Origin of the sequence: Mesorhizobium sp. M0045 (genome assembly GCF_040323385.1) — a bacterium.
Classification (GTDB): domain Bacteria; phylum Pseudomonadota; class Alphaproteobacteria; order Rhizobiales; family Rhizobiaceae; genus Mesorhizobium.
Genome location: NZ_JAMYUY010000006.1, coordinates 271324 through 327820, shown reverse-complemented (window position 1 = coordinate 327820; position 56497 = coordinate 271324). Strand labels below are relative to the sequence as shown.

Below are 56497 nucleotides of genomic sequence, written 5' to 3'. Positions count from 1 at the left end.
TGGACAGGCCGGTGGCAGAGCTGTCGAGCACGACGGCGAGCGACCATTCCGGCACGTCCTCCAATCGCTTGACGTTGCCCAGCGGCACGCCCCAGTCGCCGGAAATGTCAATGCTCGTGACCGGCCCGCGGTAGCCGCGCAACGTGTCGAACTTCATGAGACCGTTCTGCATGGCCTTGCGGGCAATCAGCTGCATCTTCGGATCGAGCGTCGTGCGGACGGAAAGGCCGCCTTCGTAGAGCGCATTCTCGCCATAGCGCGCGATGATCTGGCGACGCACTTCCTCGGTGAAATACTCCCCGGCGAAGAGATAGTTGCCGGTGCGGCGCGGCGTGACGCCGAGCGGCTCGGCCTTGGCCTTCTCGCCTTCTTCATGCGTGACGTAGCCGTTCTCGACCATCTGGTCGATGACCCAGTTGCGGCGCTCCAAGGCCCGATCGGCATGCTTGAAGGGATGGTAGTTGTTCGGCCCCTTTGGCAGGGAGGCGAGATAGGCGGCTTCGGCCACGGTGAGCTCGTTCACCGATTTGTCGAAATAGGTGAGTGCAGCACCGGCGACGCCATAGGCGCCGAAGCCGAAGAAAATTTCGTTGAGATAGAGCTCGAGAATGCGATCCTTCGAATAGGCCTGCTCGATGCGGAAGGCGAGGATCATCTCCTTGATCTTACGCTCGTAGGTCTGATCTGAAGACAACAGGAAGTTTTTCGCCACCTGCTGGGTAATCGTCGAGGCGCCGACCTGGCGCTTTCCCGAGCCAACATTCTGCAGGTTGACGACAATGGCGCGGCCAAGGCCGGTCACGTCGATGCCGGGGTGATTGTAAAAATTCTTGTCCTCGGCCGACAGGAAGGCCGCCTTGACACGATCCGGGATCGCCTGAATCGGCAGATAAAGCCGCCGCTCACGCGCATATTCGGCCATCAGCGCGCCATCCGACGCGTGGATGCGGGTCGTCACCGGCGGCTCGTATTTGGCCAGCACCTCGTAATCGGGCAGGTCCTTCGACAAATGGCCGATATAAATCGCCACGCCCGCCGCGACCAAAAGGGCCAGCGTCGTGCCGATGCCGAAGAAATAGCCAATGAGACGAATCATACCCGCTCCAGTCCTTGGTTCGGGAATTTCCTAAACGAAGCCGCCCTTCACGCAAGCTTTCGGGACGATCCCAAACCGTAATCGCAAAATCCATGTCGCGACCATGTGGGCAAAATACGGCAGCGCGGGATTTCGGTTTCGAATGCCGGAAATAAAAGCACAGGGGTGTTGTCGCCGTGCAACGCTGCTTCAGGTTGTGGCGCCGGTAGGCATTTCAGCCTCCGGCCCCCGTTCCGCTTCTGGCCGAAGCAAACAGGGCAACGGCATTGGTTATGCTCTGGGTCGCCTTGTTGCGCCAATCGGCGCTGAGCAACTGCGCTTCGTCCTTGGCGTTCGACAGATAGCCGAGTTCGACCAGCACGGATGGAACGTCCGGCGCCTTCAGCACCTTGAAGCCGGCAGAACGCTGCGGGTTGTTGATCAGACCGACGCTGGTGGAAAGCTGGCCGACGAGAGTATGGGCGAAGCTCATCGAAAAATTATGCGTCTCGCGGCGGATCAGGTCGATCAGGATATCGGTCACTTCCTTGCTGTCGTCCTTGATCTCCATGCCGGCGAACTGGTCGGAAAGATTTTCACGGTCGGCAAGCGCCTGCGCCTCGGGATCGGAAGCCTTGTCGGACACGGTGTAGACGGTTGCACCGCGAATGCCCTTGAGGCTGATCGTGTCCGCATGGATCGAGATGAGCAGGTCGGCCTCATGCTGGCGGGCAATGCGCACGCGGTCGTCGAGCCGCAGGAACTCGTCCGTTTCGCGCGTCAGGAACACGTCGTATTTGCCGCTGGCGGCTAGCTTGTCGCGCAGTTCCATGGCAAAGGCGAGCGTCACGTTCTTTTCGACCGTACCGTTCAGGCCCTCGGCACCGCCGTCGATGCCGCCATGGCCGGGATCGACGACGACGGTGAAACGATGGCCCGGATTGGAGACCGGCCCGGTACCGACCCTGCCGGCCTTGTCGGCGGAGACCGTCGAGCCGGTCGTCAGCGCCTGATTGGCGAGCGCAGCGTCGAATTCTCGCTGCGACGCCGCCGACATGTCGATGGCGATGCGGTAGCCGTTGCCGTCACCGTTCTTGAGCACGTCGAGATTGTCAACGGCGAACGGTCCCTTGCCGGTGAGAATCAGCCGCGATTTCCCCTCGCCGAGCTCGCCGTAACGCACTGCGCGGACAAGCCCGCGCGGCTTTACATCCTTGGCATTGAGAGCGAATCTCGTGGCCGGCAGATCGATGACCAGGCGATCGGGGCCGCGCAGCAGGAACCATTTGATGTCGGGCTCGCGGTCGAAATTGATGACGATGCGCATCTTGGTAGCATCGCCGGCCATCTTGTAGCTCGTGGCACCAAGCGGTGCGTCGGCAGCACGCGAAAGCGGCGAAAAGACCAGCCAAGCCAGGATCAGCGACGGCAGCCAGACCGTGCGGAAGAACCAGCCTCCATGATGACGGCCCTTGTCTGCGAAGCCTGCCAGTCCCATCTTTCTACCAGTCGCTCCCGTTTGGCGTCATGTCCGACCGCTTGTCGAAGGGCCCTGTTGCTTGTCAAAGGGCCGGCAGGCCGCGAACTCGATTAACGATTGGTATCCAGAGAAGGTTAACCAAGCCTTTTCATGGAAGGCTTGGGACCTGTGCTTCCGCAGCGGAACGGCTTTTTGCCGGCATCGGGAATCGGGGTTGCCTTCCAACCCGCCAAATCATAAAAGCGATGGTGGATCACTGCAATCCTGGAACCGTCCTCCTCCGCAGCTTCCTGCTACAGGTCAGACGCAAGACGGCTCCTTTCGCTTCAGGCGAAGAAGGCATCGGTGATCGCGACGATTTTCGCAGGCGTGCTCCCGTGGCGGGGGAATCGCCTGCGTGAGCAAAACGGCCGGGATTGTCCCGTGCCGGCTCTGTATGAGCAAACAAGCTGGTCCGGTTTTTCCCGGGCTTTGGTTCAAAAGGTTCTGCTGGTGACGATGGCTTCAAGCGCAATCATGGAAAGGTCCGCAACAAACCGCGCCACTACGGCTGCGGGCGGCACCGCCATGGCGCTCAGGCAGCGGCCGGCGGACGTTCAATTGTCCGGCACTCATGTTCCAGGTCCACGGCAGCGGGCATTGCCCCGCAAGCTGCGGCCGACGGCTGCCGGGAGGAAACGAAATAATGCCCAACAAAATGCTGATAGACGCCTCCCACCCGGAGGAAACACGCGTTGTCGTCGTTCGCGGTAACCGAATTGAAGAATTCGACTTTGAATCCCAGGACAAGAAGCAGCTCAAAGGAAATATCTATCTCGCCCGCGTAACGCGCGTCGAACCTTCCCTCCAGGCAGCCTTTGTCGAATATGGCGGCAACCGTCACGGTTTCCTCGCCTTCAGTGAAATACATCCCGACTACTACCAGATTCCGGTCGCCGACCGTCAGGCGCTGCTGCGTGCGGAAGCACAGGAAGCCCAGGACGAAGAGGACGAGGAAGCCGCCGAAGGCGAGGACCGCCAGAGCCGCGACCGTGGCAAGCGCGGACGCCGGCGCGGCGGCAAGAGCCGTGACCGCGGCGAGCACAGGCACGAGGCAGGCGCGTCCGACGGCGAGAACGGCGAAGGTGCCGTCGCAGAAAAGCTGGATGCCGCTCCCGACAATGGCGAAACCATGTCCGACGTTGCTGGACAGAGTGAGGGTGCCGCCGGACAGAGCGATGAAGTCGCCGATCGCGGCGAGACCGAGCCGTCCGAAGGCGGTTCCAGTTCCATCGCTGCCAGCGTCGATGCCGACGTAATCTCGGAAGCCATCCCGCAAGTCGAGACAAGCGAAGCCGAGACGGGCGGGGCCGAGACAAGCGGCGAGGCAACCTCCGAGGACAATGATCGCGGCATGCTGGAAGAGGTGCAATCCTCGCATTCGGACGATCACGAGGTTGAATCGGTCGGCGCCGAAGACGCGCTGGAAGAAGTGCGCAACCGCCGCAAGCCGGTGCGCCGCCAGTACAAGATCCAGGAAGTGATCAAGCGCCGGCAGATCCTGCTGGTGCAGGTCGTCAAGGAAGAGCGCGGCAACAAGGGCGCGGCGCTGACCACCTATCTGTCGCTGGCCGGCCGCTATTCGGTGCTGATGCCGAACACGGCGCGCGGCGGCGGCATTTCGCGCAAGATCACCAATGCGCAGGACCGCAAGCGGCTGAAGGAAGTGGTCGCCGATCTCGAAGTGCCGCAGGGCATGGGTGTCATCCTGCGGACGGCCGGCGAAAGCCGCACCAAGGCAGAGATCAAGCGCGACTACGAATACTTGATGCGGCTTTGGGAAAACGTCCGCAATCTGACGCTGCAATCCACGGCCCCTGCCCTGGTTTACGAGGAAGGCAGCCTGATCAAGCGCTCGGTGCGCGACCTTTACAACAAGGATATCGACGAGATCCTGGTTTCCGGCGAAGAAGGCTACCGCGAGGCCAAGGACTTCATGCGCATGCTGATGCCGAGCCACGCCAAGGTGGTTCAGCCGTTCCGCGACACGACGCCGATCTTTGTGCGCAACGGCATCGAAGCGCAGCTCGACCGCATGCTGCAGCCGCAGGTGACGCTGAAGAGCGGCGGCTACATCATCATCAACCAGACGGAAGCGCTGGTCGCCATCGACGTCAATTCGGGCCGTTCCACCAAGGAGCACTCGATCGAGGACACCGCACTTCACACCAATCTGGAAGCTGCCGAGGAAGTCGCCCGGCAATTGAGGCTGCGCGATCTCGCCGGCCTCATCGTCATCGACTTCATCGACATGGAGGAGAACCGCAACAATCGCTCCGTCGAGAAGCGGCTGAAGGATCACCTCAAGAACGATCGTGCCCGCATCCAGGTCGGCCGCATCTCGCATTTCGGCCTGATGGAGATGTCGCGCCAGCGCATCCGTGCCAGCGTGTTGGAATCGACGATGAAGCCTTGCCCGCATTGCGGCGGCACCGGCCATGTGCGCTCCGATTCGTCGGTCGCGCTGATGGTGGTACGGGCAATCGAGGAATTCCTGCTCAAGGATTCGCGCAGCCACATCACCGTGCGGACGCCGGCAGCGACCGCGCTCTATGTGCTCAATCACAAGCGCGGCACGCTGGTGGAATTCGAGCACCGCTTCGGTGTGACCATCACCATCGAAGCCGATGATACGGTCGGTGCACAACACTATGCCATCTTCCGCGGTGCGCTGGCCGAAAAGCCGGAAGGCTTCGTCGAGGCGCGCACCTTCCCGGCCTATGTCGAGCCGGAAGAACCCGAGGACGAGATCGTCATCGAGGAGGAAGACGAGGCACCGGTGCAGGCCGAGCAGCCACGCCCTGCCCAGCAGCCGCAGCAGCCAAGGTCCGGCGAGGACGGCGAAGGTCGCGATCGCAAGCGCCGCAAGCGCCGCAGACGGCGCGGCGGCAAGGATCGTGAACACGGGGATCGTGAACACGGGGATCGTGACCACCGGGACCGCGAACATGGCGCTGCTGTGGAAGGTGCTTCCGTTTCGGCGCCGACCGACGATGCCTTGGTAGCCGACGGCGTCCAAGCCGCCGAAGCGGAACGTGAAGCGCCGGCCGGTGTTGCCGAAACGGCGGAAGCGGCGGACGACGGTCACGGCAAGAAGCGCCGGCGCGGCAAGCGCGGCGGCAAGCGCAATCGCCGTGAAGACGGCGAGGACAGCGTCGAAGCCGGCGCCGGCGAGCCAGCCGCCATGACGGAAGGTGCCGTGTCGGAAGCAGAGCCCGTGACCGGCGAGCAGGAAGGTGCCCCGCCGGCCGAAGAGCTTGCGGTGCTTGCTCCGGCGAACGACGACATGCCGAGCGCCGAAAAGCCGAAGAAGCCGCGCCGCGCCGCCAAGCCGAAGAAGGTTGCGGCGGAAGCAGTTGCCGAGATTGCGGGCGCCGAGACATCGGCTGCCGAGGCCGTGGCTTCCGGCGAGACCCCCGCGCCGGTGTCGCCGGAGACCGAAGTGGCGGCTGCCGAGGAAACGCCGAAGGTCCGGCCGTCGCGCCGCAAGCCCGTACCGGTGGATGCTCCGGTCGTGCCGGTCGTCTCTTCGATCGTCGCCGACGAGGCAAAGACCGAGGAAGCAAAGACCGAGGACAAGCCAAAGCGTGCCGGCTGGTGGCAGCGGAAGGGCTTTTTCTAAGCCTTTCCGTGCATTAGCCAGACTTTTTGATTAGAAAAGTCCCGCGTCGCCGATCGGCTGCGCGGGATTTTTTGCCCCAATTGCAGGCGACGACACTATGGTGCGAAGATCGACCAGTTCATTATCTTCGCCAGTTTTTCCAGCGCGATCGAGCCCAGCCTGGAATTGCCGTTGGCATTGAGGCCAGGCGACCAGACGGCAAGCGAGGCGACGCCCGGCACGATTCCCAATATGCCGCCGCCAACGCCGCTCTTGCCAGGAATGCCGACGCGGAAAGCGAAGTCGCCGGAGCCGTCATAGTGGCCGCAGGTCAGCATCATCGCGCCGATGCGACGCGCGCGCTCGGCCGAGACGACGGAATGCCCGGTCGCCGGGTTCTTGCCGCCATTGGCGAGGAAGCGGCCGGCCAGGGCCAGTTGCCGGCAGCTCATGGCGATAGCGCAATGGTGAAAGTAAACGCCCAGCGCCAGTTCCGGCGCATGGTGGAGATTGCCGAACGATTTCATGTAATTGGCGAGCGCGAAATTGCGACGTGGCGCGTTCGGACGCCGCGACCTCGCGGTCGACGATGATCGTGTCGTCATCTGCCAGGAACTGGATGAAGCGCAGGATCTCGCCGATCGCCTCGCGCGGCTGATGGCCGGCAAGCAGGATGTCTGAGACCACGATGGCGCCGGCATTGATGAATGGATTGCGCGGAATGCCGTTCTCGTGCTCGAGCTGGACGATCGAGTTGAACGGATTGCCCGAAGGTTCGCGCCCAACCCGCTGCCACAGCGCGTCGCCGACATTGCCGAGCGCCAGCGTCAGCGTGAACACCTTTGAGATGCTCTGGATTGAAAACGCCTCGTCGGCGTCGCCCGCGGTCAGCACGCGGCCGTCATCGGTCACCGCGGCGATGCCGAATTTTTTCGGATCGATCTTGCCGAGCTGGGGAATATAGCTGGCGACGTCGCCGCGATCGGTACGCTCCGCCATTTCGGTGGCGACCTCGCGCAAGGCCTGTTCAAGCTGGGGCGCCTGTTCAAGTTGAGACGCCTGTTCAAGCTCCGGCATCGTCGCCCCCGCTACTTCAGCCAGCGTTCGATGCGCGCCATCGCCTCGACCATGTCGTCGTGGCTACCGGCGTAGGAAAAGCGCATCGTGCGATGGCCCTGCAGCGGATCGAAATCGCGGCCGGGCGTCGCTGCCACATGCGCCTCGGCCAGCATCCGGCGCGCAAACGCCATGCTGTCATTGGTGTGCCTGGTGACGTCGCAGAAGGCGTAGAACGCGCCATCCATGGGCGCGGCCAAAGCAAAGCCGAGCTCCGGCAGGCGTTGCATCAGGAACTCGCGGTTCCAGGCATAGCGCGCCTTCACCGCTTCCAGCTCTGGCGTCGCCTTGAACGCCTCGATCGCGGCAATCTGGGACAGCTCGGGCGGCGAGATATAGAGGCTCTGGGCGATGCGCTCGACCGGCCGCACCAGTTCCTGCGGCTGCACCATCCAGCCGATGCGCCAGCCGGTCATGCAATAATATTTCGAGAACGAATTGATCACCGTCACATCCGCGCCGAAAGAAAGCGCGGTCGTGTCGGGCGCCGCATAGGCCAGCCGGTGATAGATTTCGTCCGAGATTACGGCGATGCCGAGCTCTTGCGCCGTCTTGACCAGCGTCTCGAGATCGCCGGCGGGAATGACCGCGCCGGTCGGGTTGGCCGGGCTGGCGAACAGCACGCCCTTCAGAGGTTTTTCGCGATGCGCGGCTTGCAGGTGCTCGGCATGGAGATAGGCGGCGCCGTCGAGCTCGATCTCGGCGATGTCGATGCCGAGGGCGGCCATGATGTTGCGATAGGCAGGATAGCCGGGGGCGGCGATGGCGACGCGGTCGCCTGGATCGAACATTGCCAGGAAGGCGAGATTGAAGGCAGCCGACGATCCGGTGGTGACGGCTATCCGCTCGGGCGAAACGTCAAGCCCGTAATGCTCGCCATAATGCGCCGCGATCGCCTTGCGCAGACCGGCGAGGCCCAGCGCGTCGGTATAGCCGATGCGGCCTGCCTTCAAGGCATTGGCCGCCGCTTCGCGAACCCCGGCCGGCGCCAGATCGGAAGGCTGGCCGACGGCCATGGATACGACTGGCAGGCCCTTGGCTTTCAGCCGATTCGCCTCGGCCAGGATGTCCATGGCGTGGAACGGTTCGACCGCGCTGCGGCGCGAAAGCGAAACAACCATTTTTCAATCCACCACACTTGTCCGCGCGTGCCGGCCATGCTGGCCGCGCCGCACAAATGCCCGATTGGTGTGGGGATCACAAGTTCGGTAAGTTTAGGCTGCCGACTTTTCATCCTTCGCCCACTCGTCTACCAGTGGACCTGCCATGTTGAGCCGACCCAAATCGACGATCGCCAGGACAGCGCGCGCTTTCGCGACGGTTGCGCTTGCCGCGGTGGTCGCCATGGCCGGCTCGGTCGATGCATTTGCGCAGAATGTGCCGGTTGTGCGCGATGCCGAGATCGAGGCGCTGGTACGCGACTACGCGCGGCCGATCTTCAAGGCGGCCGGCTTGTCGGGCGACGCCATCAACATCGTGCTGGTCAACGACCAGAGCTTCAACGCCTTTGTTGCCGGCCGCCGCATGTTCATCAACACCGGCGCGCTGATGACGGCCGAAACGCCCAACGAGATCATCGGCGTCATCGCCCACGAGGCCGGCCATATCGCCGGCGGGCATCAGCAGAAACTGCGCGAGCAGCTCGAGCGTGCCAAGACGATGGCGATACTGGCGACGCTGCTTGGCGCCGGCGCCATGGTTGCCGGCGCCACCAGCAACAGCCGCGGCCTCGCTGGGGCCGGCATGGGCGTGATGGCCGGCGGCGGCGAGATGGCGCAACGCAGTATCCTCGCCTATCAGCGCACCGAAGAGATGACCGCCGACCGTTCGGCAATCGCTTATCTGAATGCAACCGGCCAGTCCGGCATGGGCATGCTGAAGACGTTCGGCCGTTTCCAGAACGCATTGTCGCTCTCAGGCGCGCAAGTCGATCCCTATCGCATCAGCCATCCGATGCCGCAGGAGCGTATCGCCAATCTCGAAGTGCTGGTGAAGCAGAGCCCTTACGTCGACAAGGTCGACCCGCCGGCACTACAGCAGCGCCACGATATGATGCGCATCAAGATCGCCGCCTACATGCAAGGTCAGGCGGCGGCGTCACGATTGATGCGCAAGAACCCCGGCAGCCTCGCCTCGCGCTATGGCGACGCACAGATGACGTACCTTTTCGGCAATCTGGCTTCGGCGCTCACCAAGACCAACGCGTTGATCAAGGAACAGCCGAAAAACCCGTATTTCCAGGAATTGCGCGGCGACATCCTGATGAAGGCGAACCGGCCGAAGGAGGCTGCTGACGCCTATGCCAAGGCGGTCAGCCTCGATCCGGCGCGGTCCGGGCTGCTGCCGGTGTCTTACGGCCAGGCGCTGATGGCCATCGGCACGGCGGATTCGCTGAAGAAGGCAGTTGCGCAGATCAACACCGGCCTCGGACGGGATCGCGAAAACGCCGACGGATACCGCTATCTGGCACAGGCTTACGGGGAACTCGGCAACATCCCGGCCGCCGAGCTTGCAACCGCCGAAGGGCATTTCTATTCCGGCGACTACAAGAATGCGAAGATCTTCGCCATGCGGGCGCAGCAGAGCATGAAGCGGGGCGAGCCGGGCTGGCTTCGCGCGCAGGACATTATAAACTACGCACCATCAGGTAAGAAGAAGTGAACCTTTCGGACGCAGGCTGCGACACAGCCAAAGCGAGCGGACCGGAACACGGGCAAGAGGATCGAGGATTATGACCAAGGCAATTCTGCTGGGCACTACCGGAGTGGCAGCGGCTCTCGCCATGCTGGCGTTCGGCTTCGTCGCCGGCAATCCGCAGACCGCGAAGGCCGGCACGGCGCAGCTTGCCCAGACGGCGTCCTCGGGTACCAAGCTCGACCGCACCGAAGTCGAAGGCATCGTCCGCGACTATCTCCTGAAGAACCCGGAAGTGCTTCTGGAGGCACAGCAGGCACTTGAGGCCAAGCAGAAGGAAGAACAGCGCGTCGCCAGTCTCGGCGTCATCAAAGACGCCAAGGACCAGATCTTCAATTCCTCCTTTGACGGTGTTGTCGGCAATCCCAACGGCAAGGTCACCATCGTCGAATTCTATGATTATAATTGCGGCTACTGCAAACGCGCCATCGAAGACATGCGCGCGCTGACCAAGGCCGATCCGGACCTGCGCTTCGTGCTCAAGGAATTCCCGATCCTCGGCCCGGATTCGCAGAAGGCGAGCGTCGTCTCGATGGCCTTCCACTTGCTGAAGCCGGAGAAATACGGCGAATTCCACAACGCGCTGCTCGGCGGCCAAGGACGCGCCACCGAGGCGGCGGCAATCAAGGTGGCGCTGTCGCTCGGCGCCGACGAGACGGCGCTGCGCGAAAAGATGAAGGACCCGAGCATCACCGAGGCCTTCTCCAAGACCTATGATCTCGCCACCAAGCTCGCCATCACCGGAACGCCGTCCTACGTGGTCGGCAATGAGGTTGTGTTCGGCGCGCTTGGCCAGGAAGTACTGGCCGAAAAGATCGAGGCGGCGAAGGCGGCGCTCTGATTAGCGTTCGGGTTTCGATTGGGGCTGCGGGTTTCCGGCGCGGGCCGTTTTCCGGCTGTTGTGGACGGCGAAAGAACGCACTTGCGCTCTTTTCGCCAGCGTCTATGCCCATTATAGAGGGTCCGGCGCGCCGGCTTAGCCGCGCCGGGAAAGGTCGGCATTTTTTGAAAACGGTTTTCGTCCTGAACGGCCCCAATCTCAACGCGCTCGGCAAGCGCGAGCCGGGTATCTATGGCGGCAAGACGCTTGCCGCGATCGCCGACGACTGCAAGCAGGCAGGTGCCGCACTTGGGCTGGAGATCGATTTCCGCCAGTCGAACCATGAGGGCGACCTCGTCGACTGGATCCAGGAGGCCGCCGACAAGGCCGCCGCAATCGTCATCAATCCGGGCGCCTACGGCCATACCTCGATCGCCATTCACGATGCCATCCGCGCCGTCGCGCCGCTGCCGGTGGCTGAGGTGCATCTTTCCAACATCCACGCGCGGGAACCATTCCGCCACGTCTCCATGGTCGCGCCGGTCGCCGTCGGCATGATCTGCGGGTTCGGGCCGCTCGGCTACACGCTGGCGCTGCAGGCGCTGGCTGCACGCCTATGACCGGCCAACAAACAGAAGGCTCGAAAATGTCGATAAAGAAGAACGGTGTTGACCAGCAGCTGATCCGCGATCTGGCGGGCATACTGAACGACACCAACCTGACCGAGATCGAGGTCGAGCTGGGCGATCTGAAGGTGCGCGTCTCGCGGCAGGCGCCGGCCGTCCATGCCGTCGCCGCAGCGCAGCCGGCCCACGCGCCGGCAGCCGCGCAGCCCGCGGCAGCCGCCGTGCCGGCGGCGCCCGACGTGTCGAAGAACGCCGTCGCCTCGCCGATGGTCGGCACAGCCTATCTGGCGCCGTCGCCCGACGCCAAGGCATTCATCGAGGTCGGACAGAAGGTCAAGGAAGGCCAGACGCTGCTGATCATCGAGGCGATGAAGACGATGAACCAGATCCCCTCGCCGCGCGCCGGCACGGTGACGGCGATCCTGTTCGAAGACGCGCAGCCGGTCGAATATGGCATGCCGCTCGTCGTGATCGAGTAGAGCCGGGAACAGGCGAAAGATGTTCCAGAAAATCCTCATCGCCAATCGCGGCGAAATCGCCCTCAGGGTGCTGCGCGCCTGCAAGGAGCTCGGCATCCAGACGGTGGTGGTGCATTCGACCGCCGACGCCGACGCCATGCATGTGCGTCTCGCCGACGAGAGCGTCTGCATCGGCCCGCCGCCGTCGCGCGACAGCTATCTCAACATCCACCAGATCGTCGCCGCCTGCGAGATCACCGGCGCCGACGCAGTGCATCCCGGCTACGGTTTTCTGTCGGAGAACGCCAAGTTCGCCGACATCCTCGCCGCGCACAACATCACCTTCATCGGCCCGACCGGCGACCATATCCGCATTATGGGAGACAAGATCGAGGCCAAGCGCACGGCAAAGCGCCTCGGCATCCCCGTGGTGCCCGGCTCCGACGGCGCGGTCACCGAGGACAAGGAAGCCAAGCGCATTGCCGCCGCGATCGGCTACCCCGTGATCATCAAGGCGTCGGCCGGCGGCGGCGGGCGCGGCATGAAAGTGGCGCATAGCGAGGCCGACCTCGAGGTGGCGCTGCAGACGGCACGCTCGGAGGCGGGTGCGGCCTTCGGCGACGACGCCGTCTACATCGAGAAATATCTGCAGAAGCCGCGCCATATCGAAGTGCAGGTGTTCGGCGATGGCGCCGGGCGCGGCGTGCATTTCGGCGAGCGCGACTGCTCGCTGCAGCGCCGCCACCAGAAGGTCTGGGAAGAAGCGCCCTCGCCGGCGCTCAATGCCGAGGAGCGCGCGCATATTGGCGGAGTCTGCGCCAGGGCGATCGCCGATCTCGGCTATTCCGGCGCCGGCACCATCGAATTCCTCTATGAGGACGGCGAGTTCTATTTCATCGAGATGAACACGCGCCTGCAGGTCGAACATCCGGTGACCGAGGCGATCACCGGCATCGATCTCGTCCACGAGCAGATCCGCGTCGCCTCGGGCGGCGGGCTTTCGGTGCGCCAGGAGGATATCCGCTTCCACGGCCATGCCATCGAATGCCGCATCAACGCCGAGGATCCGCGCACCTTCACCCCCTCGCCAGGCACCATCACCCACTTTCACACGCCGGGCGGCCTCGGTATCCGCGTCGATTCCGGCGTCTATTCGGGCTACAAGATCCCACCCTACTACGACAGCCTGATCGGCAAGCTGATCGTGCACGGCCGCAACCGCGTCGAGTGCATGATGCGGCTGCGGCGCGCGCTCGACGAATTCGTCGTCGACGGTATCAAAACGACGCTGCCGCTGTTTCGCGACCTCGTTGGCAACGCCGACATCGCCAATGGCGACTACGATATCCACTGGCTGGAAAAATACCTGGCCGAAGGCGAGTGATACAGGGGCGAAGCGATGACCCGTCCCTACGCACCCGGTTATCGCATCCCGACCGACCTTTTGCTCAAAGCCTATGCCTCCGGCGTCTTCCCGATGGCCGAAAGCGCCAATGACCCCGAAGTATTCTGGGTGCGGCCGGAGACGCGCGGCATCATTCCGCTCGACGGGTTCCACATACCGAAAAGCCTGAGAAAGACGATCCGCAAGAACCTGTTCGAGTTCCGCATCGATTTCGACTTCGAGGCGACGATCGAGGCCTGCGCCGAAAGGCGCGAGGAACGTCGGTCGACCTGGATCAACGCGCCGATCCGCGAAGCCTATATCGAGCTGCATCGGATGGGCCATTGCCATTCGGTCGAGGCCTGGCACAACGACCGGTTGGTCGGCGGGCTCTACGGCGTATCGCTCGGCCGCGTGTTTTTCGGCGAGAGCATGTTCGCCAGGGAGACCGACGCGTCAAAGGCCTGCCTGGTTCACCTCGTCGAACGCCTGAAGGCGCGCGGCTTTGCACTGCTCGACACCCAGTTCACCACCGAGCATCTCAAACGCTTCGGCGCAATCGACGTGCCGCGCGGCAAATACGAGAAGATGCTGGCCGAGGCGCTGAAGGGCGAGGCCTCGTTTTTTCCATAACCTGGAATGGTTCATCATTTCAAAGAAACGCAATTCCGGACGGAAAGCCGTTCACGCTCTTCCTGGAATTGCTCTATCGGCCGCTCAGCCTTTTGCTGGCGTCGGCAGCGGCGTCTGTGCGTGAAACATCATTTTCCAGCCATTGACGCGGTGGACATAGCCAGTACTGACCAGCGCCGCATAGGCTTCGCCATTTTGCCGGGTCGCACGCGCCTCGTAGGTCAGCATGACGATGTCGCTGCCCGGCTCGATGATGCCCTTGAGGTCGATGTCGAGATCGCGCCAGCGCTTCGGGTCCGTGGCGGTTTCGGCCAGATCGGTATTGCTCATCACCCGCGCCATCTGGGGGAAGGCCACCAGGCATTCGGTATCGGCATTGGCCTTGAAGTAGTCGGCGTCGCCGCTCCAGAATCCCCTTTCGATGTCGAGAAGTTCGTTCTTGTTGGCCATCATCATGGCAACCTCCTCCGTAGAGAGGCACCAACGCTCGGGCAACGCGGCGGTTCCGCAAGGCGCGGGTATCCACCGCGCGCTGACAGATTCTAGTTGGTTTTGGGGGCGGCGGGTGCCGGCACGTCGGACTTCTGCTTGCAGCCCTTCAGCCAGATATCATAGACGGCATGCTCGACGGCGTTGATCCCGGGGCTTTCGGCAAACATCCAGCCGGTGAAGATACGGCGTATCTTCCGGTCGAGCGTGATCTCGTCGACCTCCACGAACGAATCCGTCTTCGGCTCTTCGTTTTCGGGCCGCGAATAGCAGATGCGCGGCGTCACCTGCAAAGCGCCGAACTGCACCGTCTCGTCGATATAGACATCGAAGGTGATGATACGGCCGGTGATCTTGTCGATGCCGGCGAATTCAGCGACGGGATTGGTGAGGCGTTCGGATACTGCCGGTGCTGCAGGCGCCACCGACGCGTCAGGCGCGGGCGGCGCCAATTCCTGCGCAGCAGCAAGCGTCACCATAGAAGCGAGAACGACCGCGGTTAATCCGCCCGTCAAAATTCTGCTGAACATGCTCATGCAAGGTCCGGTGGTTTGCGCCCGGGTGATTCTCTTAACGCCAAGGCTAGTTGCTGCTGTCGGATCAGCAAACAGCTAAACAGTAATTGTGGCGACAAAGGACCGCCCCGTGAGGACCGCGCCCGTGGGGACCGCGCGCCTGTCGCGGCGATCGATCACGAACCGGGCGTCCAGGCGTCGTAGTCGCCCGTCACCTGCGGACGATGCCGGTTGGTCAGCACCGAGCCCTTCGGCCGATAGGCTGCGGGGCTGCCGGTGAGGTTCGGCACATGCGGCTTTTGCCAGTCGCGTGGCTTGTAGTCTTCGCTTGGCGGCGGAACGTCTACACGGTGATGGATCCAGCCATGCCAGCCGGGCGGAATCGCCGAGGCTTCCGAATAGTCGCGGTAGATGACCCAGCGGCGGGTGCGGCCTTCCGAATCGACGCCGCCTTCATAATAAACGTTGCCGACCTCGTCCTGCCCGACCTTCTTGCCATGCCGCCAGGTGTGAAAGCGCGTTCCCAATGTCTGGCTGTTCCACCAGGTGAAAAACTGTAGAAGGAAAGTCTTCATCCAAATCCTCGTGGCAAGTCCTTGTGGCAAGTCCTCGCGGCGGCTGCGGCGCCTGTTCCTGCTTATGGCGTCACGGCATTGCGAAGGCAAGGGTCTTGCCGCAACCGGCGAGCAAATGGCTGACGGAAAAGCGATACGTTCATGCTATTTTCGCGGCCGTCCGAAGCAGATGAAATAAGTTGTTGGCAACCTTACGCAGCGTTATTCTAACAGTTGATGCTTCGTTGCCTAGGACGGCAAATGAGAGGGGTTTATGTCATCGCTGGCGCGCACGGCCGGTCGCGCATTGCCGCAGGTCGTTGAGGCGATCTACGATTCGATTGCCGACGTCGACCGCTGGCAGGCGACACTCGAGGCCATCTGCAATCTGGCGGAAGGCCGGCTTGCCATGCTCGCCGTCATCGACACCATCAGCAGCTCTGCGCGGTTTTCGGTGTCCTGCGGCGATCCCGCAGTTCTTGAGCCGTTGAAGCATGACTACGGCTCGCAAGTACCGTTCTATGCGGCGGTTCCCAAGATGGAGATCGACGTGCCCTTCACGGTCGATTCGATCTACGCCCTGCAAGGCCCGGATACACGACAGAGATGGCTCGAAAGCCGCATCGTGCGCGAATGGGTACAACCCAACCGGCTGGACGATTTCTTCTGGGTGGCGTTGATGAAGCGGCCGACCCGGATCGGCACGCTGATGGTGGTGACCGACAAGGACAGGCGCCAGATTTCCCGCGAGGATCTCGAGCTTGTCTGCCTGCTGGCGCCGCATGTGCGGCGCGCAGTGACCATCGGCGACTTGTTCGAGGCCGAGCGGCGCAAGGCCGAAATCTTCCGCTCCATCATCGAAAGCCTCGACCATCCGGTGCTGATCGTCGCCGAAGACATGACCATCATCTTCGCCAACCCGTCAGCCGAAGCGCTGCTCGCCGAAAACATTTCGGTCGCTTGCGTGCGCGGACAGCTGTCCTTCACCTATGCCAACGCCAACGCCGCGATCGGCCGTGCCGTCCAGCTCGGCACGCGCGACGAATTCGCACTCGGACCTTGCGGCATCAACATTCCGCTGGCCAAGACGGCCGTTCCGGCGGTGGCCCATGTTATGCCGCTGGCGCGGCGTGAAATCTCCGCGCGCATCTCGCAGCGGGCGGCCGCAGCGATCTTCATCGCCGCGGCCGGTTCGACACCGACCCCGGCGCTGGACGCCATTGCGGCGCTGTTCGGACTGACGGCGGCAGAAAGGCGAGTCGCCGGTCACGTTGCCGCCGGCCTGACGCGAAAGGAAATCGCCGCGGCCGGCGGCGTCTCGGACGGCACCGTCAAGTCGCAGCTGGCGACGATCTTCGACAAGACCGGCACCGGCGATCAGCGCGAGCTCGAACTCTTGATGCGCGAATTGTCACCGCCGTTGCGCTCCAGTTGATTTGCGCAGATTCTCGAACCGGCGGTGGTCCAAATGACTCGGTCGGTAAGTTTTTCAAACCTTTGACACCATCGTCCGCAAAATCTGGGAAACGAAACCGGCATCGTTGCAATTCGGCCAAAATCGTGGTGCGGTCGTTCGCGGTCCAGAAACGCGGCACTCTGCTCGGCTGGAAAGAAAATGGTTTCTGGCGCGGATCTCAATCTTTGACACCGACATCTACCGAGCGGCTGCTCCCCTACCTCTTTTTGCTTGGGCTGATCGTAATCGCAGTCGCTTTCCGGCCTCTGCTGCCCGTCGACGAAACGCGATATCTCAGCGTCACCTGGGAAATGTATCTGAGCGGACAGATCTTCGTCCCGACGATGAATTTCGCGCCCTATCTGCAGAAACCGCCGCTGCTGTTTTGGCTTATCGACCTTGTCTGGAAGATTTTCGGCGCCAGCCGGCCGGCCGCGATGCTGGTCATCTTCGCCGCCTCCTCGCTCGTCATCTGGCTGACGACGGCTTTGGCAAAGACCCTGTTTCCGGGCCGCGACGACATAGCACGACGCATCCCCTGGCTGGTTGCTGGAAGCTGCGTGTTCGTCATTTATTCGACGCTGATCCTATTCGACCTGTTGCTGACGGTCTTTGTGCTCGCCGCGCTATTGTCGTTGATTGCCTTTGCCCGGAGCGGCAACCGCTGGCAGGCCGTTCTGGCCGGGCTGTTCATCGGCATGGGCGTGCTGACGAAAGGCCCTGTGGTGCTCATCCATATCGCCGCGCCCATCCTGTTCTATCCGTTCTGGCGCGACCGACGGGCGGGACTGACGACACCGAACTTCCTCGCTGGAGTGGGCCTGGCAGTGCTCGCCGCGCTGATTCCGGTGGCGATCTGGCTGGTGCCGGCGACGATCCTGACAAAGGGCAGTTTTGTCTATGATCTGGTCTGGAACCAGTCGGCGGGGCGCGTCACCGGCAATTTGCGCAATTCACACGGCCGGCCGTTCTATTTCTATCTGCTGCTGCTGCCGGTCATGTTCATACCGTGGATTTTCATACCCGAGGTCTGGCGGTTGAAGCTGCGTACGCGGATACGCAGCCTGATCGAGACGAAGTCGCCGGATCTGCGCGCCTTGCGCCTGCTGTCGTTCTCGTTCGTTGCCGTGTTGCTGGCGTTCAGCGCGATATCCGGCAAGCAGCCTCACTATGTCGTGCCGATGTTGCCGTTCGTGACCATCCTGTTCGGGTATTTCATGGCGGAGATCCCGCTCGCCAGGCTGAAAAGCTCGGCCGTCGTCATGCTTGTCATTTTCGGCATCGGCCACGCGGTGGCATCGGCAACCGCGTTCAAACGTTATGACCTGACGCCGCTCGCCAACTTCATCGACGAGCGAAAGGATGCGGACTGGGCCGTGGCTTTCGACTATCAAGGCGAAGTCGGCTTCCTGGCCCGGTTGCAAAGGCCGTTCGAAAGCACCGACAAACCGGAAGAATGGCTTGGCTCGCATCCCAGCGGCTATGTCATCGACAAGGTTTCCAAGGATCCCGGCACTGCAGGGCAAATCGCCTTCCGGCTTCGCGTCGAACGCGGTTATCTCGTCGTGCTGAAGGGACAGCATTGACGATCGTCACCGGTATGCGAGTTCGTCCCCCGCGCGGGAGATGAAGGCCTTGCTGCTTCGTGGTTCCATCGCTCGATAGAACCGGGAGGTATTCATGCGCAAGCTCATCTCAACGACGCTTTTTGCCTTATCGCTCGCTGTGGCCGGCCTTGCCGCCGATCCGGCATGGAGCTTCAAATGTCAGTCCGGAACGATCGGGCAAGGCAGTTGCTCCTGCTCCGGGACCGCCGACTGCACCGATATGCGGCATTCCAAAATGTGCAAGGGCGACCTGAACTGCGGTTCGGGAAAATGCTCCTGCACGGCCGCATTGATAGTCGACCCTGGCCCGAAAACCCCCAAGCCCAAGGTCGTCGCGCCGAAGGCGACAACCAAAGGCGTCGTGAAGCAGTAGATGTCCGATCCGAGGGGACGGCGGCTCGACGTCGCTGGGCCGGCGCGACGTTTCGCGGTTCATCCCCCGTGCGCGCGATGAACCGCCAACGAAGAAGTGCTGCTGTCTAGCCGGAGGGTGGTTTCCAACGATAGAGCGAGGATACCATGTTGAAAACCTGCATGATGCTGTTGTTCTGCCTGATGGCGGCCACCGCGGCCGCCCAGCCGCCGCCTTCGGGGCCGCCGGTTCCCAGTGCGGCACTTGCCCCATGCAACGCCACACAATCGAACAAGCCGTGCAAAGCCGAACTCGGCGTGTTCCTGATCACCAACACCGTCCGCAACCTGGCGCAAGCCAAGGTCGACGCCACCAACGCACAGCTGGCCGCCCAGGGACGATCGTCACGCGCATCGATCGAATCGCTGAAGCAATGGCGGCCGTCGCGCTTTGCGACGCAGATGCTGAACCAGCCGAACAGCTGGTTTGTCAAAGTTCCTTACATCCTGACCATCAAAGTCTCGATCCCTGTGACCTCCGACCGCCACATCGGCATTCCCATAGACGTCAACGTCTTCTGCAGCGGCTGGCAGACCGATTCCAGCCAGGTCATCATCCGCTCGCAACCCGGCCCGGCAAGCTTTGAGGGCGGCAATATCCTCGAGGACGTTTTCAACGTCGGCAATTACATCGACGCGCAGGTACGCAACTCGTTTTCGGCACCCCTACCGGTGACGACGCCGGTTCCAAATTCGAAATGCTCGGCAATAGACGGCTCCGATGCCGGCACGCAGGCTACCGGCGATGATCTCATCTTCTGGACGGTGCCGCGGCGCAACCTGGTGGTGACGGACGCCATAGCCAAGCCGACGGTTGAAGTCACCTTCGACAGCCTCACACGCCTGCCAGCCCGCGACTTCCACAACAATGTCGTCTATGCGGAATCCGAGGCTATAAACCTCAACGTCTACGCCAATGAGGACGGCCTTCAGAGGGCGCTGACGATGCGCGAAGGCGACGCGGCTGCGCTGAACCTTCCCGCAGTACGGCTCGACGCGCGAAAATACGATTCGCTGGTGGTCATCGGCAATGTCGACCAGCCGCCGAACGATCCCAGAGACAGCGCCTTCGCAGTAGCGGCCAAGACTGCGGGATTCGGTGCCGGTTCCAAGATCATGCAGATCCCGAAGTGGTATTCGAGGCCTCCGGACCAGTTCAATCCCAAGCCTACATGGATAAGAGTTCCCGCCTATGAGCTGCACTATACGGTGCGCTATCTCAACAGCGGCGAGCTGGCCGTCGATGGTGGAACCAGTACGGTCCGGCCCCCAAAAGTCGCCGTTCCGATAAAGACGCTCATCAAGCCGAAAACGCCCTGACGCAGCCGCTCGCGGATGATGGCGGCGGTTCAGACTGCTGCCGCCATCCCCCGCGCGGCAGATGCGGCAGCGCTGGCTTCATGGCCTGATCTTGCGGGAACAAACGCGCCGCTGCGCCACGAGCGAGCGGCGCCATCGATGGAGACGCACGATGCTGCACTTTCCCCACACCATGCCCGCCGTCCGGATCATTGCGGCAATCTCGCTGCTTGCCTTCCCGAACTTCCTGCCGCCGGTCACGATCCCGGCGAACGCGCTGCCGGTCAGCCAATCCTGCCGGATCACCACCTATTACAAGACGGCGGCAAAGGCGACGGAGGTTGGCGTGCGCTCGACGTGCCAGGGCGTTAAAAAATGGGGCGTCACCTCGAAATATTACGAGGTCGAAAAGATCGAAGCCGCTACGCCCCCGCACACGTCGGGCGGCGGCGGCAGCCTGCCGTGCGAGTTTCTCGCCGCCGGCTGCTCCAACCTGCCCGTGAAACGCAACTGAGCGCCAGGCGAACGAGCTAGCCGATCGCCTTCTCCAAAACCAGCGCCGGCAATCCTGAGGCGCCGCCGCAATCGGCCGTGTTGCCGGCGGGCGTGAACCCTCTCGAGCGGTAAAAGGCAACGGCCGGAGCATTTGCTTCCTCGACCTCGACGCGCAGCGTTCGGGCCTCCGGAAAGCTGGCCTCGATCTCGTCCAGCAGGGCCTTGCCGATGCCTTGCCTCTGCCAGGCCGGATGCACGTAAAGCTGGTTCAGCATGACGACCCCGGCATCCGTCGTGGCGGCCGCGAAAGCCATGCCACCAATGCTTTTGCCGTCGTCGGCGACCAGGAATTCCGAGTTCGGTCGTGTCAACCGCGCTTTGAGCGCGGCGATTGAATGCCATTCGTCGGTGATTTCGGTGACCCGCGCCGCGCCGTAGATGGCGTCATAGGTGGCGTGCCATGTCTCGACCAGCAATGCGCGCACCGCCGCAAGATCGCGCTCGCCGGCGGTGCGGACGAACATCCTATTCGATCCCGAGCTTGGCCTTGACTAGCTCGTCGACCACCTGCGGGTTGGCCTTGCCGCCGGTCGCCTTCATCACCTGGCCGACGAACCAGCCGGCCATGGTCGGCTTGGCGCGCGCCTGTTCGACCTTGTCCGGGTTGGCTGCGATCACCTCGTCCACCGCCGTTTCGATGGCCCCGGTATCGGTGACCTGCTTCATGCCGCGGCTTTCGACCAACTGACGCGGATCGCCGCCCTCGCTCCAGACGATCTCGAACAGATCCTTGGCGATCTTGCCGGAGATGGTGCCCTCCTTGATCAGATCGATGACTGCGCCGAGCTGATCGGGCGAAACCGGAGCATTTTCAATACTCTTGCCGGCTCTGTTCAACGCACCCAGCAAATCGTTGATGACCCAGTTGGCGGCAAGTTTGCCATCGCGACCAGCGGCCACCTTCTCGAAATAGTCGGCGACCGCCTTTTCCGATACCAGGATCGAGGCGTCGTAGGTCGACAGGCCGAGCGAGGAGATCAGCCGTGCCTTCTTGGCGTCCGGAAGTTCAGGCAGGTCCTTTGCCAGCGCATCGACATAGGCCTGGTCGAATTCCAGCGGCAGAAGGTCGGGATCCGGGAAATAGCGATAGTCGTGCGCTTCTTCCTTGGAACGCATCGAGCGCGTTTCGCCCTTGTTGGGATCGAACAGCCGCGTTTCCTGGTCGATCTTGCCGCCGTCCTCCAGGATGGCGATCTGGCGACGCGCCTCGGAGTCGATGGCCTGGCCGATGAAGCGGATCGAGTTGACGTTCTTGATCTCGCAGCGCGTGCCGAATTCACCGCCAGGCCGGCGTACCGAGACGTTGACGTCGGCGCGCAGCGAGCCTTCGTCCATATTGCCGTCGCACGTGCCGAGGTAGCGCACGATGGTGCGCAGCTTGGTGACATAGGCCTTGGCTTCATCGGCGGAGCGCAGATCCGGCTTCGAAACGATCTCCATCAGCGCCACGCCGGAACGGTTGAGATCGACATAGGACATCGTCGCATGCTGGTCGTGCATCGACTTGCCGGCATCCTGCTCCAGGTGCAGGCGCTCGATGCCGACCTCGATATCCTCGAACTCGCCCTGCCGGTCGGGGCCGACGGAGACGATCACCTTGCCCTCGCCGACGATCGGTTGCTTGAACTGCGAGATCTGGTAGCCCTGCGGCAGGTCGGGATAGAAATAGTTTTTCCTGTCGAAGACCGATTTGTGGTTGATCTGGGCCTTCAGGCCCAGACCGGTACGGATCGCCTGCTTGACGCATTCCTCGTTGATCACCGGCAGCATGCCAGGCATCGCCGCATCGACCAGGCTGACATTGGCGTTCGGCGCGGCGCCGAAAGTGGTCGAGGCGCCGGAAAACAGCTTTGCCTGCGAGGTCACCTGCGCGTGGACCTCGAGGCCGATGATGATCTCCCAGTCGCCGGTGGCGCCGGGAACCAGGCGCTTGGCGTCGGGCGTGCGAGTATCGATGATGCTCATAAGGGCCTGCATATTGGAATTGTGGATATGCGGAACGCATAGTTTGGTGTGCAACTTCGCTAGTGCAAACCGCTTCGCGAGACAAGCGCCAAGCCGCAGGCGCCGACGCGGCACAGGCCCGCAGTTGCCGCGATGGACGGCTATAACAGCTTGAAAAATTCAAATGGCCGGCAACCCGGCCGCCGCCGCCTCATGCCGTGGCGATATAGGCCCTGATCTCCTCGGCCTCGCGCTCGACATCCTCGATGCGCCGCTTGACCACATCGCCGATCGACACGATGCCGTCGAGCAGCCCGTTCTTTTCCACCGGCAGATGGCGGAAGCGGCCCTCGGTCATGATCTCCATCACCTCGTTGACGGTGTGGTTCTCATTGCAGATCTTCACCTTGGGCGTCATCGCCGAGCGGATGGCAAGGTCGAGCGCCGCGGCCCCCTCCTTGGCGAGAACCCGCACCACATCGCGCTCGGAAAGAATGCCGACGATCTTGTGATCGCCGTTGGTGATGACCAGCGCGCCGATCCTGTGTTCGGAAAGCATGCGGATGGCTTCGCTGAGCTTTTCGTTCGGCCCGAGCGTCACCACGTCGTGGCCTTTTGCCTCGAGAATTGCCTTAACAGTCATGGCGTCCTCCTCTGCATTTCCTGCCGGCTCCTGCCCTGGCCGGCTTTCCCTAGGATGAACATGGTGCGCCGCGATCGGCTGCTTTTCAAGTGCGGAGGTCTCAGCTCTCCGGCTCCTCCGTCTGCCGGGGCACCTGCTCTCGCCGATCAAAAAACCGCAGGCCGAAGAAGCCGGCAAGAAAGCCGCCAATATGGGCTTCCCAGGCGATCTGGCCGTCAATGCCGGGCGCCAGGCCGAAGAGGCCGGTCGCCAGGTTGATCACCATCCACATGGCGAGAAAGGTGACGACGCCACGCGAGCGCAGGACCGCCGCCATCGGCAAAGGCCGGCCCGCGAAGGCGGCCTTGCCCGACGAGCGGTCGATGCGGAAGCCGTAGCGCGCCGCCGCGCCCATCATGCCGGAAATCGCGCCGGAGGCGCCAACCAGCGGTGCCTCGCCAAGCGGGTGCATGGCCCAGAACAGCGCCACCGCCGCCAGTCCCGTGGCGGCGAAGAACAGGCTGAAGCGCAGCGCGCCGAAGCGGTTGGCCAACGGTGAGCCAAAGGCCGCAAGCCACACCATATTGATGGCAAGATGGGCAAAGCCGCCATGCAGGAAGGCATAGGTAAAAGGGCTTGAAAACGCGAAGAAATCCAGGTCGAAGCGACCGGAATAGCGGATCGGCACGAAGGCAGCCCGGACAAGCAGTTCGAAGTCCTGGTCGTCGGTCAGCCAATAGACCCGGATCAGATGGACCGCGACGCAGATGCCGATCACCGCCAGCACCACGGGCGGCAGGTTGAACACCGGCTCGCGACGCTGCTCCGGTTCGCGGGCGACAGGCCCACCCTGGCCCTGCTCGATCTGCGGTGGGCTTTCTGGGTCACTCATATGGCTTGCACTCAGTCGCTGGATTGGACTTCGCGAGCATGTAGATCACGGCCAACCGAATCACAAACGGCGAATCAGCAGGCCCGAATCAAAAAAGAAGCCGTCCAAGGTTTCCCTTGAACGGCTGGTCGAGCCCCCTTGCTCCCCCTGAACTCTTGACTGAAGTGCTGCCGATCGCCGCAAAACGACCGCTTCTGGAGTGGTTTTGGTGTGCCACAGGGCTGGCAGGCGCGCAACGTAAACCAGTTGTTAACCTTAACCGCCCCGACCCGTGAACAAGTATTAACGATGCTGGCACGCATCCTGCTCCGCAACGCATGTAGGTCTTCGGAGGGCGCCCTTCTGTTCACCGATGGGACATCAGAAGACAGAATGCGCGGAGCAGCATTAGCATGAACCAGACCGGATCGATCACGCTGTTCCATTATTGGAACCGGTTGCGTGACGGACGCCCTGCCCCGAAGCGCTCGGAAGTCGAACCGGCCGACATCAAGTCGCTGCTGGCCGACACGTTCATCCTGGAAAAGGACACGCGCGGTGAAGCGGTGTTCCGGCTGGCCGGCACCAGGCTTTGCGCAGTCTATGGCCGCGAACTCAAGGGGTTTTCATTCCCTTCGCTGTGGCGCGAAAAGGACCAGCGGCTGATCTCGAAGCTGACCGATGGCGTCTTCGACCTGAAATCGGCGGCCCTCATTACCTATGAGGGTTTCAGCCGCAATGGCCGCTCCAACAGGTTCGAGCTGCTCGCGCTGCCGCTCGACGGCGGGGTCGAGAGCCCGCGCTGCCTCGGCGTGATAAGCGCCGTCGAAAAGCCCTTCTGGCTGGGCGCGGACCCGGTTTTCGACGCGTTGATCGATTCGATCCGTGTCGTCGATCCCGACAAGGAGCCGATGTTCCTGAAGAACCGGCCGGCGATAGAGGTTCCCTCGCTCGCCCCGTCGGAATTCGACCCGCCCGAGACGATTTCGGCGCTCGGCCAGGCCCGCCGCATCCGTCACCTGGTCGTCTTCGACGGCGGACGCGAGGAATGATGCCCAAAGCTTAAAGCAACAGCGCCGGGTTTTCCCCTTTGTTAACCTGCTTTGTTGTAGTTTTCCGCTGAAATTCCCCGCATCCATGCGCGGAATGCCGAACGGGGTATGGCAGTGATGAGGTCAGCGGCGGTCGACCATGCACCGTCCCAAGCTGAAAGGCGTAACTTTCAGCGCGTCCGCGTGAAGATTTACGGACGCTTCATGCTGGAAGACCGCACCGAACATCCCTGCCAGGTAGTCGACATGTCGCCCGGCAACGTTTCGCTGCGCACCGAGCGCGCCGGCCTGGCTGGCGAAAAGGTCATTGCCTATATCGATCATATCGGACGCATCGAGGGCGTCATTACCCGCACTTTGCAGGATGGCTTTGCGATGACCGTCATCGCGTCGGAGCGCAAGAGGGACAAGCTCGCCGCGCAACTGACCTGGCTTGCCAACAAGCACGAGCTCGACCTGCCGGAAGACCGTCGCCACGAACGCGTCGCGCCGCGCAACCCGACGAGCGTGCTGCAGCTTGCCGACGGACGCCAGTACCAGTGCCGCATCATCGACCTGTCGCTGTCGGGCGCGGCGATCGAGATCGACGTCAAGCCGGCCATCGGCGTCCAGGTGACGCTGGGCACCATGCGCGGCCAGGTGGTGCGCCATTTCGAAGATGGCATCGCCATTGAGTTCGCCGTCATCCAGCGGCCCGAAACGCTCGATACCGAATTCAGCTCACCGCGCGGCTGACGCGGAAGCGCTAGCGCCATCGGGAAGCGAGGCTGGCGATCCTTCGCGCCCTCCGTCCCGCCATCCTAGCTGTTCGAACGGTGCCACGAAACAAAGGAACGCACCCGGCTAGAATCCATAAACAATTCTATACTCAATTGCATCAAATTTTATGTTTATTCTATTGCTGTTTTACTTAATGTCTACTTCGCGCTTTTGTGTCAAATAAATCCAGCCGTGTCATTGTCTCCTCAAACGGGGAGACTGAATAATGAACAGGATGAGGGGCAAGCTGTTGCTGGCGGCAATAGCGATGCAGCTTTTCGGCTGGGGGACTGCAAACGCGGCGGAGCCGGCCTTCATGCACACCGGCGGCCGCACCACACAGCCGGTCGGTCACTACGAATTGTGCCAGCAGTTTCCGCGGGAATGCAATCAGAGGACGCTTGACCGGGCACCCGTCGAGCTCACCCGAAAGCTGTGGGCGACGATCGTCAAGATCAACAATTCGGTCAACAGCAAGGTCGCGCCGCGCACCGACATGGAAATGTGGGGCAAGGAGGAAGTCTGGTCCTTTCCCAATAACGGCTTCGGCGACTGCGAGGACTATGCGCTGGAAAAGCGCCGCGAGCTGATGAGCATCGGCGTGCCGGCCGGCGATCTGCTGATGACGGTCGTGCGCCAGCGCAACGGCGACGGCCATGCTGTGCTGACCGTGCGCACCAGTCTTGGCGAGTTCATCCTCGACAATCTCCAACCCAAGGTGCTGTCCTGGACCAATACCGGCTACACCTACCTGAAGCGCCAGTCCGAGCGGAATTCCGGCGCCTGGGTGACGATCAACGACGGCCGCTCCGACGCGGTCGCCAGCGTCCGTTGAGGACGCCAAGGCATGTCGCCCAAAAGCGCGTAGCGGTTTTGGGATAACGACATGCATAAAACAGAGGTTAAGTGCGTCGCATGACTTCGCGCTTTAGGAGAAACCCGGTCGAGTCCCCACCCTCCCCGTCCCCAACGACCGGGTTTAGGAGCCGGCCCCGTCCCCGGGCCGGCTCCACCATTTCCGGCGGAACAACATCTCGATACAGTTATCTCGGTTTTGCCTCCAACTGCGCTTCGTCATCCAAGCTGTCTCACGATCGTTTGTGGGATACGGGCTGCCGTTTGCCGTCGAAACGCTGTTACTTGCCCCTGATACGGAACGCCTCGACAAAGGCGGAAAACGCCGGAGATGGATGGCGTCGGCTTGGATAGTACAGGTGGTAACCCTGGAACGTCGGGCACCATTTGGTCAGGACTTCCTGAAGAAGGCCACTCTCAATGTGTGGCAGGACGAGTTCGCGCGGTAGATAGGCCAAGCCCACTCCGTCAAGCGCGGCCTGGATCGCCGGCCCCATGTTGTTAAGCGTCAGTTGCCCCTCGACCCGAGCACTGAACTCGCGCGCTCCTTCCCGCAATTCCCATGCATAGACCGATCCTGACGTCGGCAGCCGGTAGTTGATGCAGTTATGGTCGGTCAGCTCCTGCGGCGTCTGCGGCGGTGTCCGGTGGGCGAAGTAACGGGGTGAGCCGACGACAGTGTAGGTCACGTCGGCTCCGATGCGCACGGCTACCATGTCCCGGGCAATGGACTCGCCCAGCCGAACACCGGCGTCGAACTGGCGCTCGACGATGTTGGTGAAGGCGTTATCGACCACCAGCTCGACATTGATATCAGGGAAGTCGCTCAGGAACTTTGGTAGCCGGGCGCGGAAGACAATGTCGACCGAATCGTCGGTGCACACCAGGCGAATGTTGCCGGACGGCCTTTCGCGCAGGACGCCGAGAGCGCTGACCTCAGCCGCGATGCCTTCGAAATGCGGTTCGATGCCTTCCTTGAGGCGTTGACCGGCCGCCGTCGGGGCCACGTCGCGGGTGGTGCGAGACAGAAGACGGACGCCAAGCCGCGACTCCAGCGACTTGATGGTGTGGCTAAGTGCCGAAGGAGTGACGCCGAGCTTGGCGGCTGCTCGGGTGAAGCTCCGCCAGAACAACGGACCATTCGCCGAACGTGCTTTTTGCAATGACGCCCGGTAAAGCGGCGTCGGTCCTTCCCCATTGTGCCATGATACCCCCTGCCCTCCGTTCAGCGCATGGCGGGTTTGAACCGATCCACACGTCGCGCTTATTTACTCCTGTATCGTTGCAAAACCGCTAAGGACCCCAGCTTCAGGCGCAATGGTCGCTTTGGGAGCCGTCCATCAAAGCGGATGCTCGGCATAAAACTCCAGCACGCGCTGCTTGAAGGTCTTGTCGCCGACCGCCAGCATATGGTCGCGGCCTTCGATGTGAAAGGCCCTGGCGTTGGGCATCAAGGCGGCGAGCTTATCCGGCGAGCCGCCGATGTCGTCCTTGGTGCCGACGGCGATCAGCGTCGGCTGGGCAATGCGGGCAATGTCGGCCTCGCTCAGCAATTCGCGCGAGGTGGCGATGCAGGCGGCGAGCGCCCGGCGATCACTGCGGGTCTGATCGGCGAAGGCGCGGAACGAGCGGCCGCGCGGATCGCTGGTGCCTGCCGGATCGTCGGCCAGAAGGGCGTCGGCTATCGGATCCCAGTCGCCGACGCCGTCGACCATGCCGATGCCGAGACCGCCGAAGACCAGCGTCGCCACCTTGTCCGGGTCGGAGAGCGCCAGGAACGCCGATATGCGCGCGCCCATCGAATAACCCATGACATGGGCGCGTTCGATGCCGAGATGGTTCAAAAGCGCTGCCGCGTCGGACGCCATTTTTGCCGGCGTGTAGTCGGCTTCGTCATAGCTCTTCGACGACGAGCCATGGCCGCGATTGTCGAAGGCGATCGCACGGTAGCCGGCATCGTTCAGCGTCTTGAACCAGCCGGGCGACACCCAGTTGATGTAATGGCTCGAGGCAAAGCCGTGGATCATCAGCACCGGATCGCCCTGCCCTGACGCCGGTTGGCGATCAAGGAAAGCAAGGTCGAAACCATCATGGGAGAAGAACTGCATCGGCCGAAGATCCTGCCCGTTCGTTCAGTCGGAATCGACACTCGGCGCGTCGCCCTTGTCGGGCGGCGGCATGGCCGGCCCCGGCGCCGTGCCGATGGCCGGATGGCGCAGCAGGTCGCCGTCCTTAATGCCCTTTTTGGCGGCGGTGCCTGCCTTGAGCTCGAGCACGAAGCGCACCGGTTCGTCCGGCGAGATGATCGCCTCCGACTGCGGCTCGCCCTGCTCGATCGCCCGGATCCGGCCGTCCTGGCCGACGAAGATCAGGTCGAGCGGCATCGGCGTGTTCTTCATCCAGAAGCTCACATCCTGCGGCGCACCGAACACGAACAGCATGCCGTGATTGTCGGCCATGTGCCGGCGGAACATCAGGCCGGCCTCGCGCTCGGCGGGCGTGTCGGCAATTTCGACGGAGAAAGAACGCTCGCCGGCCTTCGTCACCGCGACCAGCGGCGCCGGGTCGACGGGAAGGATCATCGCCTTGCCGTCGGCCGAACTCGGTTGCTGAAAATAGAAGAACGCACTTGCGGCGACGATGAGGAAAATCCCGGCGCAGAGCGCGCCCGCCGTCAGCCGGTTCCTGTGAGCCATATGAAATCCTCGACCGGAACTAATGCGAGACCGGCAAGGTACCCATATCGGGGTGAATTTCGGCAGCCATAAGGCCTTTGTCGCCGCGCCCGAAGCGGACCAGCACCACCTGGCCCGGGCGGAGTTCGGTGATGCCGTAGCGGCGCAGCGTCTCCATGTGGACGAAAATGTCCTCGGTGCCCTCGCCCCTGGTCAGAAAGCCGAACCCTTTGGTGCGGTTGAACCATTTCACCAGCGCCCGTTCGAGGCCGCTTTCCGGCGTCACCGCGACATGGGTGCGCTGCTCCTGCATCTCCGCCGGATGGATCGCCGTGGTGACATCCATCGAGAGCACGCGGAAGGCCTGCAGCCCGCGCTCGCCCTGCTTGACCAGGCAGACGACACGGGCGCCTTCAAGCGCGGTCTGAAAACCGTCCTTTCGAAGGCATGTCACATGGAGGAGGATGTCGCCCGAAGTACCATCATCGGGAAGGATGAAACCGTAGCCCTTGGCCACGTCGAACCATTTGATGGCGCCGGCGATTTCGACGAGATCGGCCGTATCGGCGCTCTCATCCCGCTTCAACGCATCGCTACCGGCCCCGTCCCGCCCCATGAAAGAGGCCTTTTCCCCCATAAGAACGCCCCCTTTTTTCAAGAAACACTGCAACTGATTCTTGGTATCAGATTAACACCGCGGCTTCCGGTGTGTGCAAGACCTGACGTGCCTTTTTTCACGGTTCCGTACAGGAATAGCGGATTTGCCGTTTGCCGGCGCTGGCAAGCGTGGCCGATTGCCCTTTGGCCGGGCCGCCCCTATGGTGCGCCGCAACGCAACATAAGGAGGAAATCATGCGCTATCTGCACACCATGGTCCGCATCGCCGACATCGATGCTTCGCTCGATTTCTACTGCAACAAGCTTGGTCTCAAGGAAGTGCGTCGCCATGAAAACGAGCAGGGCCGCTACACGCTGATCTTCCTCGCCGCGACCGAAGACGAGCAGAGCGGCATCTCCGAAAAGGCGCCGCTGATCGAGCTGACCTACAATTGGGACCCGGAAGACTACAAAGGCGGCCGCAATTTCGGCCATCTTGCCTATGAGGTCGACGACATCTACGCCACCTGCCAGCGGCTGATGGACAATGGCGTTACCATCAACCGGCCGCCGCGCGACGGCAACATGGCGTTCGTCAAATCGCCGGACGGCATCTCGATCGAGCTGTTGCAGAAAGGCCCGGCCAAGCCGAAGGCCGAGCCGTGGGCGTCGATGCCGAACACCGGCAGCTGGTAGCCATCACGCCATCTTGAGCGGACGTCGGCGGGCCCTGGTTCGGTTTTCCCGTTCGCATTCCCAAGGAGAATTCATTCATGCCGGCCAGCCATGTCGACGTCGCCACCGAACATGCCAGCCGCTATCTGCAGCAGCTGTGCAAACATTGGGCGCACAAGTTTCCCGTCGAATTCGACCCGAACCACGGCACGATCGATCTGACACTCGGCCGCACGGTTCTCGATGCGGACCCGGCTGCGCTGCACATTGCGGTGATGACCGATGAAGCTGGCTCGCTCGAGCGCCTGGAAACGGTCGTCGCCGAGCACATCAAGCGCTTCGCCTTCCGTGAAGAGCTGGCATTCGACTGGAAACGCGCTCCGGCCGCGTAGAAGACCTGTCAAGCGCGGGCCTTGGCCATCTCGAGCAGCATCAGCACGGTGCGCCAGTTGCGCGCCGTGCAGTGCACCTTCAGAACGCGCGGGATGAGATTGGCAAAGACCGATTTGCCGAGGCCGTCGGGCGCATGCAGGTAGAGCACGTCGCCCTTGATCTCGAAGCGTTCGGGCCCGGTGCATTTTTCCGCCAGACGGGCCACCTCCTCGGCGGTCGGCCGGCGCTCCAGCGCATAGGCATGCAGCTTGGTCGGCTCGCCGGCCACTTCCGGATAGGGATTGTCCGCCGCCAGCCGCTCGAGCCAGCCGAGATCGCGCACCATGATGCGCGAATGGAAGCCCCATTTCTTCTCGAATTCCGCTTCCAGCCGCCTGATCAGCATCGCCGCATCGCCGTCTGGCGACCGGAATACGGCGTTGCCGCTCTGCACATAGGTGGCGATATCGGAGAAGCCGAGCTGCTCCAAGAATGACCTGAGCTCCGCCATCTTGACGATGCGGTTGCCGCCGACATTGATGCCGGAAAACAGCGCGATAAAAACGTTCGCCGGAGCGTTCGGAAGATCGTTGCTGCTCATATGATGAACCCGGCGAGCGTCTCGTTGTCGGTAATGTCCTGGTAGTGGACGCTTTCGGCGTCGAAATTCGCCTTAAGCAGGTCGAAATTGCGGCGGTCCTTGGTTTCGATGCCGATCAGCACCGAGCCGAAATTGCGCGCCGATTTCTTCAGATATTCGAAGCGGGCGATGTCGTCGTCAGGACCAAGCAATTCGAGGAAATCGCGCAACGCGCCGGGCCGCTGCGGAAAGCGGATGATGAAGTATTTCTTCAAGCCCTCGAAGCGCAGGGCCCGTTCCTTCACATCCGGCAGCCGCTCGAAATCGAAATTGCCGCCGGACACCACGGCGACGATGGTCTTGCCCCTGATTTCCTTTTTGGAAAAGTCCTTGAGCGCATCGATCGCCAGCGCACCGGCCGGCTCGAGCACGACGCCTTCGACATTGAGCATCTCGATCATGGTCGCGCAGAGCCGGTTTTCCGGGATCAGCCGCACTGCATCGGCAGCAAACTCCTTGAGGTGGCGCAACGGCTCGCGGCCGATCTCGGCTACCGCCGCTCCGTCGACGAAATTGTCGACCTTGGCGAGCTTGACCCGCTTTCCGGCGGCAAGGCTCTCGCTCAGGCTCGGGGCGCCGGCCGGCTCGCAAAAGACGAAACGTGTTTCACGCAGCTGGTCGGCGAAATAATGGGTGACGCCGGCGGCCAGTCCGCCGCCGCCGACCGGCAGCATGACGATATCAGCCATGCGCGCGCCGGGCATCTGGCCTGATATCTCGTAGGCGACGGTCGCCTGCCCCTCGATAATGTCCTTGTGGTCGAAAGGCGGCACCATATGCGCGCCGGCAGTTTCGGTGAATTCGAGTGCCGCGCGGTAGCAGTCGTCGAAAAAATCGCCGACCAGCCTGATCTCGACGAATTCGCCGCCGAACAGCCGCGTCTTGTCGATCTTCTGCTGCGGCGTGGTCACCGGCATGAAGACGACGCCCTTCTTGCCGAAATGGCGGCAGACGAAGGCAAAGCCTTGCGCATGATTGCCGGCCGAGGCGCAGACGAACAGCTCGGCAGCGTTGCCGGCGGCAAGCGTCTTGCGGAAGAAGTTGAAGGCGCCGCGGATCTTGTAGGAGCGCACCGGCGTCAGGTCCTCGCGCTTCAGCAGCACCCGCGCGCCGCTCTTCTTCGACAGATAGTCGTTTTCCTGCAGCGGCGTTTCCGGAAAGATCTCGCGGATCGCGGCAGCGGCGGCAGCGACGCGAGAGGAGAAACTGGTCATGGCAAGAGCACCCCACAGGCTAGCCGAATTCGGTCCCGCTATTGCATATCCGGCTTCACGAAGCCATTGTCCGGCCACCCTGAAAGGGTGTTCCCAAAACCTCGTTGGCCGTTAGGAGCGTCTGTTCATGCCTGTCGCATCGGTGGCCCAGAAAACCGTGTCGCTGCCGGAGTTCGGCGAACCGACGGTGATGCCGCTGGTCCCGCGCGCCACCTATGAGGCCCGCATCGCTGCACTGGTTGCACGCGGCGGCGAAGCGGGGTTCGACGCGTTCGTCGTCTATGGCGACCGCGAACATGCCGCCAATGTCGCCTATCTCTGCGGCTACGATCCGCGCTTCGAGGAGACGCTGCTGCTCATCGTTCCCGGCAAGCCGCCGAAACTGCTGGTCGGCAATGAGGGCTGGGGCTATGCCGAGATCTGCGACGGGCCGTACGAGCGCGTGCTCTACCAGACCTTTTCGCTGCCGGCGCAGCCGCGCGACCGCTCGCAGGCGCTTCCCAACATTCTTGCCGATTGCGGCCTGAAAGCCGGCCAGCGCATCGGCGCCATCGGCTGGAAACCGTTCGGCCCCGGCGATGTCGGTTTTGGTGAAACGACGCTCGACCTGCCGTCCTTCATCGCCGACACGCTACGCACGCTTGCCGGCGACAGGGGGGTGATCGTCAACGCCGCGAACCTTTTGATGAACCCTGCCGACGGCCTGCGCGCCATCAACGAGGCCGACCAGCTGGCCGCGTTCGAATTCGCCGCGACCTATTCCTCGCAAGGGCTGCGTAACGTCCTGCAAGGCATCGAACCCGGCATGACCGAATTGCAAGCGGCGCGGCTGATGGGCATCAACGGCCTGCCGCAATGCTGTCACCCGATGCTGTCGGCCGGCAGGCGCGCGGCCTATGGCCTGCCAAGCCCGCGCCTCGAAATCATCAAGCGCGGCGACCCGATCATCATGGCCTACGGCATCCATGGCTCGCTCAACGCCCGCGCCGGTTTTCTGGTCGAGGGCGCGGCCGAACTTCCAAGGGGCATCCAGGACTATGTCGAGAAACTGGTCGCGCCCTATTTCTGCGCCGTCGTCGACTGGTACGAGACGGTCGGCATCGGCGTTCCCGGCGGCGCGCTGTGGCAGGCGGTGCACGACCGGATCGGCGATCCGTTCTTCGGCGTGTCGCTCAATCCCGGCCATCTCATCCATATCGACGAATGGATGCATTCGCCGTCATTCTCCGGCTCCGACATCAGGTTGAGGTCGGGCATGGCCTTGCAGGTCGACATCATCCCGGCGACCGGCACCGATTATTTCACCACCAACATCGAGGACGGGATCGCGTTGGCAGACGACGCGCTGCGCGAAGAGATCGCCGCGCGCTATCCGAAGCCTGGCGCCGCATCGAGGCGCGCCGCGCCTTCATGACCGACGTGCTTGGCATAAGACTGAAGCCGGAAGTGCTGCCGTTTTCCAATATCCCGGCGTTCCTGCCGCCGTTCTGGCTTTCGCGCAACAGTGCGATGGCCGTCGCGAGGCACTGAGCGCATTTCGGCATCCGCGACTTACTTCTGCCGCACTTCGCCTGTCCGGGAGGGGCGGCGGAGGTGGATGGGCCTTTGGTCAGGCCGGAGTGGAATTGCTTAAGTGCCCTTGAAGACGATTTGCATCATTGTCCTTGCAGCGCTGCTCGCCGGCTGCGGCGGCCGCCAAACCGAGGAACTGCTCGGCAGCGCCATGATGGCGGTGCCGGTGACGGAAATCGCCGGCAACCACTCGATCTTCATCGCCACCACCCGCAAGCGCTCCGACGATCCCAACAAGGTCTTCGACGGCGAGCGGTCGGCGACGCTGAACTATGCCCGCGTCAACGTCACCGTCCCCGGCATCCACAAGACAGGCCAGATCGAGCGGCGCTCGCGCGGCAAGTCGGACGATCCGGCCAAATACTTCATGGCTTCCGAGGTCGTCGGATACGACACCCAGCCGAAATTCTCCAGCGCGCTCAGCGCCGACATCGCGGCGCGCGGCGGCCGCGTCATGGTCTTCGTCCACGGCTACAACACCGGCTTCGACGACGCGGTCTACCGCGTCACCCAGATCACCCATGATTCCGGCTATCCGGGCACGCCGGTGCTGTTTTCCTGGGCGTCGGGCGCCAAGACCACGGACTATGTCTACGACAAGGAAAGCGCCAGCGTTGCCCGCGACCAGCTCGAAGTGACGCTGAGAATGCTGGCGCAGACCGGCGCGCGGCGCATCGACATCGTTGCCCATTCGCTGGGGACCTGGGTCACCATGGAGGCGCTGCGCCAGCTCGCCATCACCGGCGACCGCGACCTAGGCGGCAAGCTCGGCGACGTCGTGCTGGCCTCGCCCGACATCGACGTCGACGTGTTCAAGAGCCAGATGCGCCGCTACGGCAAGCCGGACAAGCCGTTCATCCTGCTGCTCTCCGACGACGACCGGGCGCTCAGGCTGTCCGGCCTTATCGCCGGCGCGCGACCGCGCGTCGGCGACTACAAGGACGCCGCCGACCTCGCCAGCTATGGCGTGTCGGTCGTCGACCTCTCCAGCGTCAAGGGAGCCGACCGTTTCAACCACACCAAATTCGCCGACAATCCGGAATTGGTGCAGTTGATCGGCCAGAAGCTGCGCGAGGATGACGGGTTTGCCAGCGACCGCGAGGTGACCGACCGGATTGCCTCGGTCGGACAATAGCTGCATTGCGCGGCAGTCGTTGTTGACCATTGCCGCACCATCGGAACAGTTTGAACTGGACCGTGCCGGCCTCTGCCTCTATCGAATAGGCCAAGACGTCTCCGGCTCGACGTCGCCTTTGCGGGAGCCCGCGTGATCGTGCCTTCGAAGATCTTTCTCGTCGTTGCGTTCGCGCTCGCGCTGGCAGGCTGCGCCGGCCAGAACACGCACGATCTGCTCAACAAGACGACGATCATCGTGCCTGCTTCGGACATTGTGGCGACGCACAAGATCTTCGTCGCCACAACCCGGCAAAGGGCAACGAAGGAGCCCCGGCAGGTGTTCGACGGCGACCGTTCGCCGACCACCAGCTTTGCCAGCGTCGAGGTGACGGTGCCGAAGGTGCACCAGGTCGGCGCCATCGAACGGGTCAAGGGCTCGGCCAACAGCAATCCGGCGAAGGATTTCACGGCGACCGGCGTCACCTTCTACAAAGGCGCGCCGCAATTCGCCAAGGCTGTCGGCGCCGACATCGCCATGCGCGGCGACCGCGCGCTGGTTTTCGTGCACGGCTTCAACAACGGTTTTGACGACGGCATCTACCGGCTGACGCAGATCGCGCACGATACGAAATATCCGGGCACGCCGGTGCTGTTTTCGTGGGCGTCGAGCGGCAAGACGACCGGCTACATCTACGACAAGGAAAGCGCCAATGCGGCGCGCGACGATCTCGAAGCGACGCTGCGCATGCTCGCCAAGAGCCGCGCCAAGAGCATCGACATCATTGCCCATTCAATGGGGACCTGGGTGACGATGGAAGCGTTGCGGCAGCTTGCCATCACCGGCGACCGCGACCTCGGCGGCAAGCTCGGCTACGTCATCCTGGCTTCGCCCGACATCGACGTCGACGTGTTCAAGAAGCAGATGATCCGCTACGGCAAGCCCGACAAGCCGTTCGCCGTGCTGCTTTCGGGCGACGACCGGGCGCTCAGGCTGTCGACGCTGATCTCCGGCGACAAGCCGCGCGTTGGCGACTATGGCGACGCGGCCGACCTCGCCAGCTATGGCGTCTCGGTGGTCGACCTGACCAAGACCAAGGGCGGCGACCGGCTGAACCACGCCAAATTCGCCGACAACCCGTTCCTGGTGCAACTGCTCGGCGACCGCCTGCGCGCCCCGGCCGGCCTCGCCTCTGAAGAGACCGCGCCGGCCCAGCTCGACAATCTCGGCCAGGGCCTCGGCAAGGCCGTCGGCTCGGTCGCCGAAATCGTCATCACCACGCCGTTCAAGGTGCTGACCATCGCCACCGGCGGCTGAAGAAGCGCCCCGGCGGCGTTCAAACGAACAAATCAACCTTCTGGAAGGTCGTCACGTCGATCAGGCCGACGTCGGAAATCCTGAGCTCGGGGATCACGACCAGCGCCAGCAGCGAGTGCTGCATGTAGGCGTTGTTCAGCGAGCAGCCCATCTGGCGCATGGCGTCGCTGAGTTTGTCCGCCTTGGCGGCGACGATTTCCGCCCGCTCGTCCGACATCAGCCCGGCGATCGGCATTTCGACCAGCGCCAGTTCCTTGCCCTTGGAGAACAGCACGACGCCGCCGCCGACCTCGCCCAGCCGGTTCACCGCCAATGCCATGTCCTGCTTGTTGGTGCCAACGACGATGATGTGGTGGGCATCATGGGCCACGCTGGAGGCCATGGCGCAGTCGCCGATATAGCCGAAGCCGGAGACGAAGGCGTTGGTGACGCCGCCGGTGCCCTTGTGGCGTTCGACCAGCGCGATCTGGCAGACATCGTTGCGGCGATCCATGGCGACCAGCCCGTCCTCGACAGCAAGATCGGCCTCCAGCGCCCGCGTCGGCGCCTGGTTCTCGATGACGCCGATGACCCGCACCCGCACTTCGTTGGCGCCCATGGGTGCCGCGATCTCGAAATCGCCTGCCTTGAGCTTCTTGCCGAGCTTGACGGTGTTCTTCGCCGTCCGCGGATAATTGTAGGCTGGAATGTCGATTTCGAGTTTGCCGCCCTTGGCCAGCCTGACGCCGCGGCCATAGACCTCGTCGATGGTCATTTCGGCGAGGTCGGAGACGATCAGCAGATCGGCGAGCCGTCCCGGCGCTATCGAGCCGATCTCGCGCTCTAGCCGGAAATGCTGGGCGGTGTTGAGCGTCGCCATCTGGATCGCCGTCATCGGCTTCAAGCCCTGGCTGATGGCGTGGCGCACGACCCGATCCATATGGCCTTCGTGCACCAGCGTACCGGAGTGGCTGTCGTCGGTGCACAGGATGAAGTTGCGCGGGTCGAGCCCGCTCTCCGTCACCGCCTTGATCTGCGAGGCGACGTCATACCAGGCCGAGCCCAGCCGCAGCATCGCCTTCATGCCCTGGCGGACGCGGGCGATGGCATCCTCGGCGCGCGTGCCTTCATGATCGTCCTCGGCGCCGCCGGCGACATAGCCGTGGAACGGCAGGCCGAGATCGCGCGAGGCATAGTGCCCGCCGACAGTCTTGCCGGCCCTCACCGTCGCCGCGATCTCGCCCGACATCACCGGATCATTGGCGACGACGCCCGGAAAATTCATCACCTCGCCGAGCCCGACGATGTTCTCCCAGGTCATCGCCTCGGCAACATCGGCGACGGTCAGCTCAGCGCCGGCATGCTCCAGCCCCGGTGCCGACGGCACACAGGACGGCATCTGCACGTGCACGTTGACCGGCATGGCGACCGCCTCGTCATGCATCAGCCGCACGCCCGGCAGGCCGAGCACGTTGGCGATCTCATGCGGATCGATGAACATCGATGTGGTGCCGTGCGGGATCACCGCGCGGCAGAATTCCGTCACCGTCACCATGCCGCTCTCGACATGCATATGCGCGTCGCAAAGCCCCGGCACCAGATAGCGGCCGCCGGCATCGACCACCTTGGTGCCCTGGCCGATGGCGTGGCCGGCATTCGGCCCGCAATAGGCAAAGCGGCCGCCGGCGATGGCGATGTCGGTGCCGGCGATGATCTCGCCGGAATGAACGTTGACCCAGCGCCCGTTGCGGATGACGAGATCGGCGGGCTTGCGGCCCATGGCGACATCGACCAGATGCGTCGCCATCTCGGCCCAGGGTTTTGGTTTTGTCGTATTGGCGGTCTTCGGCATCAACAGGCTCCTCTTTGCCCGACTGTGCCAAGCCGCGAGGATTTTGACCAGCGAGGAAGTCAGCGCGGACGACGAAGTTGCAGATCTCCCCCCTTCAGGGGGAGATTGATGCCACCACGGCTTTCGCCAATCGCCAAGGCTGGGAAGGCAGGACAAAGGCATGCTTTTGTGTCGGCCGCAGCAACTTTGTTCTTGCTTTGTGCCGGCAGCTATGCTACTAATTTGGCTATGGTGCCAATTGGCTCCAACGACCCGCCCGCCGAGGCGGGTTTTTTGTTATCGCGCCATTCACGGCAAAATGGCCCAAGCGGAATACGATTCCGTTGCGGCCAATCAGCTTTCGTCTCGACGGTCGCTGAGTTTGACGCACCCCATCGTTCGAGCCTTCAGCCGGTTCAATCAATTCGATCCCCGAACTGTCACTTTTTGCTCGGATCGTCTGCCGGGTTGACGTAGGTGATCTTGAATGGCCCCTCGCCATGAACCTCTACGATCGTATCGCTTGTCGTCCAGGCGAAGTGATTCATTCCGGCCGGTGCGACGCCGAAGCCGCCAGCAGTCAGTTCGACGCCTTTCGCCTCGTCGAGCTTATCGCCCATTCCAAAATGGAAGTTGCCGGAAAGCACCGTCATGTATTCCGTGGTGGGATGATTATGTGCGGCAATTTTGTAGCCGGCGGGTGCCTTCAACCGCAGCACAAAGGCGCCGTCCTTTGAGGGATCTCCAGCGACAACAGCCATTTCCGCCCCAGCCGGAATGACAGCAGGAGCAGGACCCCATTTGATGTCTTTGGCGTTCATCGGCCTCTCGTCAGCAGACAGAGGCGCCGTCCCAACAAGCAGCAGTGCCAGGGCAGAGGCAAGCTTGAGCATGACAATCTCCTCGTGTCTGTAGGCGACTGCGTCGAGTATCGGCGGGCCGATCCACTTGCCGATTGGAGTCTATCAGGCCAGAGCGCCCGACGCATCCTGCGAACGGGGGACACGCATTCGCGGTAGCCTCGGAAGCTGCCGCTAAAAAACATTTCCAGGTGAAACGATTTTGTTTGTATCTCCGTGGGTAATTGGCCCTCGCTAGCTTCCAGTGCCAGATTTCTCTACGGCAGAAGACGGCTTGACGGCCTTTGGCTGGCGGCTGAAAAGGGCTGGCCTGCGGACGTGGCGGAATTGGTAGACGCAAGGGACTTAAAATCCCTCGATCTCTGATCGTACGGGTTCGATTCCCGTCGTCCGCACCAGATTTGGACTTGAAAGGACAGATCGAGAGCGGGTCATTTCGCGGGACTGCAATTGCCGACCGCTCGCTTATTGAGCTTGCCAGACTTCAGGTCTGACAGTTGCGGAATGGATGCATCAAATCCAGCGTATTTTTCGTAGACGTTCCTGTCCAACGAGATTTGCCGTCCGGCGGCGGTAAAAGCGACCATCCCTGTACTACCGACATAAGCTTGCGCTGCTCGCATTCTGCAGAAGTATTTTTTCTCGCCGTTGGAAACGAACCAGCCCAGTGAGCCTGACGCACCTCGCGACAGCTTGCCGGTCTTGTATCCTTTGCCCTGCAGGTTGGAGTAGGATTCAGCGTGTGAGGGGGCAATCGATGCCAAGAGAAAGACAGCCGTCGAAATCGCGCCCAACCACTTCGGCAAGTTTTTGATAATCATGGATCTGTTCCCCTCAGCTGCATCTCAGCCCGTTGCGGCAAGGAATTAAAGCCGTTCACCTCCCGATCGGGTTCAGCTTCAAATGCTGGATTAAAATAATCGTCTTGGCGTCGATGATCCGACCATCGTGGATGCCGGCCAGAGCCTCGTCGAGCGGCATTTCGAGAACCTCGATGTCTTCGCCTTCGTCGTGGGCGCCGCCGCCGTCGGAAATGCGGTCGGCGGGCGAATAGCGGGCGACGAAGAACCAGAGCCGCTCGGTCACGCTACCGGGGCTCATATAGGGCGAAAACAGCCGCTGCACGTCCTTCAGACGGTAGCCGAGTTCCTCCTCGGCCTCCTTGCGGATGCAGGTTTCGGGATCGTCTTCGTCGAGCAGGCCGGCACAGGCCTCGATCAGCGGCTCCTTGTGGCCGGTGACGTAGGCGGGGTAGCGGAACTGCCGCACCAGAAGCACCGTCGACCGCTCGGGATCGAAAGGCAGGATCACCGCGCCGTCGCCGCGATCGTAGGTTTGGCGGGTATGCGTTTCCCATTTGCCGTCGCGCCGGCGATAGTCGAAGACGGTCTTTTTCAAAACCGCCCATTCGTCGGAAAGGACTTCCTCAGAGCGGATGCGAATGCGATCTTCCATGGTGGACTCCCTGCTGCCGCGGCAAGGCGTAGCCGCGAACGGCCGTTCGTGCAATCGGTCCACCAATTGGTCCAGGGGCCGTTTCACCGTCTCGTGTCTGGCGCTGGCACAGTCGGCTGCCTAAATAGCGGCAACCCTTTCCGGAGTTTTTTATGACCTCATCGCTTTTCCAGCCGATCACCCTCGACGGCCTCACCTTCCCCAACCGCATCGCGGTCGCGCCGATGTGCCAGTATTCGGCCGAGGACGGCTCGGCCAGCGATTGGCATCTCTATCACTGGATGAACCTGGCGATGTCGGGCGCCGGCATGGTCACCGTCGAGATGACCGATGTCGAACGGCGCGGCCGCATCTCGCATGGCTGTCTCGGCCTCTATTCCGAGGACAATGAGGCGGCTGCCCGGCGCACGCTGGATGCAGCCAAGCGTGTCGCCGCACCGGGCACGAAATTCGGTACGCAGCTTGCCCACGCCGGACGCAAGGCCTCCAACCGCAAACCCTGGGAGGGCGGCGGCCCGCTGCACGCCGATCAGGACCCGTGGCCGATCGTATCGGCCTCGGCGATCGCTTACGACACCGGCTGGCAGGTGCCGCGGGCGCTGGAGGACGACGAGATCCTGCAAATCATCGAACGCTTCGCCGACGCGGCGCGGCGGGCCGAGCGCGCCGGCTTCGACTTCATCGAGCTGCATGCCGCGCATGGCTATCTGATCTTCCAGTTCCTGTCGCCGCTTTCCAACCGGCGTACCGACCGCTGGGGCGGCTCGCTGGAAAACCGCATGCGTTTCGCCGTCGAGATCGCCAACGCGGTAAAGAAGGCGGTGCCCAGGCTGATGCTGGGCGCGCGTCTGTCGATCAAGGAATGGGTCGATGGCGGCTTCGACGTCGAGGATGCGATCGAAGTGGCAAAAGCGCTGAAGGAAGCCGGCGTCGCCTATCTCTGCTGCTCGAGTGGCGGCAATTCGCCGTTGCAGAAGCTGCCGACCGGCCCGGGCTACCAGGTGCATTTGGCCGAAGCGGTGCGCAAGGCCGTCGGCATCCCGACGCGGGCCGTCGGCCTGATCGACGATCCGAAACAGGCCGAGGCGATCGTCGCCGACGGCCGCGCCGACATGGTGGCGCTGGCGCGCGCCTTTCTTGCCGATCCGCGCTGGGGCTGGCGCGCCGCGGCCACCTTCGGCGAGAAAATCCACCCGGCGCCGCAGCTTGCCCGCTCGGTGACGACGATGCAGCACTGGATGAAGGCGGCGAACTGACGGCGGGTTCGTCTCGCTGGACGGGCCAGCACAGCTTCGCACTGATCCTCTGCCGGTGTAGAGTGGCCGGGGCCGCGGCGGGGCGCGGCGGGTTGGGGAGCAGAGACATGTCGTTTAGGGGGATTTCCATTGCGGCTGCCGCCGCGGTTGTGGCCGGGCTGTCGTTCGCCGCATCGACGCCGGCCGGGGCGCAATCTTGCGAAGGTACGGTTCACGGTCTTTCCAGGCACTACAATCTGGCAACGGGAAGCGGCTTTCTCGCCGTTCGGGCCCGACCGAACTCGTCGTCACGCATGATCGCGCAATTGTTCAATGGGGACCAAACCGAGATCTTCGACCGCCGCGGAAACTGGTACCAGGTCGATTTCGGTGGCCGCACCGGCTGGGCGAATGCGCGCTGGCTGCGCAATGACTGCGGCTACTGAGCTATTTTCGCCTGAGCTAAAATAGCAGTTGCAACCAAATCGGCCGCTCCGCGTTGGCGGCGATGATGGACAGCAAGCCATTTGAAAAGCCGGTCGTGGTCGAACTCGGCCATGTCGGCAAGTATCGCCACATCCGCAGCGCCCAGGAGGCGGCGGAGTGCCTGATGACGGTCTGGCCACTCAATCGCGGGCCCCGTCATCGTGATGCCCTCGACACTTGCCTAAAAGTGCTGGAAGGTTATCGTTCGACGGCGGATGCGCGCCGGGCACTGATCGAAGCCGCCAGGGAATCGGACGTGCTGGTCGCAGACGACAGGCTGCCAGACGACAGGTTGGCCGACGACAGGCTGCATTGAGGCAACGGGCTTTCAACCGGAGGGTTTCATGGCGAAACTGACCTACAAGATCGTCGAGCATGACGGAGGCTGGGCCTACAAGGTCGGCTCGACATTCTCCGAAACGTTCCCCACCCATCAGGATGCCTTGCGCGCCGCCGAGATCGCTTCGGCCGAACAGCAGGTCGCCGGCAACACCGACGGCATCCAGTATGAGGACGCCGACGGCAACTGGCACGACGAGCTCGCCGACGGCCGCGACCGGCCGCAGACCGAGGTTTCGGATTAGGGCGTGTCGATATCCCAGTGATGCCGGCGTGCTTTACAGGTCAGTTTGGTAGCGCTACCGTCTCACATCGCGCGCGTGACCGGGGAGGAGCCTGGGCGTCGCCGCGGGCCAGGCAGGAAAGCGGTTTCCTTCGAAGTCGTTGCAGGAATCAGTCGGGAGGAGATCGATGGCGTCTGTCGCAATCGGCGATGTCTACAAATCATTTGGGACCGTCGAGGTCCTGCACGGGGTCAGCGTCGATATAAACGACGGCGAGTTCGTCACGCTGGTCGGACCTTCGGGTTGCGGAAAGTCGACCCTTCTCAGAATGATCGCCGGCCTGGAAAAGATCTCGCGCGGCCAGATCGCGATCGGCAAACGTGTGGTCAACAACGTTGCGCCAAAGGAGCGCGACGTCGCCATGGTCTTCCAGAACTATGCGCTCTACCCGCATATGACGGTTGCCGAGAACATGGCGTTCTCGCTGATGCTCAAGGGCGTTCCCAAGACGGAGAGCGATGCCGGCGTGCGGCGTGCGGCCGAGATCCTGGGGCTGGTGCCGCTGCTCGACCGTTATCCCCGCCAGCTTTCCGGCGGCCAGCGCCAACGCGTCGCCATGGGCCGGGCGATCGTGCGTGACCCGCAGGTTTTCCTGTTCGACGAGCCGCTGTCCAATCTCGATGCCAAGCTCCGGGTGCAGATGCGCGCCGAGATCAAGGAACTGCACCAGCGCCTGAAGACGACGACGGTCTACGTCACCCACGACCAGATCGAAGCGATGACCATGGCCGACAAGATCGTCGTCATGCATGACGGCATCGTCGAACAGATCGGGCCGCCACTCGAGCTCTATGACCGGCCGAACAACCTCTTTGTCGCCAGCTTCATCGGGTCGCCCGCCATGAACATGCTCAGGGGCGAGATCGTAAGCGACGGCTCGCCGTCGTTTCGCGGCGCCGGAGGGATTTCGGTCCCGTTGGCCTCAGCACTTTCCATCGGCAATGGTGAGCCGGTCGTGCTGGGGATACGGCCCGAGCATTTACGGCTGTCCGACCATCAGGGCATTCCGGTCACCGTCGCGGTGGTCGAGCCGACAGGGTCCGAAGTGCAGCTCATCGGCCGAACCGCCGGCGGCGAGGAGATCGTCGCCAATTTCCGGGAACGGCATTCCTTCACGCCGGGCGAAACCATCCGGCTTACGGCCGAGCCTGGCCTCATCCATCTCTTTCACGGCAAAACCGGACAGCGGTTCGAAACACCCATCGGGCAGTAGGACGGCAAGGACCATAAGCAGGAGGAAGCGAACATGAAATTCACCAGACGTGACGTGATCCGCACCACCGCCGGCGCAGCGGCGGGAGCCTTGGGAAGCCGGTTCATCGGCTCTCCCGCCTTTGCTCAGGAGGGGTTGAAATACAAGCCCGAGGACGGCGCCAAGCTCAGGCTGCTGCGCTGGTCGCCTTTCGTGCAGGGCGACGAGGACCAATGGCTGGCCAACACCAAGCGCTTCACCGAAGCGACCGGCGTCGAGGTCCGCGTCGACAAGGAAAGCTGGGAGGACATTCGCCCCAAGGCGGCGGTCGCTGCCAATGTCGGCTCCGGCCCGGACCTGATGTTCGTCTGGTTCGACGACCCGCACCAATATCCCGACAAGCTGCACGATGTGACGGAACTAGGCGAATATCTCGGCTCGAAATATGGCGGCTGGCACGACGGACCGCACCAATATGCGACACGGCAAGGCAAGTTCCTCGGCCTGCCGCTAGCGACCATCGGCAATGCCATCGTCTATCGCGAAAGCTGGGTGAAGGAGGCCGGCTTCTCAGAATTTCCAAAGGACACGGCAGGCCTGCTCGAGCTTTGCAAGGCATTGCAGGCGAAGGGGCACCCGGCCGGCTTCACGCACGGCCACGGCGTCGGCGACGGCAACAACTACGCGCACTGGCTGCTGTGGAGCCATGGCGGCCAGATGGTCGACGAGAACAGCAAGGTGACGATCAACAGCCCGGAGACGCTGAAGGCGATCGAATACGCGCAGCAACTCTACAAGACCTTCATTCCCGGCACCGAAAGCTGGCTCGACGTCAACAACAACCGCGCCTTCCTGGCCGGCGAATTGAGTGTCATCGCCAACGGCATTTCGGCCTACAACACCGCCAAGATCAACAAGGACAAGGATCCGAAGCTGGCTGAAATAGCCAAGGACATCCGCACCACCAACCTGCCGATCGGCCCGGTCGGGAAATCCGTCGAGCTGTTCCAGGTGACCACGGCCGTGATCTTCGACTACACGCCCTACCCCAACGCGGCCAAGGCCTACCTACAGTTCATGTTCGAGGATCCGCAAATGTCGCAGTGGATCACGTCGTCGGCAGGCTATTGCTGCCAGACGCTCAAAGCCTTCGACAACAACCCGGTGTGGACGGCCGATCCGAACAATGCCGCCTACGCCAAGGCCTCGGCGACGCTGCGCCCCAACGGCTATGCCGGCCCGCTCGGTTACGCCTCGGCGGCGACCATGGCCGATTATGTGCTGGTCGATATGTTTGCCAAGGCGGTGACCGGCCAGGCGACGCCGCAAGAGGCGATGGAAGAAGCCGAAAAGCGCGCCAACCGCTACTATCGCGTTTGAGCCGGCTCGGCCGGGCAGCCATGCTGCCCGGCTTCGAATCGCGCATGGCCGCCCGGCCGTTTACGAAACCTTAGAGGAGCCGACCCATGGCCGTGACCTCCGCCGCCGTTCAGCCGCGTCCCTCGATCTTGTCTCGCATCCTGGCGACCTTGGCCGATAGCCGAAACGCGCTTGGCTTCGGCTTCATGCTGCCGGCGGCGGCACTGCTGCTGGTCTTCCTGACCTATCCGCTCGGGCTCGGCGTCTGGCTCGGCTTCACCGATGCCCGCATCGGCCGCCCCGGCATCTTCATTGGCATCGAGAATTACGAATATCTGTGGGACGACGCCGTCTTCTGGCTCTCCGTTTTCAACACCTTGCTTTATACGATCAGCGCCTCGATCCTGAAGTTTGTGCTCGGCCTCTGGCTGGCGCTTATCCTCAACCAGAACCTGCCGTTCAAATCGTTCTTCCGCGCGATCGTCCTGCTCCCCTGGGTGGTGCCGACGGTGCTGTCGGCGATCGCCTTCTGGTGGATCTACGATTCGCAGTTCTCGATCCTGTCCTGGGCGCTTATGGAAATGGGCCTGATCGACCATCGCATCAATTTCCTCGGCGATCCCGAGAATGCGCGGGCTTCGGTCATCGCCGCCAATGTCTGGCGCGGCATTCCTTTCGTCGCGATCACGCTGCTTGCCGGCCTGCAGACGATTCCGCAGTCGCTCTACGAGGCCGCCACGCTCGACGGCGCCAGCCGCTGGCAATTGTTCCGCTATGTGACGCTGCCGCTACTGACGCCGATCATCGCCATCACCATGACGTTTTCGGTGCTGTTCACCTTCACCGATTTCCAGCTGATCTATGTGCTGACGCGCGGTGGGCCGGTGAACGCCACGCACCTGATGGCGACGCTGTCGTTCCAGCGCGGCATTTCCGGAGGCCAGCTTGGCGAAGGCGCCGCGATCGCAGTCGCCATGATCCCGTTCCTGCTGGCGGCGATCCTGTTCAGCTACTTTGGCCTGCAACGGCGCAAATGGCAGCAGGGCGGCGGAGATTGACATGACCGCGATCGAAACGAGCAAACGCCCGAAACTCGACGAAGGCGGCATGGGCTACCTGCAGAGCGTGCCGCGCCGCGTGGTGACGGTCTATCTGCCGTTGCTGATATTCGTCATCGTGCTGTTGTTTCCGTTCTACTGGATGACGATCACGGCGGTTAAGCCCAATCTCGAGATGACCGACTACGCCAATTTCAATCCGTTCTGGGTGGTGCATCCGACGCTCGAGCATATCCGCTACCTGCTCTTCGAGACGTCCTATCCGGGCTGGCTGCTCAACACGATCATCATCTCGACCGCCGCCACGTTCCTGTCGCTGCTGGCTGCGGTGTTCGCTGCCTATGCGATCGAACGCTTGAGGTTCTCCGGGGCGCGGCAGGTCGGCCTCGCGGTGTTCCTCGCCTATCTCGTGCCGCCTTCGATCCTGTTCATTCCGCTGTCGGTGATGGTGTTCAACCTTGGGCTTTACGACACGCCCTTCGCTCTCATCCTCACCTATCCGACCTTCCTGATCCCGTTCTGCACATGGCTGTTGATGGGTTATTTCCGCTCGATCCCGTTCGAGCTGGAAGAATGCGCGCTGATCGACGGGGCGAGCCGCTGGCAGATCCTCACCAAGATCGTGCTGCCGCTGTCGGTGCCGGGCCTGATTTCCGCCGGCATCTTCGCATTCACGCTGTCATGGAACGAGTTCATCTACGCCTTGACCTTCATTCAATCGTCCGAAAACAAGACTGTGCCGGTCGGCGTGCTCACAGAGCTGGTGCGCTCGGACGTCTATGAATGGGGGGCGCTGATGGCGGGAGCGCTGATCGGCTCGCTGCCGGTGGTGGTGCTCTATTCGTTCTTTGTCGAGCACTATGTTTCCTCGATGACTGGAGCCGTGAAGGAATAGCCGATATCCTGATTAGGTTCGGAGGTATTCCCGGCGGCCGGGATGCGCGGGGCGGCACCCTGCCGGCCGATACCGCGTCCGGGAGGGTCTCAGCTGCCGGTGTCGGACCTCGGCGCAAATGCGCGGTCGGCAATGCGTTCGATGAAAGCGACGACCCGTTCCGGCTCGACGAATTGCGGCATGTGGCCAAGCCCCTCGACCGGCTCGAAATCGAGCCCGCTGATCTTTTCCATCACCGGCCAGCCGTGGATATCGATGCCCAGCACGCGGTCGGAAGCACCAAACAGAATGCCGACCGGCATGGTGATCTCACCGCAGCGTTTCTCGATGCGGCCAAGGTCATGCGCGATCGCCACGACATCGGTCGATGTTGCGTAGAAATGGCTTGGCCTCAGCCCGCACCAGCCGCCGCCCTCGACCATATAGTCGGCCGGCGCCGTCTGTGGCGCGAAGATGAAGGCCAACGTGCGTTCTGCATATTTGAGAGCCGCCGGGATCGCCACCGTATGAGCCATGATCCGGCGCCGCAGCGGCGAGTTGATGTATAGCGGGCCGAACTTCTCGCGCGCGTCCGGCTCCATATGGGTCAGCGGCGCCAGCAAGGCGATGCCGGAAATCGCCTCGGGATGCTCGACAGCCAGCGTCAGTGCGATGGCGCCGCCCAGCGAATGGCCGACGATCAGCGGCTTTTCCAGTCCCAGCGCCTCGATGAAGCGCCGCACGATTTCGGCCTGCTCGGGCAGCCGCCCGCTGGCACCCCTGGCCCGCACCGAATAGCCGGAGCCCGGACGGTCGAGCGCGATCAGCCGATAGTTCGGGCCGAAAATTCCGAACAGCGTGTGGCGGAAATGATGAAGCTGCGCGCCGAGGCCGTGCAGGAAGACGATCGGCCGCCCCTCGCCCGTCTCGACATAATGAATGCGGTCGCCGTCGATCTCGATGAATTTCCCGCTGGCCGGCACCAGCCTTTCGGCTTTCGCCGCGATCCGCCGTGTCGCCAGCAGAGGATAGGCTGCCACGACGAGCGCCAGCAGAACCAGCGCGCCGGGCAGCCATAGAAAAATCGGTACCGGCATGTCTTGCTCAAGGCTCCAAACCCGCACGCAGCATCACCCGCCGAAGGGTCCACTACAAGGGAGGTGGCACAGGTGGATCCGTCGTTTGGCGGCATTGCCGCCGGCCGTCCACCGCGCTATCTCAGGCGACCCGTTTGCCGGAGCCTGCCATGACCGAAATCGTCACCGCCGCCATGCTCGTCATCGGCGACGAGATTCTGTCCGGCCGCACCAAGGACAAGAACATCGGCCACCTCGCCGATATCATGACGGCGATCGGCATCGATCTGAAGGAAGTGCGCATCGTTGCGGACGAGGAAGACGAGATCGTCGCTGCGGTGAATGCGCTGCGCACCCGCTACACCTATGTCTTCACAACCGGCGGCATCGGCCCGACGCATGACGACATCACCGCCGATTCGGTTGCCAAGGCCTTTGGTGTGCCATGCGAATACGACGCCAGGGCCTACGCCCTGCTGGAGGCAAGCTATGCCGCCCGCGGCATCGAATACACCGAAGCGCGCAAGCGCATGGCGCGGATGCCGCGCGGGGCAGACCACATCGACAACCCAGTGTCGGTTGCGCCGGGCTTTCGCATCGGCAACGTCCATGTCATGGCCGGCGTGCCGGCGATTTTCCAGGCGATGCTCGACAATGTCGTGCCGACGTTGCGGGCCGGCACCAAAATGCTATCGGCCACCGTGGAATGTCCGTTCGGCGAAGGCCTGATCGGGGGGCCGCTGGGCGACATCCAGAAGGCGCATCCGGACACGATCATCGGCTCCTATCCGAAATATGGCGACGGCAAATTCTGGACGGAACTGGTGGTGCGCGCCCGCAGCCAGCAGGCGCTGGACTCCGCACGCGCCGACGTAGAGGCTATGGTGGCGGGTTTGATCAAGGCAAACAAGGCGGGCTGATCGGCGTGACGGAACCAAGCATCGCGCAGTGACGTTTGTCACGATGGGATCGCCGTAAGGAGTGAGGGACTGCCATGCGATTCAAGACCATCGTCGCCATACTGCAGAACGAACAGGACGCCGAGCGCGTGCTCGACTGCGCGATCCCGCTGGCCAGCCGGTTCCAGAGCCATCTGATCGGCATCCATGCCGAGGCGCTGCCCGTGCCCTACACCTCGGCCACCGGCTTTCCGGACACCGAGTTCCTGCAGGTTTCGGCCGACATGAACCGGGAGCGCGCCGAGAAGTTGCAAGCCGCCTTTCACAATCGCGTCGAGAATTCCGGCCTGTCGTTTGAATGGCGCAGCCTCGAGAGTTTTTCCGGCGACAGCGCGCTGACCGGCATCTCGACCGTTCGCACCGCGGACCTGATCATCGCCGCCCAGCGCGAATCGGGCAGCGACCCGAGCGCCGACGTCGACACGCTGGTCTACGACGCCGGTCGGCCGGTGCTGGTGGTGCCGCATTCGGGTCCGCTGGTGACCAGCTTCAAGCATGTGCTGCTCGCCTGGAACGGCAGCAAGGAAGCCGCGCGCGCGGCCTTCGATGCCCTGCCCTTCATCATCGAGGCCGAGAAGACGGACATCGTCGTCATCGACCCGCCGGATACGCTCGACGAGGCGCCGGAAACGGCCGGCGCGGAAATCGCCGCCTCGCTGTCCAGGCACGGCGCGACCGTCAGCGTCTCGGTGCTGAGGTCCGGCGGCGCCTCCGTCGACGACATCATCCAGACCAGGGTCGCCGAAACGGGTGCGGATCTGCTCGTGCTCGGCGCCTACAGCCATTCCTGGCTGCGCCAGCTGCTGTTCGGCGGGGTGACGCGGACGGTGCTGCGCACCGCACCGGTGGCGGCTTTCCTGTCGCGGTAGCTTCAGAGGGATAGCTTTCCACTCCCCTTGCCAAGGCCAAGCCTTTCCAGTTAATTCCGCGCGCATTCCATAGTGTCTGCGCGCGATGCGCGCTTTGCGGAGTGCGCGAAGATGTCCCTGCCCGAAAAAGCCTTCCCGGTCTCCTGGGACCAGTTCCACCGCGATGCGCGCGCGCTCGCCTGGCGGCTTGCCGGCGCCAACAAGGGGCAATGGAAGGCGATCGTCTGCATCACGCGCGGCGGCCTGGTTCCGGCCGCCATTATTTCGCGCGAGCTTGGCATCCGCATCATCGAGACGGTCTGTGTTGCCTCCTACCACGACTACACCAGCCAGGGGCAGTTGCAGGTGCTGAAGGAGGTCACGCCGGCGCTGCTCGCCGATGACGGGGCTGGCGTGCTGATCATCGACGACCTCACCGACACCGGCAAGACGGCCGGCATCGTGCGCGCGATGATGCCCAAGGCGCATTTCGCCACCGTCTACGCCAAGCCGAAAGGCAGGCCGATGGTCGACACCTTCGTCACCGAGGTCAGCCAGGACACCTGGATCTATTTTCCCTGGGACATGGGCTTCACCTACCAGAAGCCGATCGCCGACGACCACGCCGGCTGATTCGCGGCACCGCCGCTCATTGCAACCAGCCCAAGGCATCATCCGCAGCCGAGAAATGCCGACTTGATGCTCGCGCGGCCGCCCCATTTGGGCGAGACCGGCGCAAATCGGCAGAATCTCGCTGGTCCATGAAACATTTTTTACTTTTATTGCTTATAATTAGCCGTAAGATTCATGAGACGGCAAATGATTCTGGAAGCTGGGGCAAGCTTCTCCGATGTTGACGAGGCCAACGACGCACAACCATCTGGCCGAAAGGGTCCAGCGACTCTTCGGCGCGGTGCCGTCCCGCCTGCAGGTTGCAGCGTTGCCTTGGCGCGATAGCGGGGACGGCGTCGAAATCATGCTGATCACCAGCCGCGATACCGGCCGCTGGGTGCTTCCCAAGGGCTGGCCGGAAGCGAAGGAGCCGCTTTGCGAAGCGGCGGCGCGCGAAGCCGGCGAGGAGGCCGGGCTGCGCGGCACGATCTCGCATCACGAGGCCGGCCGCTATTTCTACGCCAAGGTGCTGGATTCCGGCGAGGAAGTGCCGTGCGAGGTTCTGGTGTTCCCGCTGCAGGTCGACAAGGTCGCCGACAGGTGGAAGGAAAAGCGGGCACGCACCCGCAAATGGGTCAGCGCCGCCGAAGCTGTGGGCATGGTGCATGAACCGGACCTTCGCCAGATCATCGCCCATTTCTGCGCCGATCCACGCCGGTTCTCCTGAGCCCGAGCGGCGCATAGCCGCGGTCAGGTGCCGCGAACGCCATCGCCGAAGCACCTCCGCGCGGCGCCGAACCTTCCTCGCCGCGCTCCGCTTCTATCCCCGTTATCCACATATGTGACACACAAGATGTTGGGGTCATAAAAGCTACGCAAACGAATCCTTGACGGCGCAAAACGAGTCGCCTTTTATAGGCCATGCGCTCCTGTTGAGAGCGCGACCGGAAAAGTTTCGAGGCCGGTCTTTTTCCCGGAATATGTGCGTTTTGATCCGCATTCCCGCCTGTCTACGAGGCCGGCGGAGGCGTGGGATTTTGAAGCCTTGGGGGCGAAAGGGGAGGACTGTCGGACTTGAATAAATTGTCTGTTAATACTATATTTAGTGTTTGCAGGTAGGTTCGACGCTAGATAATGTGAATTTCCCTCGACCGAGGGTGTTACAAAAAGTTTTCAGATTTGAGGGACCCACAGGGTCCGTGAGCGCGTCGGACAGCGGCCTCGCAAGAGGTCCGACCGGCAGGGCGGCGGAGACTGTGACGATGAGAGCCGGCGGTTTCGAACGCCGGCAGACGGCGGCCATGCGCGTTTCGTCAAGAGGGCAGAAATCCTCTGGGAAAAGCGCTATATGTAGACAAAAGGGACCGGACCAATGCGCATCGAGCGTCGTTTCACCAAGCCAGGACAATCTGCCTATGCGGAGATCGAATTCCGCAAGGCGCTTTCCGAGATCAAGAATCCGGATGGGTCGGTGGTCTTCCGCTTGGACAACATCGACGTGCCGGCGCAGTTCTCCCAGGTTGCCGCCGATATCCTGGCGCAGAAATATTTCCGCAAGGCCGGCGTGCCCGCACGGCTGAAGAAGGTCGAAGAGACGCAAGTTCCCTCCTTCCTGTGGCGCTCCGTCGCCGACGAGGCTGAACTGGCCAAGCTGCCGGAAGCCGAGCGCTACGGTTCCGAGACCGACGCCCGCCAGGTCTTCGACCGGCTTGCCGGTACCTGGACCTATTGGGGCTGGAAGGGCGGCTACTTCAAGTCGGAGGACGACGCGCGCGCCTTCCGCGACGAGCTCGCGTATATGCTGGCCACCCAGCGCGTCGCTCCGAATTCGCCGCAATGGTTCAACACCGGCCTGCACTGGGCCTATGGCATCGACGGTCCGAGCCAGGGCCATTTCTATGTCGACCCGTTCACCGGCAAGCTGACCAAGTCGAAGTCTTCCTACGAGCATCCGCAGCCGCATGCCTGCTTCATTCAGGGCGTGCAGGACGACCTCGTCAACGAGGGCGGCATCATGGATTTGTGGGTGCGTGAGGCGCGCCTGTTCAAATATGGCTCCGGCACCGGCTCGAACTTCTCGTTCCTGCGCGGCGAAGGCGAAAAGCTGTCGGGCGGCGGCCGCTCGTCGGGGCTGATGAGCTTCCTCAAGATCGGCGACCGCGCGGCGGGCGCCATCAAGTCGGGCGGCACGACGCGCCGCGCCGCGAAAATGGTCATCGTCGACGCCGACCACCCCGATATCGAGGAATTCATCGACTGGAAGGTCAACGAGGAGCAGAAGGTCGCCTCGCTGGTCACCGGCTCGAAGATTGTCAAGAAGCACCTCGAAGCGATCATGAAGGCCTGCATCAACTGCGAAGGCAATGGCGACGATTGCTTCGACCCGGCGGTCAACACCGCGCTGAAGCGCGAGATCAAGGCGGCCAAGAAGGACGCGGTGCCGGAGAACTACATCTACCGCGTCATCCAGTTCGCCAAGCAGGGCTACACCTCGATGTCGTTCAAGACCTACGACACCGACTGGGATTCGGACGCCTATCTCACCGTTTCGGGCCAGAACTCCAACAATTCGGTATCGCTGAAGGACGATTTCCTGCGCGCCGTCGAGCAGGACGGCGACTGGCATCTCACCGCCCGCAAGGACGGCAAGGTGCTGAAGACGCTGAAGGCACGCGATCTCTGGGAAAAGATCGGCTATGCCGCCTGGGCGTCGGCCGATCCGGGCCTGCATTTCAACACGACGATGAACGACTGGCACACCTGCGCCTCGGCCGGTGCGATCCGGGCGTCCAACCCGTGCTCGGAATACATGTTCCTCGACGACACCGCCTGCAATCTGGCGTCGATCAACCTACTGCCTTATCGCAACGCCGACGGCACCATCGACGTCGCTGCCTACGAGCACACGGTGCGGCTGTGGACCATGGTGCTGGAAATCTCCGTCATGATGGCGCAGTTCCCGTCGAAGGAGATCGCCAAGCTTTCCTACGAGTACCGCACGCTCGGCCTCGGTTACGCCAATATCGGCGGCCTGCTGATGACCTCGGGCATTCCTTATGATTCCGACGAGGGCCGCGCCATTTGCGCCGCCCTCACCGCGATCATGACCGGCACCGCCTATGCCACTTCGGCTGAAATGGCCGCCGAGCTCGGCGCCTTCCCCGACTACGACCGCAATGCGCAGAACATGCTGCGTGTCATGCGCAACCACCGCCGCGCGGCCTATGGCGAAAGGGACGGCTACGAGAAGCTTGCCGTCAACCCGGTGCCGCTGGTCGCCTCGGATCTCAAGCAGCAGGAGCTTGCCGACCATGCCAAGGCCGCCTGGGACCGCGCCATCGAGCTTGGCGAGGAGCATGGCTACCGCAACGCGCAGGCAACGGTGATCGCACCGACCGGCACGATCGGCCTGGTGATGGATTGCGACACCACCGGTATCGAGCCCGACTTCGCGCTGGTGAAATTCAAGAAGCTCGCCGGCGGCGGCTATTTCAAGATCATCAACCGCGCCGTGCCCGAAGCGCTGCGCACCCTCGGCTATTCCGAGGCCCAGATCGCCGAGATCGAGGCCTATGCCGTCGGCCACGGCAATCTCAACCAGGCGCCGGGCATCAATCCCGGCTCGCTCAAGGCAAAAGGCTTTACCGACGAAAAGATCGCCGCACTCAATGCGGCATTGAAGTCGGCCTTCGATATCAAGTTCGTCTTCAATCAGTGGACGCTGGGCGCCGACTGGGTGAAGGAGACGTTCGGCTTCACCGACGAGCAGCTCAATGATTTCTCGTTCGAGATGCTACCGGCGCTGGGTTTCTCGAAGAAGGACATCGAGGCCGCCAACATCCATGTCTGCGGAGCGATGACGCTGGAAGGCGCGCCGTTCCTGAAGACCGAACACCTGCCTGTGTTCGACTGCGCCAGCCCGTGCGGCAAGATCGGCAAGCGCTCGCTGTCGATCAACAGCCACATCATGATGATGGCAGCGGCACAGCCCTTCATTTCCGGCGCCATTTCCAAGACCATCAACATGCCGAACGACGCGACGGTGGAGGACGCCAAGGGCGCCTACATGCTGTCATGGAAGCTGGCGCTGAAGGCCAACGCGCTCTATCGCGACGGCTCGAAGCTGTCGCAGCCGCTCAACGCCTCGCTGCTTGCCGACGTCGAGGACGACGAGGACGAAGCGGTCGAGCAGCTGATCGCGGCACCGGCCGCGCAGCGCGCCGTGCAGGTGACCGAGAAGATCGTCGAGCGCGTCGTCGAGCGTCTCTACCGCGACCGCGAGAAACTGCCGAACCGCCGCAAGGGCTATACCCAGAAGGCGGTCGTCGGCGGCCACAAGGTCTATCTCAGGACCGGCGAATTCGATGATGGCCGCCTCGGCGAGATCTTCATCGACATGCACAAGGAAGGTGCCGCCTTCCGCGCGATGATGAACAACTTCGCCATCGCCATTTCGCTCGGCCTGCAATATGGCGTGCCGCTCGAGGAATTTGTCGAGGCCTTCACCTTCACCAAGTTCGAGCCGGCCGGCATGGTGCAAGGCAACGACGCCATCAAGAACGCCACGTCGATCCTCGACTATGTGTTCCGCGAACTCGCCGTCTCCTATCTCGGCCGCCACGACCTCGCCCATGTCGACCAGTCGGATTTCGACAAGACCGCACTCGGGCGCGGCATCAACGAAGGCAAGGCGACGCCCTTCTCCAAGGGCCTGACCCGCGGTGCCTCGCCGGTCAAGCTGGTGTCGGGCATGGGTGCAGAGCCCAAGGGCTTTGCCGGCGCGGGCTCCGGAACTCCGGCCCGTACCGCCCCGACCGCCTTCTCCGGCTCCAACGTGCTGACGCTGAAGCCGTCCAGCGACGAAGCCATCGCCTACAAGCGCGACTACGAGGAGCGCGCCAGGGAACTGGTTGAGGACATCGTCTACGCGGAAGCGTCCGACCCGACGGAGCTGTTCAC

General features: G+C 62.7%; 54 protein-coding genes, 1 tRNA gene and 1 pseudogene (2 of these 56 running past the window's edge). 34 read left to right on the top strand and 22 right to left on the bottom strand.

Going from position 1 to position 56497, the window contains the following annotated elements; all coding sequences use genetic code 11:
- Together NKJ72_RS13180 and NKJ72_RS13175 are read right to left on the bottom strand one after the other, a co-directional pair.
- Positions 1-1096: the start of a penicillin-binding protein 1A gene (locus NKJ72_RS13180; RefSeq protein WP_352477460.1), read on the bottom strand. 1361 nt of this gene lie to the left of the window's left edge; the window shows 1096 of its 2457 coding nt (coding positions 1-1096); it begins with the start codon at positions 1094-1096; its stop codon lies off the left edge, out of view.
- A 214-nt stretch (positions 1097-1310) separates the two neighbouring features.
- Positions 1311-2573: an N-acetylmuramoyl-L-alanine amidase gene (locus NKJ72_RS13175; protein ID WP_352477458.1), complete on the bottom strand. Its 1263-nt coding sequence runs from the start codon at positions 2571-2573 to the stop codon at positions 1311-1313.
- Between the two features lie 667 nt (positions 2574-3240).
- On the opposite strand from NKJ72_RS13175, the gene NKJ72_RS13170 reads away from it, so the two are divergent.
- Entirely contained in the window at positions 3241-6216 is a 2976-nt protein-coding gene (locus NKJ72_RS13170; RefSeq protein WP_352477456.1) for a ribonuclease E/G, read from the top strand.
- Between the two features lie 95 nt (positions 6217-6311).
- Here NKJ72_RS13170 and NKJ72_RS13165 read toward each other — a convergent pair.
- Positions 6312-7194: pseudogene (locus tag NKJ72_RS13165) on the bottom strand (glutaminase).
- A gap of 89 nt (positions 7195-7283) precedes the next feature.
- Positions 7284-8432, bottom strand: a complete 1149-nt coding sequence (locus tag NKJ72_RS13160) for a pyridoxal phosphate-dependent aminotransferase (RefSeq protein ID WP_352477454.1) — start codon at positions 8430-8432, stop codon at positions 7284-7286.
- A gap of 145 nt (positions 8433-8577) precedes the next feature.
- Here NKJ72_RS13160 and NKJ72_RS13155 point away from each other — a divergent pair, with 145 nt between their 5' ends.
- The 6 genes from NKJ72_RS13155 to aat all read left to right on the top strand — a co-directional run bounded on the left by NKJ72_RS13155 (position 8578) and on the right by aat (position 13926).
- On the top strand, positions 8578-9972 hold the full coding sequence (locus NKJ72_RS13155) for a M48 family metalloprotease (protein ID WP_352477452.1): 1395 nt from the start codon (positions 8578-8580) through the stop codon (positions 9970-9972).
- Positions 9973-10042: 70 nt separating this feature from the next.
- Positions 10043-10846 carry a DsbA family protein gene (locus NKJ72_RS13150; RefSeq protein ID WP_352477450.1) on the top strand — a complete coding sequence of 268 codons (804 nt, stop codon included), beginning with the start codon at positions 10043-10045 and terminating at the stop codon, positions 10844-10846.
- 164 nt (positions 10847-11010) lie between these two features.
- Positions 11011-11445 carry a type II 3-dehydroquinate dehydratase gene (aroQ, locus tag NKJ72_RS13145; RefSeq protein ID WP_031211260.1) on the top strand — a complete coding sequence of 145 codons (435 nt, stop codon included), beginning with the start codon at positions 11011-11013 and terminating at the stop codon, positions 11443-11445.
- A gap of 26 nt (positions 11446-11471) precedes the next feature.
- The gene (gene accB / locus NKJ72_RS13140) at positions 11472-11930 is read left to right on the top strand and encodes an acetyl-CoA carboxylase biotin carboxyl carrier protein (protein WP_352477448.1); all 459 of its coding nucleotides are present in this window, start codon (positions 11472-11474) and stop codon (positions 11928-11930) included.
- A 19-nt stretch (positions 11931-11949) separates the two neighbouring features.
- Positions 11950-13293: an acetyl-CoA carboxylase biotin carboxylase subunit gene (accC, locus tag NKJ72_RS13135; protein WP_352477446.1), complete on the top strand. Its 1344-nt coding sequence runs from the start codon at positions 11950-11952 to the stop codon at positions 13291-13293.
- Positions 13294-13308: 15 nt separating this feature from the next.
- The gene (aat, locus tag NKJ72_RS13130) at positions 13309-13926 is read left to right on the top strand and encodes a leucyl/phenylalanyl-tRNA--protein transferase (RefSeq protein ID WP_352477444.1); all 618 of its coding nucleotides are present in this window, start codon (positions 13309-13311) and stop codon (positions 13924-13926) included.
- A gap of 84 nt (positions 13927-14010) precedes the next feature.
- Here the strand turns inward: aat and NKJ72_RS13125 are convergent, their stop codons facing one another.
- From NKJ72_RS13125 to NKJ72_RS13115, 3 genes are all read right to left on the bottom strand, one after another.
- A complete protein-coding gene (locus NKJ72_RS13125; protein WP_352477513.1) occupies positions 14011-14379 on the bottom strand; it encodes a hypothetical protein in 369 nt (122 codons plus the stop codon).
- Between the two features lie 89 nt (positions 14380-14468).
- On the bottom strand, positions 14469-14951 hold the full coding sequence (locus NKJ72_RS13120; protein WP_254817093.1) for a DUF2155 domain-containing protein: 483 nt from the start codon (positions 14949-14951) through the stop codon (positions 14469-14471).
- A 155-nt stretch (positions 14952-15106) separates the two neighbouring features.
- Positions 15107-15505, bottom strand: coding sequence for an NADH:ubiquinone oxidoreductase subunit NDUFA12 (locus NKJ72_RS13115; protein WP_254817092.1), 399 nt, complete (start codon positions 15503-15505; stop codon positions 15107-15109).
- Positions 15506-15758: 253 nt separating this feature from the next.
- On the opposite strand from NKJ72_RS13115, the gene NKJ72_RS13110 reads away from it, so the two are divergent.
- The 5 genes from NKJ72_RS13110 to NKJ72_RS13090 all read left to right on the top strand — a co-directional run bounded on the left by NKJ72_RS13110 (position 15759) and on the right by NKJ72_RS13090 (position 20771).
- Positions 15759-16919, top strand: a complete 1161-nt coding sequence (locus NKJ72_RS13110) for a helix-turn-helix transcriptional regulator (protein ID WP_352477442.1) — start codon at positions 15759-15761, stop codon at positions 16917-16919.
- A 206-nt stretch (positions 16920-17125) separates the two neighbouring features.
- On the top strand, positions 17126-18526 hold the full coding sequence (locus NKJ72_RS13105; RefSeq protein WP_352477440.1) for an ArnT family glycosyltransferase: 1401 nt from the start codon (positions 17126-17128) through the stop codon (positions 18524-18526).
- 94 nt (positions 18527-18620) lie between these two features.
- Positions 18621-18920, top strand: a complete 300-nt coding sequence (locus NKJ72_RS13100; protein WP_352477438.1) for a hypothetical protein — start codon at positions 18621-18623, stop codon at positions 18918-18920.
- A 146-nt stretch (positions 18921-19066) separates the two neighbouring features.
- Positions 19067-20278, top strand: a complete 1212-nt coding sequence (locus NKJ72_RS13095) for a hypothetical protein (protein WP_352477437.1) — start codon at positions 19067-19069, stop codon at positions 20276-20278.
- A 151-nt stretch (positions 20279-20429) separates the two neighbouring features.
- Entirely contained in the window at positions 20430-20771 is a 342-nt protein-coding gene (locus NKJ72_RS13090) for a hypothetical protein (RefSeq protein WP_254817087.1), read from the top strand.
- A 16-nt stretch (positions 20772-20787) separates the two neighbouring features.
- Here the strand turns inward: NKJ72_RS13090 and NKJ72_RS13085 are convergent, their stop codons facing one another.
- From NKJ72_RS13085 to NKJ72_RS13070, 4 genes are all read right to left on the bottom strand, one after another.
- Positions 20788-21276, bottom strand: coding sequence for a GNAT family N-acetyltransferase (locus tag NKJ72_RS13085; RefSeq protein WP_352477435.1), 489 nt, complete (start codon positions 21274-21276; stop codon positions 20788-20790).
- A gap of 1 nt (position 21277) precedes the next feature.
- The gene (gene gatB / locus NKJ72_RS13080) at positions 21278-22777 is read right to left on the bottom strand and encodes an Asp-tRNA(Asn)/Glu-tRNA(Gln) amidotransferase subunit GatB (RefSeq protein WP_352477434.1); all 1500 of its coding nucleotides are present in this window, start codon (positions 22775-22777) and stop codon (positions 21278-21280) included.
- A 190-nt stretch (positions 22778-22967) separates the two neighbouring features.
- Complete coding sequence (locus NKJ72_RS13075) at positions 22968-23399, bottom strand: CBS domain-containing protein (protein WP_352477433.1); 432 nt, start codon at positions 23397-23399, stop codon at positions 22968-22970.
- Between the two features lie 100 nt (positions 23400-23499).
- The gene (locus NKJ72_RS13070) at positions 23500-24270 is read right to left on the bottom strand and encodes a rhomboid family intramembrane serine protease (RefSeq protein WP_352477431.1); all 771 of its coding nucleotides are present in this window, start codon (positions 24268-24270) and stop codon (positions 23500-23502) included.
- 392 nt (positions 24271-24662) lie between these two features.
- Between NKJ72_RS13070 and NKJ72_RS13065 the strand changes: the two genes are divergently transcribed.
- The 3 genes from NKJ72_RS13065 to NKJ72_RS13055 all read left to right on the top strand — a co-directional run bounded on the left by NKJ72_RS13065 (position 24663) and on the right by NKJ72_RS13055 (position 26895).
- Entirely contained in the window at positions 24663-25301 is a 639-nt protein-coding gene (locus tag NKJ72_RS13065) for a PAS domain-containing protein (protein ID WP_352477429.1), read from the top strand.
- A 117-nt stretch (positions 25302-25418) separates the two neighbouring features.
- Positions 25419-26036 (top strand): PilZ domain-containing protein, encoded by a 618-nt coding sequence (locus tag NKJ72_RS13060; protein ID WP_254817716.1) that lies wholly within the window; start codon positions 25419-25421, stop codon positions 26034-26036.
- 259 nt (positions 26037-26295) lie between these two features.
- Positions 26296-26895, top strand: a complete 600-nt coding sequence (locus NKJ72_RS13055) for a transglutaminase-like cysteine peptidase (protein WP_352477512.1) — start codon at positions 26296-26298, stop codon at positions 26893-26895.
- Between the two features lie 301 nt (positions 26896-27196).
- On the opposite strand, the gene NKJ72_RS13050 is transcribed toward NKJ72_RS13055, so the two are convergent.
- The 4 genes from NKJ72_RS13050 to NKJ72_RS13035 all read right to left on the bottom strand — a co-directional run bounded on the left by NKJ72_RS13050 (position 27197) and on the right by NKJ72_RS13035 (position 30227).
- The gene (locus NKJ72_RS13050; protein WP_352477427.1) at positions 27197-28048 is read right to left on the bottom strand and encodes a LysR family transcriptional regulator; all 852 of its coding nucleotides are present in this window, start codon (positions 28046-28048) and stop codon (positions 27197-27199) included.
- 207 nt (positions 28049-28255) lie between these two features.
- Complete coding sequence (locus NKJ72_RS13045) at positions 28256-29023, bottom strand: alpha/beta fold hydrolase (protein ID WP_352477425.1); 768 nt, start codon at positions 29021-29023, stop codon at positions 28256-28258.
- A 24-nt stretch (positions 29024-29047) separates the two neighbouring features.
- Positions 29048-29611 (bottom strand): DUF192 domain-containing protein, encoded by a 564-nt coding sequence (locus tag NKJ72_RS13040; RefSeq protein ID WP_352477423.1) that lies wholly within the window; start codon positions 29609-29611, stop codon positions 29048-29050.
- 19 nt (positions 29612-29630) lie between these two features.
- Positions 29631-30227 carry a cold-shock protein gene (locus tag NKJ72_RS13035; protein WP_502901847.1) on the bottom strand — a complete coding sequence of 199 codons (597 nt, stop codon included), beginning with the start codon at positions 30225-30227 and terminating at the stop codon, positions 29631-29633.
- 215 nt (positions 30228-30442) lie between these two features.
- On the opposite strand from NKJ72_RS13035, the gene gloA reads away from it, so the two are divergent.
- A complete protein-coding gene (gene gloA / locus NKJ72_RS13030; RefSeq protein WP_254817704.1) occupies positions 30443-30883 on the top strand; it encodes a lactoylglutathione lyase in 441 nt (146 codons plus the stop codon).
- A 77-nt stretch (positions 30884-30960) separates the two neighbouring features.
- On the top strand, positions 30961-31254 hold the full coding sequence (locus NKJ72_RS13025; protein ID WP_352477419.1) for a DUF2218 domain-containing protein: 294 nt from the start codon (positions 30961-30963) through the stop codon (positions 31252-31254).
- A gap of 8 nt (positions 31255-31262) precedes the next feature.
- Here NKJ72_RS13025 and NKJ72_RS13020 read toward each other — a convergent pair whose 3' ends face one another.
- Together NKJ72_RS13020 and ilvA are read right to left on the bottom strand one after the other, a co-directional pair.
- A complete protein-coding gene (locus NKJ72_RS13020; RefSeq protein ID WP_352477417.1) occupies positions 31263-31835 on the bottom strand; it encodes a DUF1697 domain-containing protein in 573 nt (190 codons plus the stop codon).
- The gene (ilvA, locus tag NKJ72_RS13015; protein ID WP_352477415.1) at positions 31832-33088 is read right to left on the bottom strand and encodes a threonine ammonia-lyase IlvA; all 1257 of its coding nucleotides are present in this window, start codon (positions 33086-33088) and stop codon (positions 31832-31834) included. Before ilvA ends, NKJ72_RS13020 begins: the two co-directional genes overlap by 4 nt.
- Positions 33089-33215: 127 nt before the next feature.
- On the opposite strand from ilvA, the gene NKJ72_RS13010 reads away from it, so the two are divergent.
- From NKJ72_RS13010 to NKJ72_RS13000, 3 genes are all read left to right on the top strand, one after another.
- Positions 33216-34502, top strand: a complete 1287-nt coding sequence (locus NKJ72_RS13010) for an aminopeptidase P family N-terminal domain-containing protein (RefSeq protein WP_352477413.1) — start codon at positions 33216-33218, stop codon at positions 34500-34502.
- Positions 34503-34721: 219 nt separating this feature from the next.
- The gene (locus tag NKJ72_RS13005; protein ID WP_254817699.1) at positions 34722-35795 is read left to right on the top strand and encodes an alpha/beta hydrolase; all 1074 of its coding nucleotides are present in this window, start codon (positions 34722-34724) and stop codon (positions 35793-35795) included.
- Between the two features lie 132 nt (positions 35796-35927).
- Positions 35928-37091, top strand: a complete 1164-nt coding sequence (locus tag NKJ72_RS13000) for an alpha/beta hydrolase (RefSeq protein ID WP_352477410.1) — start codon at positions 35928-35930, stop codon at positions 37089-37091.
- Between the two features lie 19 nt (positions 37092-37110).
- On the opposite strand, the gene ade is transcribed toward NKJ72_RS13000, so the two are convergent.
- Together ade and NKJ72_RS12990 are read right to left on the bottom strand one after the other, a co-directional pair.
- Positions 37111-38922 (bottom strand): adenine deaminase, encoded by a 1812-nt coding sequence (gene ade, locus NKJ72_RS12995; RefSeq protein WP_352477408.1) that lies wholly within the window; start codon positions 38920-38922, stop codon positions 37111-37113.
- Positions 38923-39341: 419 nt separating this feature from the next.
- The gene (locus tag NKJ72_RS12990) at positions 39342-39794 is read right to left on the bottom strand and encodes a cupin domain-containing protein (RefSeq protein ID WP_352477407.1); all 453 of its coding nucleotides are present in this window, start codon (positions 39792-39794) and stop codon (positions 39342-39344) included.
- A gap of 279 nt (positions 39795-40073) precedes the next feature.
- Here NKJ72_RS12990 and NKJ72_RS12985 point away from each other — a divergent pair.
- Positions 40074-40159, top strand: a tRNA-Leu gene (locus tag NKJ72_RS12985).
- A gap of 33 nt (positions 40160-40192) precedes the next feature.
- Here the strand turns inward: NKJ72_RS12985 and NKJ72_RS12980 are convergent.
- On the bottom strand, positions 40193-40582 hold the full coding sequence (locus NKJ72_RS12980; RefSeq protein WP_352477405.1) for a hypothetical protein: 390 nt from the start codon (positions 40580-40582) through the stop codon (positions 40193-40195).
- Positions 40583-40637: 55 nt separating this feature from the next.
- The gene (locus NKJ72_RS12975; RefSeq protein WP_254817694.1) at positions 40638-41216 is read right to left on the bottom strand and encodes an NUDIX domain-containing protein; all 579 of its coding nucleotides are present in this window, start codon (positions 41214-41216) and stop codon (positions 40638-40640) included.
- A 152-nt stretch (positions 41217-41368) separates the two neighbouring features.
- On the opposite strand from NKJ72_RS12975, the gene NKJ72_RS12970 reads away from it, so the two are divergent.
- From NKJ72_RS12970 to NKJ72_RS12935, 8 genes are all read left to right on the top strand, one after another.
- Complete coding sequence (locus tag NKJ72_RS12970) at positions 41369-42472, top strand: NADH:flavin oxidoreductase/NADH oxidase (RefSeq protein ID WP_352477404.1); 1104 nt, start codon at positions 41369-41371, stop codon at positions 42470-42472.
- A gap of 107 nt (positions 42473-42579) precedes the next feature.
- Positions 42580-42897 (top strand): SH3 domain-containing protein, encoded by a 318-nt coding sequence (locus NKJ72_RS12965; RefSeq protein WP_352477402.1) that lies wholly within the window; start codon positions 42580-42582, stop codon positions 42895-42897.
- A gap of 62 nt (positions 42898-42959) precedes the next feature.
- Positions 42960-43253: a DUF982 domain-containing protein gene (locus tag NKJ72_RS12960; protein ID WP_352467305.1), complete on the top strand. Its 294-nt coding sequence runs from the start codon at positions 42960-42962 to the stop codon at positions 43251-43253.
- Between the two features lie 28 nt (positions 43254-43281).
- A complete protein-coding gene (locus NKJ72_RS12955) occupies positions 43282-43521 on the top strand; it encodes a DUF2188 domain-containing protein (RefSeq protein ID WP_254817690.1) in 240 nt (79 codons plus the stop codon).
- Positions 43522-43687: 166 nt separating this feature from the next.
- Positions 43688-44773 (top strand): ABC transporter ATP-binding protein, encoded by a 1086-nt coding sequence (locus NKJ72_RS12950; RefSeq protein ID WP_352477401.1) that lies wholly within the window; start codon positions 43688-43690, stop codon positions 44771-44773.
- Positions 44774-44806: 33 nt separating this feature from the next.
- Complete coding sequence (locus NKJ72_RS12945; protein WP_254817688.1) at positions 44807-46132, top strand: ABC transporter substrate-binding protein; 1326 nt, start codon at positions 44807-44809, stop codon at positions 46130-46132.
- A gap of 86 nt (positions 46133-46218) precedes the next feature.
- Positions 46219-47169 carry a carbohydrate ABC transporter permease gene (locus NKJ72_RS12940; protein WP_254817687.1) on the top strand — a complete coding sequence of 317 codons (951 nt, stop codon included), beginning with the start codon at positions 46219-46221 and terminating at the stop codon, positions 47167-47169.
- A 1-nt stretch (position 47170) separates the two neighbouring features.
- Entirely contained in the window at positions 47171-48064 is an 894-nt protein-coding gene (locus tag NKJ72_RS12935; RefSeq protein WP_352477400.1) for a carbohydrate ABC transporter permease, read from the top strand.
- An 89-nt stretch (positions 48065-48153) separates the two neighbouring features.
- Here the strand turns inward: NKJ72_RS12935 and NKJ72_RS12930 are convergent, their stop codons facing one another.
- Positions 48154-49140 (bottom strand): alpha/beta fold hydrolase, encoded by a 987-nt coding sequence (locus tag NKJ72_RS12930; protein ID WP_352477399.1) that lies wholly within the window; start codon positions 49138-49140, stop codon positions 48154-48156.
- A 149-nt stretch (positions 49141-49289) separates the two neighbouring features.
- Between NKJ72_RS12930 and NKJ72_RS12925 the strand changes: the two genes are divergently transcribed.
- The 5 genes from NKJ72_RS12925 to NKJ72_RS12905 form a co-directional block, all read left to right on the top strand.
- Complete coding sequence (locus tag NKJ72_RS12925) at positions 49290-50039, top strand: competence/damage-inducible protein A (RefSeq protein ID WP_352477398.1); 750 nt, start codon at positions 49290-49292, stop codon at positions 50037-50039.
- A gap of 74 nt (positions 50040-50113) precedes the next feature.
- Entirely contained in the window at positions 50114-50947 is an 834-nt protein-coding gene (locus NKJ72_RS12920; protein ID WP_352477397.1) for a universal stress protein, read from the top strand.
- Between the two features lie 111 nt (positions 50948-51058).
- A complete protein-coding gene (gene gpt, locus NKJ72_RS12915) occupies positions 51059-51559 on the top strand; it encodes a xanthine phosphoribosyltransferase (RefSeq protein WP_023674762.1) in 501 nt (166 codons plus the stop codon).
- A 217-nt stretch (positions 51560-51776) separates the two neighbouring features.
- A complete protein-coding gene (locus tag NKJ72_RS12910; protein ID WP_254817682.1) occupies positions 51777-52265 on the top strand; it encodes an NUDIX hydrolase in 489 nt (162 codons plus the stop codon).
- A 645-nt stretch (positions 52266-52910) separates the two neighbouring features.
- Positions 52911-56497: the 5' portion of a vitamin B12-dependent ribonucleotide reductase gene (locus tag NKJ72_RS12905; RefSeq protein ID WP_352477396.1), read on the top strand. The gene runs 178 nt beyond the window's last position; only the first 3587 of its 3765 coding nucleotides appear in the window; it begins with the start codon at positions 52911-52913; its stop codon lies beyond the right edge, outside the window.

Bases quoted from the DNA above. Each gene is read 5' to 3' on its own strand.
- NKJ72_RS13070 (WP_352477431.1), bottom strand. From the start codon at position 24,270: ATGAGTGACCCAGAAAGCCCACCGCAGATCGAGCAGGGCCAGGGTGGG.
- accB (WP_352477448.1), top strand. From the start codon at position 11,472: ATGTCGATAAAGAAGAACGGTGTTGACCAGCAGCTGATCCGCGATCTG.
- NKJ72_RS13020 (WP_352477417.1), bottom strand. From the start codon at position 31,835: ATGAGCAGCAACGATCTTCCGAACGCTCCGGCGAACGTTTTTATCGCG.
- NKJ72_RS13075 (WP_352477433.1), bottom strand. From the start codon at position 23,399: ATGACTGTTAAGGCAATTCTCGAGGCAAAAGGCCACGACGTGGTGACG.
- accC (WP_352477446.1), top strand. From the start codon at position 11,950: ATGTTCCAGAAAATCCTCATCGCCAATCGCGGCGAAATCGCCCTCAGG.
- NKJ72_RS12970 (WP_352477404.1), top strand. From the start codon at position 41,369: ATGACCTCATCGCTTTTCCAGCCGATCACCCTCGACGGCCTCACCTTC.
- gatB (WP_352477434.1), bottom strand. From the start codon at position 22,777: ATGAGCATCATCGATACTCGCACGCCCGACGCCAAGCGCCTGGTTCCC.
- NKJ72_RS12955 (WP_254817690.1), top strand. From the start codon at position 43,282: ATGGCGAAACTGACCTACAAGATCGTCGAGCATGACGGAGGCTGGGCC.
- NKJ72_RS13025 (WP_352477419.1), top strand. From the start codon at position 30,961: ATGCCGGCCAGCCATGTCGACGTCGCCACCGAACATGCCAGCCGCTAT.
- NKJ72_RS13120 (WP_254817093.1), bottom strand. From the start codon at position 14,951: ATGAGCATGTTCAGCAGAATTTTGACGGGCGGATTAACCGCGGTCGTT.
- NKJ72_RS12925 (WP_352477398.1), top strand. From the start codon at position 49,290: ATGACCGAAATCGTCACCGCCGCCATGCTCGTCATCGGCGACGAGATT.
- NKJ72_RS13055 (WP_352477512.1), top strand. From the start codon at position 26,296: ATGAGGGGCAAGCTGTTGCTGGCGGCAATAGCGATGCAGCTTTTCGGC.
- NKJ72_RS12990 (WP_352477407.1), bottom strand. From the start codon at position 39,794: ATGCTCAAGCTTGCCTCTGCCCTGGCACTGCTGCTTGTTGGGACGGCG.
- NKJ72_RS13115 (WP_254817092.1), bottom strand. From the start codon at position 15,505: ATGAAGACTTTCCTTCTACAGTTTTTCACCTGGTGGAACAGCCAGACA.
- ilvA (WP_352477415.1), bottom strand. From the start codon at position 33,088: ATGACCAGTTTCTCCTCTCGCGTCGCTGCCGCCGCTGCCGCGATCCGC.
- NKJ72_RS12980 (WP_352477405.1), bottom strand. From the start codon at position 40,582: ATGATTATCAAAAACTTGCCGAAGTGGTTGGGCGCGATTTCGACGGCT.
- NKJ72_RS13170 (WP_352477456.1), top strand. From the start codon at position 3,241: ATGCCCAACAAAATGCTGATAGACGCCTCCCACCCGGAGGAAACACGC.
- gpt (WP_023674762.1), top strand. From the start codon at position 51,059: ATGTCCCTGCCCGAAAAAGCCTTCCCGGTCTCCTGGGACCAGTTCCAC.
- NKJ72_RS12960 (WP_352467305.1), top strand. From the start codon at position 42,960: ATGATGGACAGCAAGCCATTTGAAAAGCCGGTCGTGGTCGAACTCGGC.
- NKJ72_RS13010 (WP_352477413.1), top strand. From the start codon at position 33,216: ATGCCTGTCGCATCGGTGGCCCAGAAAACCGTGTCGCTGCCGGAGTTC.
- NKJ72_RS12945 (WP_254817688.1), top strand. From the start codon at position 44,807: ATGAAATTCACCAGACGTGACGTGATCCGCACCACCGCCGGCGCAGCG.
- NKJ72_RS12935 (WP_352477400.1), top strand. From the start codon at position 47,171: ATGACCGCGATCGAAACGAGCAAACGCCCGAAACTCGACGAAGGCGGC.
- NKJ72_RS12920 (WP_352477397.1), top strand. From the start codon at position 50,114: ATGCGATTCAAGACCATCGTCGCCATACTGCAGAACGAACAGGACGCC.
- NKJ72_RS12975 (WP_254817694.1), bottom strand. From the start codon at position 41,216: ATGGAAGATCGCATTCGCATCCGCTCTGAGGAAGTCCTTTCCGACGAA.
- ade (WP_352477408.1), bottom strand. From the start codon at position 38,922: ATGCCGAAGACCGCCAATACGACAAAACCAAAACCCTGGGCCGAGATG.
- gloA (WP_254817704.1), top strand. From the start codon at position 30,443: ATGCGCTATCTGCACACCATGGTCCGCATCGCCGACATCGATGCTTCG.
- NKJ72_RS13100 (WP_352477438.1), top strand. From the start codon at position 18,621: ATGCGCAAGCTCATCTCAACGACGCTTTTTGCCTTATCGCTCGCTGTG.
- NKJ72_RS13150 (WP_352477450.1), top strand. From the start codon at position 10,043: ATGACCAAGGCAATTCTGCTGGGCACTACCGGAGTGGCAGCGGCTCTC.
- NKJ72_RS13060 (WP_254817716.1), top strand. From the start codon at position 25,419: ATGAGGTCAGCGGCGGTCGACCATGCACCGTCCCAAGCTGAAAGGCGT.
- NKJ72_RS13110 (WP_352477442.1), top strand. From the start codon at position 15,759: ATGTCATCGCTGGCGCGCACGGCCGGTCGCGCATTGCCGCAGGTCGTT.
- aat (WP_352477444.1), top strand. From the start codon at position 13,309: ATGACCCGTCCCTACGCACCCGGTTATCGCATCCCGACCGACCTTTTG.
- NKJ72_RS13040 (WP_352477423.1), bottom strand. From the start codon at position 29,611: ATGGCTCACAGGAACCGGCTGACGGCGGGCGCGCTCTGCGCCGGGATT.
- NKJ72_RS13155 (WP_352477452.1), top strand. From the start codon at position 8,578: ATGTTGAGCCGACCCAAATCGACGATCGCCAGGACAGCGCGCGCTTTC.
- NKJ72_RS12930 (WP_352477399.1), bottom strand. From the start codon at position 49,140: ATGCCGGTACCGATTTTTCTATGGCTGCCCGGCGCGCTGGTTCTGCTG.
- NKJ72_RS13095 (WP_352477437.1), top strand. From the start codon at position 19,067: ATGTTGAAAACCTGCATGATGCTGTTGTTCTGCCTGATGGCGGCCACC.
- NKJ72_RS13035 (WP_502901847.1), bottom strand. From the start codon at position 30,227: ATGGGGGAAAAGGCCTCTTTCATGGGGCGGGACGGGGCCGGTAGCGAT.
- NKJ72_RS13090 (WP_254817087.1), top strand. From the start codon at position 20,430: ATGCTGCACTTTCCCCACACCATGCCCGCCGTCCGGATCATTGCGGCA.
- NKJ72_RS13045 (WP_352477425.1), bottom strand. From the start codon at position 29,023: ATGCAGTTCTTCTCCCATGATGGTTTCGACCTTGCTTTCCTTGATCGC.
- NKJ72_RS12950 (WP_352477401.1), top strand. From the start codon at position 43,688: ATGGCGTCTGTCGCAATCGGCGATGTCTACAAATCATTTGGGACCGTC.
- NKJ72_RS13160 (WP_352477454.1), bottom strand. From the start codon at position 8,432: ATGGTTGTTTCGCTTTCGCGCCGCAGCGCGGTCGAACCGTTCCACGCC.
- NKJ72_RS12910 (WP_254817682.1), top strand. From the start codon at position 51,777: ATGTTGACGAGGCCAACGACGCACAACCATCTGGCCGAAAGGGTCCAG.
- NKJ72_RS13175 (WP_352477458.1), bottom strand. From the start codon at position 2,573: ATGGGACTGGCAGGCTTCGCAGACAAGGGCCGTCATCATGGAGGCTGG.
- NKJ72_RS13065 (WP_352477429.1), top strand. From the start codon at position 24,663: ATGAACCAGACCGGATCGATCACGCTGTTCCATTATTGGAACCGGTTG.
- NKJ72_RS12965 (WP_352477402.1), top strand. From the start codon at position 42,580: ATGTCGTTTAGGGGGATTTCCATTGCGGCTGCCGCCGCGGTTGTGGCC.
- NKJ72_RS13125 (WP_352477513.1), bottom strand. From the start codon at position 14,379: ATGATGGCCAACAAGAACGAACTTCTCGACATCGAAAGGGGATTCTGG.
- NKJ72_RS13085 (WP_352477435.1), bottom strand. From the start codon at position 21,276: ATGTTCGTCCGCACCGCCGGCGAGCGCGATCTTGCGGCGGTGCGCGCA.
- NKJ72_RS12940 (WP_254817687.1), top strand. From the start codon at position 46,219: ATGGCCGTGACCTCCGCCGCCGTTCAGCCGCGTCCCTCGATCTTGTCT.